General features: G+C 67.3%; 51 protein-coding genes (1 of these 51 running past the window's edge). 27 read left to right on the forward strand and 24 right to left on the reverse strand.

Features of this window, described 5'->3' with window-relative positions:
* Positions 1-258, forward strand: partial view of a dihydrofolate reductase family protein gene (locus tag ARGLB_RS12790; RefSeq protein ID WP_003803092.1) — the 3' end only. The gene continues 339 nt to the left of window position 1, outside the view; 258 of the gene's 597 nt are visible here — the last part of the coding sequence; the start codon falls outside the window, past its left edge; its stop codon occupies positions 256-258.
* A 77-nt stretch (positions 259-335) separates the two neighbouring features.
* On the opposite strand, the gene ARGLB_RS12795 is transcribed toward ARGLB_RS12790, so the two are convergent.
* Both ARGLB_RS12795 and ARGLB_RS12800 read right to left on the reverse strand, forming a co-directional pair.
* Positions 336-1,745, reverse strand: coding sequence for an MFS transporter (locus tag ARGLB_RS12795; RefSeq protein ID WP_003803093.1), 1,410 nt, complete (start codon positions 1,743-1,745; stop codon positions 336-338).
* Positions 1,746-2,819, reverse strand: coding sequence for an Lrp/AsnC family transcriptional regulator (locus ARGLB_RS12800; RefSeq protein ID WP_003803096.1), 1,074 nt, complete (start codon positions 2,817-2,819; stop codon positions 1,746-1,748).
* A gap of 100 nt (positions 2,820-2,919) precedes the next feature.
* Here ARGLB_RS12800 and ARGLB_RS12805 point away from each other — a divergent pair, with 100 nt between their 5' ends.
* The gene (locus ARGLB_RS12805) at positions 2,920-4,167 is read left to right on the forward strand and encodes a M20 metallopeptidase family protein (protein WP_003803098.1); all 1,248 of its coding nucleotides are present in this window, start codon (positions 2,920-2,922) and stop codon (positions 4,165-4,167) included.
* Between the two features lie 24 nt (positions 4,168-4,191).
* The gene (locus ARGLB_RS12810) at positions 4,192-5,481 is read left to right on the forward strand and encodes an MFS transporter (protein WP_003803100.1); all 1,290 of its coding nucleotides are present in this window, start codon (positions 4,192-4,194) and stop codon (positions 5,479-5,481) included.
* Positions 5,482-5,557: 76 nt separating this feature from the next.
* Here ARGLB_RS12810 and ARGLB_RS12815 read toward each other — a convergent pair whose 3' ends face one another.
* Positions 5,558-6,856, reverse strand: a complete 1,299-nt coding sequence (locus ARGLB_RS12815) for an MFS transporter (RefSeq protein ID WP_050934361.1) — start codon at positions 6,854-6,856, stop codon at positions 5,558-5,560.
* A gap of 186 nt (positions 6,857-7,042) precedes the next feature.
* On the opposite strand from ARGLB_RS12815, the gene ARGLB_RS12820 reads away from it, so the two are divergent.
* The 3 genes from ARGLB_RS12820 to ARGLB_RS12830 all read left to right on the forward strand — a co-directional run bounded on the left by ARGLB_RS12820 (position 7,043) and on the right by ARGLB_RS12830 (position 9,365).
* Positions 7,043-7,462, forward strand: a complete 420-nt coding sequence (locus ARGLB_RS12820; protein ID WP_003803105.1) for a hypothetical protein — start codon at positions 7,043-7,045, stop codon at positions 7,460-7,462.
* A gap of 49 nt (positions 7,463-7,511) precedes the next feature.
* Positions 7,512-8,444 carry a tRNA (guanosine(46)-N7)-methyltransferase TrmB gene (gene trmB / locus ARGLB_RS12825; protein WP_003803106.1) on the forward strand — a complete coding sequence of 311 codons (933 nt, stop codon included), beginning with the start codon at positions 7,512-7,514 and terminating at the stop codon, positions 8,442-8,444.
* 114 nt (positions 8,445-8,558) lie between these two features.
* Positions 8,559-9,365, forward strand: a complete 807-nt coding sequence (locus ARGLB_RS12830) for a DUF1206 domain-containing protein (RefSeq protein WP_003803108.1) — start codon at positions 8,559-8,561, stop codon at positions 9,363-9,365.
* A gap of 14 nt (positions 9,366-9,379) precedes the next feature.
* On the opposite strand, the gene ARGLB_RS12835 is transcribed toward ARGLB_RS12830, so the two are convergent.
* Both ARGLB_RS12835 and ARGLB_RS12840 read right to left on the reverse strand, forming a co-directional pair.
* Positions 9,380-10,060 carry a zf-HC2 domain-containing protein gene (locus ARGLB_RS12835; RefSeq protein WP_003803110.1) on the reverse strand — a complete coding sequence of 227 codons (681 nt, stop codon included), beginning with the start codon at positions 10,058-10,060 and terminating at the stop codon, positions 9,380-9,382.
* Complete coding sequence (locus ARGLB_RS12840) at positions 10,057-10,557, reverse strand: sigma-70 family RNA polymerase sigma factor (protein ID WP_003803112.1); 501 nt, start codon at positions 10,555-10,557, stop codon at positions 10,057-10,059. The genes ARGLB_RS12835 and ARGLB_RS12840 overlap by 4 nt, the downstream gene beginning before the upstream one ends.
* A 190-nt stretch (positions 10,558-10,747) precedes the next feature.
* Here ARGLB_RS12840 and ARGLB_RS12845 point away from each other — a divergent pair, with 190 nt between their 5' ends.
* Entirely contained in the window at positions 10,748-11,263 is a 516-nt protein-coding gene (locus ARGLB_RS12845) for a COG4315 family predicted lipoprotein (RefSeq protein WP_003803114.1), read from the forward strand.
* A gap of 57 nt (positions 11,264-11,320) precedes the next feature.
* Positions 11,321-11,914, forward strand: a complete 594-nt coding sequence (locus tag ARGLB_RS12850; protein ID WP_050934357.1) for a DUF5655 domain-containing protein — start codon at positions 11,321-11,323, stop codon at positions 11,912-11,914.
* Between the two features lie 96 nt (positions 11,915-12,010).
* Here ARGLB_RS12850 and ARGLB_RS12855 read toward each other — a convergent pair whose 3' ends face one another.
* The 7 genes from ARGLB_RS12855 to ARGLB_RS12885 form a co-directional block, all read right to left on the reverse strand.
* Positions 12,011-13,537, reverse strand: a complete 1,527-nt coding sequence (locus ARGLB_RS12855; RefSeq protein WP_003803118.1) for a glycoside hydrolase family 32 protein — start codon at positions 13,535-13,537, stop codon at positions 12,011-12,013.
* A 32-nt stretch (positions 13,538-13,569) separates the two neighbouring features.
* Complete coding sequence (locus tag ARGLB_RS12860) at positions 13,570-14,448, reverse strand: carbohydrate ABC transporter permease (RefSeq protein WP_003803120.1); 879 nt, start codon at positions 14,446-14,448, stop codon at positions 13,570-13,572.
* Between the two features lies 1 nt (position 14,449).
* Positions 14,450-15,409: a carbohydrate ABC transporter permease gene (locus tag ARGLB_RS12865; protein WP_003803122.1), complete on the reverse strand. Its 960-nt coding sequence runs from the start codon at positions 15,407-15,409 to the stop codon at positions 14,450-14,452.
* 84 nt (positions 15,410-15,493) lie between these two features.
* Positions 15,494-16,789 carry a sugar ABC transporter substrate-binding protein gene (locus ARGLB_RS12870; protein WP_043419062.1) on the reverse strand — a complete coding sequence of 432 codons (1,296 nt, stop codon included), beginning with the start codon at positions 16,787-16,789 and terminating at the stop codon, positions 15,494-15,496.
* A gap of 137 nt (positions 16,790-16,926) precedes the next feature.
* On the reverse strand, positions 16,927-17,949 hold the full coding sequence (locus tag ARGLB_RS12875; protein ID WP_043419064.1) for a LacI family DNA-binding transcriptional regulator: 1,023 nt from the start codon (positions 17,947-17,949) through the stop codon (positions 16,927-16,929).
* Positions 17,950-18,128: 179 nt separating this feature from the next.
* Positions 18,129-19,850: an Ig-like domain-containing protein gene (locus tag ARGLB_RS22455; protein ID WP_003803126.1), complete on the reverse strand. Its 1,722-nt coding sequence runs from the start codon at positions 19,848-19,850 to the stop codon at positions 18,129-18,131.
* A gap of 201 nt (positions 19,851-20,051) precedes the next feature.
* Complete coding sequence (locus ARGLB_RS12885; protein ID WP_003803128.1) at positions 20,052-20,930, reverse strand: DMP19 family protein; 879 nt, start codon at positions 20,928-20,930, stop codon at positions 20,052-20,054.
* 249 nt (positions 20,931-21,179) lie between these two features.
* Here ARGLB_RS12885 and ARGLB_RS12890 point away from each other — a divergent pair, with 249 nt between their 5' ends.
* Positions 21,180-24,602, forward strand: a complete 3,423-nt coding sequence (locus tag ARGLB_RS12890; RefSeq protein WP_003803131.1) for a DEAD/DEAH box helicase — start codon at positions 21,180-21,182, stop codon at positions 24,600-24,602.
* Here ARGLB_RS12890 and ARGLB_RS12895 read toward each other — a convergent pair.
* Entirely contained in the window at positions 24,552-25,016 is a 465-nt protein-coding gene (locus ARGLB_RS12895) for a hypothetical protein (protein WP_043419066.1), read from the reverse strand. The genes ARGLB_RS12890 and ARGLB_RS12895 overlap by 51 nt on opposite strands.
* Before the next feature lie 234 nt (positions 25,017-25,250).
* On the opposite strand from ARGLB_RS12895, the gene ARGLB_RS12900 reads away from it, so the two are divergent.
* From ARGLB_RS12900 to ARGLB_RS12915, 4 genes are all read left to right on the forward strand, one after another.
* Entirely contained in the window at positions 25,251-27,218 is a 1,968-nt protein-coding gene (locus ARGLB_RS12900) for a helix-turn-helix domain-containing protein (RefSeq protein ID WP_083839654.1), read from the forward strand.
* A gap of 153 nt (positions 27,219-27,371) precedes the next feature.
* The gene (locus ARGLB_RS12905; protein WP_003803138.1) at positions 27,372-28,622 is read left to right on the forward strand and encodes an iron-containing alcohol dehydrogenase; all 1,251 of its coding nucleotides are present in this window, start codon (positions 27,372-27,374) and stop codon (positions 28,620-28,622) included.
* 48 nt (positions 28,623-28,670) lie between these two features.
* Positions 28,671-30,146 (forward strand): NAD-dependent succinate-semialdehyde dehydrogenase, encoded by a 1,476-nt coding sequence (locus ARGLB_RS12910; protein WP_003803140.1) that lies wholly within the window; start codon positions 28,671-28,673, stop codon positions 30,144-30,146.
* A gap of 63 nt (positions 30,147-30,209) precedes the next feature.
* Positions 30,210-31,589 (forward strand): MFS transporter, encoded by a 1,380-nt coding sequence (locus tag ARGLB_RS12915; RefSeq protein WP_003803142.1) that lies wholly within the window; start codon positions 30,210-30,212, stop codon positions 31,587-31,589.
* Between the two features lie 104 nt (positions 31,590-31,693).
* On the opposite strand, the gene ARGLB_RS12920 is transcribed toward ARGLB_RS12915, so the two are convergent.
* The 7 genes from ARGLB_RS12920 to ARGLB_RS12950 all read right to left on the reverse strand — a co-directional run bounded on the left by ARGLB_RS12920 (position 31,694) and on the right by ARGLB_RS12950 (position 40,699).
* Entirely contained in the window at positions 31,694-34,042 is a 2,349-nt protein-coding gene (locus tag ARGLB_RS12920; RefSeq protein WP_083839655.1) for a SulP family inorganic anion transporter, read from the reverse strand.
* Between the two features lie 402 nt (positions 34,043-34,444).
* Positions 34,445-35,305: a phosphogluconate dehydrogenase C-terminal domain-containing protein gene (locus tag ARGLB_RS12925; protein WP_003803145.1), complete on the reverse strand. Its 861-nt coding sequence runs from the start codon at positions 35,303-35,305 to the stop codon at positions 34,445-34,447.
* 1 nt (position 35,306) lies between these two features.
* Entirely contained in the window at positions 35,307-36,122 is an 816-nt protein-coding gene (locus ARGLB_RS12930) for a sugar phosphate isomerase/epimerase family protein (protein WP_003803148.1), read from the reverse strand.
* On the reverse strand, positions 36,119-36,958 hold the full coding sequence (locus ARGLB_RS12935; protein ID WP_003803150.1) for a triose-phosphate isomerase family protein: 840 nt from the start codon (positions 36,956-36,958) through the stop codon (positions 36,119-36,121). Before ARGLB_RS12935 ends, ARGLB_RS12930 begins: the two co-directional genes overlap by 4 nt.
* Positions 36,942-37,412 carry a ribose-5-phosphate isomerase gene (locus ARGLB_RS12940; protein WP_003803152.1) on the reverse strand — a complete coding sequence of 157 codons (471 nt, stop codon included), beginning with the start codon at positions 37,410-37,412 and terminating at the stop codon, positions 36,942-36,944. The genes ARGLB_RS12935 and ARGLB_RS12940 overlap by 17 nt, the downstream gene beginning before the upstream one ends.
* On the reverse strand, positions 37,409-39,163 hold the full coding sequence (locus ARGLB_RS12945) for a dihydroxyacetone kinase family protein (RefSeq protein WP_003803153.1): 1,755 nt from the start codon (positions 39,161-39,163) through the stop codon (positions 37,409-37,411). Before ARGLB_RS12945 ends, ARGLB_RS12940 begins: the two co-directional genes overlap by 4 nt.
* Positions 39,164-39,334: 171 nt before the next feature.
* Positions 39,335-40,699 (reverse strand): MFS transporter, encoded by a 1,365-nt coding sequence (locus tag ARGLB_RS12950; protein WP_003803155.1) that lies wholly within the window; start codon positions 40,697-40,699, stop codon positions 39,335-39,337.
* Positions 40,700-40,911: 212 nt separating this feature from the next.
* Between ARGLB_RS12950 and ARGLB_RS12955 the strand changes: the two genes are divergently transcribed.
* The 4 genes from ARGLB_RS12955 (at position 40,912) to ARGLB_RS12970 (ending at position 43,445) form a co-directional block, all read left to right on the forward strand.
* The gene (locus tag ARGLB_RS12955) at positions 40,912-41,655 is read left to right on the forward strand and encodes a FadR/GntR family transcriptional regulator (protein WP_003803157.1); all 744 of its coding nucleotides are present in this window, start codon (positions 40,912-40,914) and stop codon (positions 41,653-41,655) included.
* A gap of 136 nt (positions 41,656-41,791) precedes the next feature.
* Positions 41,792-42,010: a sigma factor-like helix-turn-helix DNA-binding protein gene (locus ARGLB_RS12960; RefSeq protein WP_003803158.1), complete on the forward strand. Its 219-nt coding sequence runs from the start codon at positions 41,792-41,794 to the stop codon at positions 42,008-42,010.
* Between the two features lie 165 nt (positions 42,011-42,175).
* Entirely contained in the window at positions 42,176-42,538 is a 363-nt protein-coding gene (locus ARGLB_RS12965; RefSeq protein ID WP_003803160.1) for a cupin domain-containing protein, read from the forward strand.
* A 49-nt stretch (positions 42,539-42,587) separates the two neighbouring features.
* Positions 42,588-43,445, forward strand: coding sequence for a prephenate dehydratase (locus ARGLB_RS12970; protein WP_003803162.1), 858 nt, complete (start codon positions 42,588-42,590; stop codon positions 43,443-43,445).
* Here the strand turns inward: ARGLB_RS12970 and ARGLB_RS12975 are convergent.
* Positions 43,442-44,668 (reverse strand): benzoate/H(+) symporter BenE family transporter, encoded by a 1,227-nt coding sequence (locus ARGLB_RS12975; protein ID WP_050934363.1) that lies wholly within the window; start codon positions 44,666-44,668, stop codon positions 43,442-43,444. The two genes, ARGLB_RS12970 and ARGLB_RS12975, sit on opposite strands and share 4 nt — an antisense overlap.
* A gap of 116 nt (positions 44,669-44,784) precedes the next feature.
* On the opposite strand from ARGLB_RS12975, the gene ARGLB_RS12980 reads away from it, so the two are divergent.
* The 3 genes from ARGLB_RS12980 (at position 44,785) to ARGLB_RS12990 (ending at position 47,615) form a co-directional block, all read left to right on the forward strand.
* Positions 44,785-45,645: a Rieske (2Fe-2S) protein gene (locus tag ARGLB_RS12980; protein ID WP_003803165.1), complete on the forward strand. Its 861-nt coding sequence runs from the start codon at positions 44,785-44,787 to the stop codon at positions 45,643-45,645.
* Between the two features lie 273 nt (positions 45,646-45,918).
* Positions 45,919-46,347: a YciI family protein gene (locus ARGLB_RS12985; RefSeq protein WP_003803168.1), complete on the forward strand. Its 429-nt coding sequence runs from the start codon at positions 45,919-45,921 to the stop codon at positions 46,345-46,347.
* Positions 46,344-47,615, forward strand: coding sequence for an RNA polymerase sigma factor (locus tag ARGLB_RS12990; protein ID WP_003803170.1), 1,272 nt, complete (start codon positions 46,344-46,346; stop codon positions 47,613-47,615). Before ARGLB_RS12985 ends, ARGLB_RS12990 begins: the two co-directional genes overlap by 4 nt.
* Before the next feature lie 29 nt (positions 47,616-47,644).
* Here the strand turns inward: ARGLB_RS12990 and ARGLB_RS12995 are convergent, their stop codons facing one another.
* Positions 47,645-48,199, reverse strand: coding sequence for a cysteine hydrolase family protein (locus ARGLB_RS12995; RefSeq protein ID WP_043419068.1), 555 nt, complete (start codon positions 48,197-48,199; stop codon positions 47,645-47,647).
* Positions 48,200-48,372: 173 nt separating this feature from the next.
* Here ARGLB_RS12995 and ARGLB_RS13000 point away from each other — a divergent pair, with 173 nt between their 5' ends.
* Complete coding sequence (locus tag ARGLB_RS13000; protein ID WP_003803173.1) at positions 48,373-48,954, forward strand: adenylate kinase; 582 nt, start codon at positions 48,373-48,375, stop codon at positions 48,952-48,954.
* 12 nt (positions 48,955-48,966) lie between these two features.
* On the opposite strand, the gene ARGLB_RS13005 is transcribed toward ARGLB_RS13000, so the two are convergent.
* Together ARGLB_RS13005 and ARGLB_RS13010 are read right to left on the reverse strand one after the other, a co-directional pair.
* On the reverse strand, positions 48,967-49,635 hold the full coding sequence (locus tag ARGLB_RS13005; protein WP_003803177.1) for a response regulator: 669 nt from the start codon (positions 49,633-49,635) through the stop codon (positions 48,967-48,969).
* Positions 49,632-51,206, reverse strand: coding sequence for a sensor histidine kinase (locus tag ARGLB_RS13010; RefSeq protein WP_003803178.1), 1,575 nt, complete (start codon positions 51,204-51,206; stop codon positions 49,632-49,634). Before ARGLB_RS13010 ends, ARGLB_RS13005 begins: the two co-directional genes overlap by 4 nt.
* 278 nt (positions 51,207-51,484) lie before the next feature.
* Between ARGLB_RS13010 and ARGLB_RS13015 the strand changes: the two genes are divergently transcribed.
* The 6 genes from ARGLB_RS13015 (at position 51,485) to ARGLB_RS13040 (ending at position 56,510) form a co-directional block, all read left to right on the forward strand.
* Entirely contained in the window at positions 51,485-52,495 is a 1,011-nt protein-coding gene (locus ARGLB_RS13015) for a Bug family tripartite tricarboxylate transporter substrate binding protein (protein ID WP_003803179.1), read from the forward strand.
* Positions 52,492-52,995: a tripartite tricarboxylate transporter TctB family protein gene (locus ARGLB_RS13020; protein WP_003803181.1), complete on the forward strand. Its 504-nt coding sequence runs from the start codon at positions 52,492-52,494 to the stop codon at positions 52,993-52,995. Before ARGLB_RS13015 ends, ARGLB_RS13020 begins: the two co-directional genes overlap by 4 nt.
* Positions 52,996-54,684, forward strand: coding sequence for a tripartite tricarboxylate transporter permease (locus ARGLB_RS13025; protein ID WP_003803182.1), 1,689 nt, complete (start codon positions 52,996-52,998; stop codon positions 54,682-54,684).
* On the forward strand, positions 54,681-55,076 hold the full coding sequence (locus ARGLB_RS13030) for a universal stress protein (protein ID WP_003803184.1): 396 nt from the start codon (positions 54,681-54,683) through the stop codon (positions 55,074-55,076). Before ARGLB_RS13025 ends, ARGLB_RS13030 begins: the two co-directional genes overlap by 4 nt.
* 119 nt (positions 55,077-55,195) lie before the next feature.
* Positions 55,196-55,543 carry a hypothetical protein gene (locus tag ARGLB_RS13035; RefSeq protein WP_003803185.1) on the forward strand — a complete coding sequence of 116 codons (348 nt, stop codon included), beginning with the start codon at positions 55,196-55,198 and terminating at the stop codon, positions 55,541-55,543.
* Positions 55,544-55,547: 4 nt separating this feature from the next.
* Positions 55,548-56,510, forward strand: a complete 963-nt coding sequence (locus ARGLB_RS13040; RefSeq protein ID WP_003803187.1) for a D-2-hydroxyacid dehydrogenase family protein — start codon at positions 55,548-55,550, stop codon at positions 56,508-56,510.
* Positions 56,511-56,521 lie beyond the last annotated feature (11 nt).

Genomic DNA, 56,521 nt, shown 5'->3' on the forward strand with positions numbered 1-56,521 from the left:
TTCGCGGATGCGGTGAGGGCCGCCACCGCTCTGGCCGGGGACAAGGACGTGTCCCTGGCGGGGCCGGACATCATCCGGCAGGCGATCGACGCCGGACTGGTGGAGGAGATCCGGGTGAACCTGGCGCCGTGGATCCTCGGCCACGGCATCCGGTTCTTCGACAACCTCGCGGCGGCGCCGGTGAAGCTGGAGCAGACAGCGGCGATCCAGGGCGACGCCGTGACCCACCTGTACTACAGGGTCCTCCCCCGCATCTGACGTTTTCCCTTGGAGTTTTCGTACACGTATCGCGACTTCGAAACGGTTTAGCTCGCGATATCTGTACAAAAACTTTGCTAGTGGGCGACGCGGGGCGCCAGGGCGACCGCGGCTGCGGCGATCACCGCGGTCAGCACGAAGACGCCGGTGAAGGAGGCCGCCGTCGTCGTAAACGCCGTGAACACGATCCCCGTGGCGGCAAGCGAGAGCGCGCCGCCAAGCGAGTCGGAAATGGACATCGCGGAGCTGTTGAAGCCCTCGGTGTCGGGCGTGGAAAGAGCCAGCGTCATCACGCTCAGCCGCGGATACATGAGTCCCATGCCGCCGCCGGCCAGGACCCAGCCGGCAATCGCGACGGCGGCCGGCCAGCCAAGCGCAGTGGTCACCAGGGCCAGGGCGATCGCCAGCAGCACCATCACCGAGCCGATCCGCACGGCAACCGGGCTGCCAAGCCGCCCGCCCAGACGGCTCTGGACGCCCGACGCCGCCGCCCAGGCGAGGGCTCCGCCGGTCAGCGTGAGGCCGGCGAAGGTGGGCGAGAAGGCGTAACGCTCCACGAGCAGGTACGGCAGGTACACCTCAGCGCCGAAGAAACCGGCCGCAACCAGTCCGCGGATGAGGATCACGCTGGGCAGGCCCCGCCGGGCCGTGAGGGTTCCGCGCGGCACCAGCGGCCGAACGGCCAGCAGTGCAATGACGACGGCGGCCCCCGCCAGGAACGGTCCCGCCACCGAAAGCCCGGAGGACAGATTCAGGCCCAGCACCGCCAGCGCGGCCAGGGCCGCCCACGCCAGCCGTCCCGGCGCCCATGGCACCGGGGAACCCGCCGGATCTGATGCGGTTCCGCCGCCGGAGCCGTCCGCGGAACCGTTCCCGTTGGCGTTGCCGGACCGGACGCCTCGCAGCGCGGGGAGCAGCATCGCCAGGGCCGGAAGCACCAGCACGACGACGCCGAGGAATACCCAGTGCCAGCTCGCCAGCTGGGCCACAAGACCCGCGGCGAACGGCCCCACAAGGGACGGGATCACCCACGCGGCGGAGAAGGCGGCGAAGATCTTGGGGTGCAGGACGGCCGGATAGACCCGTGCCACCACCACATACAGGGCAACCGTCATGGCGCCGCCGCCCAGCCCCTGCACCAGCCGGCCGGCCACCACCGCCCACATGGTGCCGGCGGTTCCGGCCACCAGCAGGCCCAGCGCAAAGACCGCCACGGAGGAGAGCAGCGGGCCGACGGGTCCGCGCCGGTCGGACCAGTTCCCGGCGCCCACCATGCCGATCACGCCGGTGGCCAGCGGTCCCGCGAAGGCGAGGGCGTACAGGCTGGCCCCGCCGAGCTCGCGGCTCACGACGGGCATGACGGTGGTGACGGCGAGGGACTCGAACGCGGCGAGGAACACCAGCGCGCAGGCCCCCACGGTCACCAGCAGGTAGGGCCGCTGGAGGATTCCGGCACCGGGCCGGGCGGACACGGCTGATGCGCGCATTCAGCCCACCAGCTCGGGGGCGCCGGTGGTCACGGCGACGACGTCGCCGCTGGCCGTCGAATCCGGGTTGAGCATCCAGCCCACGCGCTTGACCGTCCTGAGCATGACCACGCTCTCCACGAGCTCGATGCCCGGGATGCGCTGTTGGAGGGCCAGCTCGGCGTTCATGACGTCGGCGAGCGACTGCAGCCACATGATGATGACGAAGTTGGTGCGCCCGGTGGTGGACGCGCTCAGCCGGACGTTCCGGAAGCTGCGGAGCTCCTCGGCCGCGGCTTCGTGTTGGCCCGGCGGGACATTGGCGAACCAGTGGCAGGTCACCGGGAAACCCGAATACTTCTGCGCAATCTCGCAGCGGAAGGACAGCACTCCGCTGGCGAGCACCCTGTTCAGCTGGCGCTGCACGGTGGCCGGATGCCGGTCCAATGCCCTGGCGATTTCTGCCGCCGTCGCGCGGCCGTCCTTCGACAGGAACGGCAGGATCGCCAGGTGGCTGGCGGGCAGCGGCTCCCCCACCGCCGCCGAGGGCGCAGACCCCGCGGCCTCGGGACCGGCAAGCGCCCGGAGCGCCTGGAGCTGGCTGCGGTTGAGGACGTTGATGCGCCAGGCATAGGCGCCGGTGTGCAGCCGTGTGGCCAGTGCGGTCTGGTATTTGACCAGCCCCTCAATGGCATGCAGCCTCGAGGCCACAGCGGTGAAGTGCTGCAGTGACCCGGTGATGACCGTCAGCATCAGGTCCCGGTTGCTCGCCGCCTCCTCCACGGTGACGATCTCGGGCACCGCGGCCAGCGCCTGGGTGACCTCCGCCCGGCGGTGCAGCTCGCACTCGACGTCAACGAAGGCGAGGCACATTTTCTGCGGATCCCCCATCGGGTGCGCCGTGACCCAGGCGGCGCCGGCGGCAGTGAGGCGTTCCCACCGTGCGGCCAGGGTGGTGGCGTGCACGCCCAGGACCTCGGCGGCGTCGGCCCAGCTCAGCCGCGGCGCGATCTGCAGGGCGTTGATCAGCGCGAGGTCCTCCTCGGTAACGTCCAGCGGTCTCCCCTCCCGTAAGGTCCTGCACGAATCCTGCATATGGGCCCGGGCTTTTGCATTTTTCCAGCACTTCAGCCGGATGTGAACCAGGCCACTCCAGAATAGACCCACAGCACCGGACCACCAACGAGGAGAACACGTGCCGATTGCCGCAGACGCCCGCCAGATGCAGGAAGACCTTGCCCGGTTCCGCCACGACCTGCACCGGGAACCCGAAATCGGACTGCAGCTGCCGCGGACCCAGGAAAAGGTACTGAAGGCACTTGAGGGCCTGCCGTATGAAATCACCCTGGGCAAGGAGACGACGTCTGTCACCGCGGTCCTGCGCGGCGGGGATTCCACCGCCGCCAGCACGCCCGCCGTCCTGCTCCGGGCGGATATGGACGGGCTTCCCGTCCAGGAGAAGACCGGCGTCGACTACACCTCCACCATCGACGGCGCGATGCACGCGTGCGGCCATGACCTGCACACGTCCATGCTCACCGGCGCGGCCACCCTCCTCGCCGAGCGGCGGCACCGGCTGGCGGGCGACGTCGTCCTGATGTTCCAGCCCGGCGAGGAAGGCTGCGACGGCGCCAGCTACATGATCCGAGAAGGCGTCCTGGATGCCCCCGGCCGGCGCGTGGACGCGGCCTACGGCATGCACGTCTTCTCCTCCCTCGAGCCGCACGGGACGTTCTGCACCAAGCCCGGCGTGATGCTCAGCGCCTCCGACGGACTGGTGGTCACCGTGCTCGGCGCCGGCGGCCACGGCTCCGCCCCGCATTCGGCCAAGGATCCCGTAACGGCCGCGGCCGAGATGGTCACGGCCCTGCAGGTGATGGTCACCCGCCAGTTCAACATGTTCGATCCCGTAGTCCTCTCCGTCGGGGTGCTCCACGCAGGCACCAAGCGCAATGTCATCCCGGAAACGGCCCGCATCGAGGCCACCATCCGCACGTTCTCCGAGGAGAACCGGCAGCGGATGATGGACGCCGTGCCCCGGCTGCTCAAGGGCATCGCCGCGGCACACGGGCTCGACGTCGACGTGGACTACCAGCAGGAATACCCCCTCACCATCACCGACCAGGACGAGACGCACACGGCGGAAAAGGTCATCACCGAACTGTTCGGCGACTCGCGGCTCTCACGGTGGGCCACGCCGCTGAGCGGCTCCGAGGACTTCTCCCGGGTGCTGGCCGAGGTGCCCGGCACGTTCGTCGGGCTGAGCGCCGTCCCCCAGGACGCGGACCACGCCACCTCCCCGTTCAACCACTCGCCGTACGCAACGTTCGACGACGGCGTGCTGGCTGACGGTGCCGCGCTCTACGCGGAGCTCGCCATCAGCCGCCTGGATGCCCTTTCCGCCGCCGGCGCCCGGGTCCCCGCTTCCGTTCCGGCCCTCTAGCCCGCCCATCCCAGGGAGACAACCATGACCGCCATCATCAACGCCCAGCGCGACGGCAGGACCTCGACCCGCAAGACCATCATCGGCACCGGCATCGGAAACGCCGTTGAATGGTACGACTGGGCCATCTACGCCACCTTCACGCCGTTCATCGCCAGCCAGCTGTTCAGCAAGTCCGATCCCGCCTCAGCCGTGCTGTCCACACTGGCGATCTTCGCCGTCGGCTTCGTTGCCCGTCCTTTCGGCGGTTTCCTGTTCGGCTGGATCGGTGACCGGGTGGGCCGCAAGGCGTCCATGACGCTCGCCGTCGGCCTGGCGTCGCTGGGCAGCCTCATGATCGGCATCGCCCCCACGTTCGCCAGCGTCGGGGCCTTCGCGTCGCTGATGCTGCTGGTGGCACGGCTGGTCCAGGGCCTGGCCCACGGCGGCGAACTGCCGTCGTCGCAGACCTACCTCTCCGAAATGGCGCCCCGGGAACACCGCGGATTCTGGGCCACGCTGATCTACACCTCCGGGACGGTCGGGATCCTGTTCGGGACCCTGCTGGGCGCAGTGCTGAACATGGCACTGACCACTGAGGTCATGAACGCCTGGGGCTGGCGCATCCCGTTCCTGATCGGAGCCGCGATGGGCCTGTACGCACTGATCATGCGGTCCCGGCTGCACGAGACGGACGTCTTCGAGGGCGAGACCGCCACGGAGAAGCGCGCCCCGCTCTGGCCGCAGATTGTCCGGTACCGCAAGCAGGCCCTGCAGGTGATCGGCCTGACCGTGGGCCTCACTGTCATCTACTACATCTGGGGCGTCGTGGCGCCCAGCTACGCGACCACCGCCCTGAAAATCGACCGCGGCGAGGCCCTCTGGGCCGGCGTCATCGGCAACATCGTCTTCATTGCCGCGCTTCCGGTCTGGGGCAAGCTGTCCGACCGGATCGGACGCAAGAAGGTCCTGTGGGCCGGCGCGATCGGCTCAGCCGTGATGCATTTCCCGATGACGTGGCTGCTCAAGGACTCCGCCTGGCAGCTGGCCGTGAGCATGTCCGTGATGCTCATCTTCATCGCCGCGAGCGCCGCCATCGTTCCGGCCGTGTACGCCGAGCTGTTCCCCACCAGCATCCGCACCGTGGGTGTCGGTGTGCCGTACTCCATCTGCGTGGCAGTGTTCGGCGGCACGGCACCCTACCTGCAGCAGTGGCTGGGCACCACCGTCCACATGCCGAACCTGTTCAACGTCTACGCGGTGGTGCTGCTGGCCGTCAGCGTGGCCTTCATCTTCACCATCCCCGAGACCAAGGGCAAGGACCTGGCGCACTGACCTTTCCCCCAACTAGGTAGCAGCTGAGGGCGTTCTGAGGGTTCAGAACGCCCTCAGCTGCTACCTACTTGGGTGTTCAGCCGCCGATGTAGCGGTTCCGGCCCGCCCGGTAGCCAAACACCGCGGCCAGCGTTCCCACCGCCAGGAACAGGAGCCCCGCCGCTGTAAACGATCCGGTGCCCTGGTGCAGCTGCCCCACCAGGAGCGTGCCGGTGGAGCCGAGCCCGTAGCCCACCCCCTGCATCATGCCGGAGAGGTGGGCTGCGGTGTGCCCGTCGCGGGTGCGGAGCATGATCATCGTCAGGGCGACGGCGGTGAGGCTTCCCTGGCCCAGCCCCAGCAGGCCCGTCCACACCCAGACCAGCTCGAGCGGGCCGAAGATGCTCAGGGCAAAGCCGCCGCCGGTCATGAGCGCCACGACGCTGTTAATCACCCGCTGGTCGCGGAACCGGGCCGCGAGTGCCGGGGCGAACAGCGAGCCCAGCATCTGCAGCACAATGGACACCGACACGATCAGCCCGGCCGTTCCGCCGTCCACGCCGCGCTCGCGCAGGATCGGCGCGAGCCAGGCAAAGACACTGAAGGACATCATCGCCTGCAGCACCATGAAGATCGTGACCTGCCAGGCCACCGCCGAGCGCCACACGTTCACGCCCTCCCGCACCGCCGTGTGCTGCCCGTGCCGCTGCCGTACCGCCACCGGCAGGAAGAGCAAAAGCACGACGGCGGCCGGTGCCGCCCAGAACCACAGCGCCGAAGTCCACTGGCCTGTGGCGCTGAAGACGGGGTAGGTGAAGCCTGCACCCAGGGCGGCCGACGCACAGATCGCAGTGGTGTACAGGCCGCCCATCAGGCCGAGCCGGTGCGGGAAGTCCCGCTTCACCAGCCCGGGCAGCAACACGTTGCACAGCGCAATGGCGGCCCCGCAGGCAGCCGTCCCGGCGAAAAGCGCCGGCAGGTGCCCGGCGCCCGCGATCTCTGCGGGCCGCAGGAGCAGGCCCGCCGTCAGGACCGCCATCGCTCCGAGCAGGACCCGTTCCGCGCCGAACCGGCGGGCCAGGACCGGGGCCAGCGGCGCAAACACACCGAGCAGGGTGACCGGCACCGTGGTCAGCACCACCACGGCCCAGCCAGGCAGGCCGGCGTTGGACGTCACCTCGGGCAGTACCGCCGAAAAGCTGGAGAACACAGTCCGCAGGTTCAGCCCGATCAGCACCAGGCACAGGCCCAGGTAAGCCAAAGCCCGGCGGCCGGTCACACGGGTGGGTTCGGCAGCGGGAACGTCGTCGGCCTCTGCGTCCACCAGGATGTTCGGATTGCCGGCGTTGGGTTGCGGCTGATTGCCGTCGTGTTGGCGTGGGTTCTGGGCGTCGATCACCTGCCCATTCTTGCAGTCGCCCTGTGCGGGCCCGGGCGACCCCGCCCGCTGCCCCGGACCGCGCCTCCCGGATCGGGTTATCCACATACGGAATCGCACGGTACCCCGGGCTCCCCCGGGGCCAATACTGTGGTCGGCACGTAGCTTTTCAACCAGCCGGCCCGGCCGACTCAGGAGGGAACCATGAGCTTTCCGCAGGCACCGGAGCACGATGAGCCGCCACCGCGGTGCGGGCCAGCAAGCAACCGTCCCCGCGGCCAATGGCAGGGCGGATCCGGCCCCGGCGTGGCCAGCATCATGTGTGCCGTGCTGGTGATGCCCAGCATGATGGTCACAATTGTGCCGACAATGTTCGTCGCCCTGTTCACCCGTCCAGATACCGGCAGTAACGGCAAGGAATGGATGGCAAATTTTGTCTTTCTTAGCCTGCCAGCCTTGCTCGGACTGCTCTCCATAATTTTCGGGCTCTTCGCGCTCAGACGGTCGCCACGCGGTTCCAACGGGTGGAGCACAGGTCTCGCCGGCCTCGTCGTCGTGCCATTGGAGGCCGTCATTATATTTCTGCCGGCGATTCAGCGCGGCCAGTTTGATGTCTTCTATTGAAAGGATGCCCTGAAACCACGTCCTCATAACCGCCGGTATTCTGGAAGGGATGAGCGAATCTCCCGAATCCCCGCAGCCGCCGGCAAATCCGAACCAGCCCCGGCCGGTCACGCCGGGAAGCCAGGCCTCCTACGGAACCTACGGCGGCCGGCCGGTCAGCTTCGTTCGGCGCGGAACCCGGCTGCAGGGACGCCGCCAGGCGGCCTGGGAGGAGCACTCCGGCCGCTGGGCCATCGACGTGCCCCGCCACGTGGCCAATACATCCGTCCACCCCGACTACTCATTCGACGCCGAAGCCGAATTCGGGCGCCGGGCACCGCTGATTGTGGAGATCGGCTCGGGCCTGGGGGAGGCGGTCTGCCACGCCGCAGAGGAAAACCCGGACAGGGACTTCCTTGCCGTGGAGGTCTACACTCCCGGCCTGGCCAACACCATGATCAAGATCAACAGCCGCGGCCTGACCAACGTGCGCGTGGTGGAGGCGAACGCCCCCGAGGTCCTGGCCACCATGCTGCCGCCCGGCTCGGTCAGCGAACTGTGGATCTTCTTCCCGGACCCCTGGCACAAGTCCCGGCACCACAAGCGCCGCCTGATCCAGCCCGAATTCGCCGAGCTCGCCGCGAAGGCGCTGAAACCGGGCGGCCTCTGGCGCATCGCCACGGACTGGTCCAACTATGCCGTGCACGTCCGCGACGTCCTCGCCGGATCGGAGGCGTTCGAAAACCTTCACAACGGTGAGCGCAGCGGCCCCGAGAGTCCCCTCACCCATGTGTGGCAGACCGGCGTCGAGTCGCTGGTGGGCGGCGCACCGGTGAAAGAGGGACGCGCACCCGTGAGCACAGAACACACAGGACCCAACGAGGGCATCGACGAAAGAGGCGGCTGGGCCCCCCGGTTCGAGGGCCGCATCCGCACCAGCTTTGAGACCAAGGCGCACGAAGCCGGCCGTTTGATTTTCGACCTCTGCTACCGGCGGATCTAGGGCCGCCGCGGCCTCTGTTCCCCGGCGCCCCGCCGTGGCACGATAAGCGTGTGGCGGGTAGCCGCGGGAGATGCACGAGCGTGCCGGCGCGAAGGAACGATCATCAAACGAGAATTGAGAAGCGCAGCGGACAAGGCCGAAGTCGCCACGAATTCGCACGCGCTCGAGATATTGGCCAGAGCGGGATTTGCCGTGAGCGGCGTGCTGCATTTCCTGGTCGGGACCATCGCTATCGGGTTGGCCACCGGAAAGGGCGGCCGGGCGGATGTCAGCGGCGCCGTCGCGGAGCTGGCCAGCCAGCCTGCCGGGCCCGTGCTTCTGTGGGCCAGCTTCGCGGCGTGCGTGGCCTTGGCACTGTGGCAGGCCAGTGATGCCATTTTCGACTTTGAGCATCTGCCGCCGAAAGACAAGACGGCCAAGAAGCTCAAGGCCGCGTTGCAGGCCGCTGTTTATGCCGCACTCGCTTTTTCGCTCGCAGCGTTCGCACGCGGGGCAGGCCAGGACAACAGGGAATCCGCCAGCGACATGACCGTCAACCTTCTGAAAGCCCCGGGCGGCGTCCTGCTCCTGGTGCTGATCGGAGCGGCTGTGGCCATCACTGGGATCGTCTACGGCGTGCGCGGATTCAGGAAGTCGTTCGAGAAGCACATCAACTTGCCGCCCTCACCCAACGCGCGGAAGGCCGTGACCGCGCTGGGCGTGGCCGGGTATGTGGCCAAGGGCGTTGCCCTCTTCGTGACCGGCCTGCTGGTGATCATCGCCACCGTCACGGCGCATCCGGAGCAGTCGACGGGGCTCGATGGCGGGCTCAAGGCACTGCGTGAACAGCCCTTCGGGATCTACGTTCTGGCTGCCGTCGGCGTGGGACTCATCTGCTACGGCGTGTACATGGTGGTGCGGGCGAAGCTCGCCCGCATGTAAGTCAGCAGTACGGCTCAGCCTGGCACGGAGATAACGGCAATAGTCTGCTGCCTGTCGTTCCGCACCTCAACGCTGGCGATGTTCGTGTACTGCAGCGGGGTAGCGCTGGTGACCCGGACCCTTCCGCTCGGCGTCGCCATCCACGCACAGGCCCGGTCCTCAACTCCGGCGCGGTCCTTCACCCACAATGAAAGCCGTCCGTTCTGGGGCAGGCTCCGGCCGTCGACGGCCAGTTCGGTGCCCCAGGTTTTCTTGACCATTCCCACCGTGACCTGCATACCGGTGTCGGCTTTGACCGAGTAGCTGGCGTCGGGCTTGTCGGCGGGATCAAAAAGCGGCGCCGCCGCAAATCCCAGGGCCAGGCATGCCGCCGCCACCACCCCCACAAGGGCCGTCAGCCGCCGTCGGGAATTACGACGGCGGGCAGCCAGTTCGTCCAGAACGGGCTGAGGGACGGGGGCCAGGTCGGGTGACGCGGGGTCCGATCCGGGCCGGCGGGCCGCCGGGACGGCGAGCGCCACGGCGTCCGGGACCGGCACGGCATCCAGCAGTCCCGGCAGGGATTCCAGATCCGACAGTTCACTGCGGCACGTCTCGCAGTGCTTGAGGTGGTCCTCGAAGCGCAGCTTGTCCGCCTCATCAAGCCCACCCAGCAGGTATGCCCCCAGCAACTCATGGACTTCCTTGCCGTTCACCGTTCCACGCCCATTTCGTCGAGTATTGTCCGCAGGGCCTTCACCGCGTAGAAGGCCCTGGATTTCACCGTTCCGCTCGGAATGTTCAACTGCACCGCCGCCTCGCCCACCGTGAACCGCCGGTAGTGCAGTGCCACCAGCACATCACGGTGCTCCGAACTCAGCCGCAGCAGCGCCTCCTCCATCAGTACCTTGTTCAGCAGGTCGTCAACGCGTCCGGTGGCCTCCTCCGGGTCCGCAATGTCACGGTCCTCGGTTTCCTGCGGCCGGCGCTGGGCTTTCCGGTAGTTGTCGATCATGATGTTCCGGGCGGTCCGGAACAGGTAGCTGCGCATGCTGCCCGTCACCATGGGTGCCTGCTGCCAGACACGAAGCACCGTTTCCTGGACGATGTCGTCGGCCAGGTGCGGGTCACGGGAGGCACTGAGCACAAATCTGCGGAGCGCCGTTCCGTGCTCGCGGTAGATCGCTGCAACTAAATCCTCATCCAGCGGCACCTTCGGCCTCCCTGCAACGACCTATGAAGCCGGATCCGAGGGCCGGCCTTCCTGACAAATATGACGTCTGCATCCGGAGATAGGTTCACTTCCGGTCCGCGTCAGATTCTTTGAACCATTCTTCACCTTTGTGCGTCATTCCAAATAGCGCCGGTCTCTCAGTCTGCCGGCCCGAGCCAAGGAGCAGCACATGAAGAAGCAACTGAGCGTTGGCCTCGCAGTTATGGCCCTTGCCGCCTCACTGACGGCCTGTGGCGGCGGATCCGGCACAACCACCACCACCACTACGGCTGCGGCCCCGGCCAGCGAGTCACCGGCCACCACCGCCAGCGCATCGGCCACCAGCGATAGCGCCACGGTGGACCTCAAGACCGCGTCGTCCAGCAAGGGTGAGATCGTGGTGGACGGCAAGGGCATGAGCGTCTACTACTTCACGAAGGACGTCAAGGACTCCGGCAAGAGCAACTGCTTGGGTGACTGCCTCGTGAAGTGGCCCCCGGTGTTTGCCGCCACGGACTCCCCCAAGGTCGAGGGTGTAACGGGGACGGTCGGCACCATTGATACGCCCGACGGCAAGAAGCAGGTGACAGTCAACGGCATGCCCGTCTACCTGTGGGAGAAGGACAAGGCCCCCGGCGACATCACCGGGCAGGGCGTCGGCAACGTTTGGTACCTCGTGGCACCCGACGGGACCATGATCAAGTAGAGCCTGCAGGTTTGGGGCCGGCGCCTCTGACGGAGGTGCCGGCACTACCATCGGAGCATGGCGAATCCCCTCGATCTGAATGCAGCGGCCGGCACCTGGAAGTCCATGGTGGACAGCAGCCAGGCACTGCTGCTGCGGAAGTCAGGACATGACGTCCAGTGGTGGGCGGAGCAGGGACGCTCCGCCGGATTGAAGGGCGACGCCGAGCTGCGCGAATGGATGCGCGCCGGGCACGGAATCACGGGCTACGCCCAATACGCCGTGTCCTGGGAAATGTTCGGCTATCCCGAGTTCATGCTGCGGGACGCCGACGAACTCCTTGACGTCCAGTACAGGGACCACCCGAACCTGCGGCCCATCGCCAACACCCTCCTGGCATGGGCCGCAGCCCATCCGGGCGTGGCAATCCAGATGCGCAAAGGCTACATATCGCTGCACAGCAGCCGCCGGAAATTCGCCCAGGTGACCCGGGCGAACAACACCGCAGTGGATGTTACCCTCCGCCTTGAGGCGCCTATTGGGGAGCGCCTCAAGGCAGTCAGGGTCCGCGAGGGCGACTTTTTCGACCGCAAGGTCCGGCTCACATCGGAGGCCCAGGTAGACCAGGAATTCCTTGACTTCCTCGAGACGGCGCTCGAGCAAAACAGCTGACATCACCGCTGATCGAGCCTGTCGAGATCAACGCACGCCACCTGACCGGCGCTCGGTTTCGACAGGCTCAACCAGCGGGACCCGGTGTCGACAGGCTCAACCAGCGGTGACGCTGAGGCTTACCAGGACGGCGCCGTCGCCTTCGGCCAGCAGCCCGACGGCGGTGCTGGACTCCGTGGGGAAGATCAGGTCCGTGAGGGTCACTAGCCCGTCCTGGGCGAAGACCTCCACGGAGCAGCGGTCCAGGAAGATCCTGAGCCGCAGCAGGCCGCTGGCGTCCAGGGAAACGGGCACCCGCTCCACGGACGGGAAGTCGGCATGGAACCCGGCGTTTCCGGACCCGCTGCGGTCCAGGCTGAGCTCGCCGGACAAAGCGGAGTAGGCCAGCACGGTCCGCTCCTGCACGCCGTCTGCCTCGCCGGCGCGCAGCGCCAGCCCAACTTTGCCCGCGGAACCGGGCCGGAACACGGCGTCGATGCGCAGCACATCCCCGGCGGCCTCCGCGGGCAGCCACCGGACGCCGTCCGCCAGCTGTTCCGGACCCGTGGCGAACAGCTCCGTACCGGCAGCCTCGAACGGGTCAACGGCCGCCTGAACGAGCGCGGGGTGACCGGCGCGGGTCTCCAGCCGGACCTCGCGGACAAGGGACATGGCGCTGCGCCAGCCCTGCGACGGGGTGCTGGCCGCGTACTGCCAGTTGTTCATCCAGCCGATCATGAGGCGGCGCCCTCCGGGGGCATTGCTGAAGGAGACGGCGGCGTAGTAGTCCCGGCCCCAGTCGAGCCAGCCGTAGTCCGGCATCCGGCTGTCGTCCGTCTGCATGCCCTCGGTGACGGTGGTCTCGGAACGGAACGTCACGCCGTCGAACGTTCCCAGGAAGTACTGGCCCGCCGAGCCACCGGCGATACCGCCGGGGTTCAGGTTCACCACGAGGACCCACCGGGTGTTGCCGGCGTCGCCGTCCACGGGCAGTTCGAACAGGTCCGGGCATTCCCAGACCCCGCCCGTGGCGTTGGCGGGACCGAAGGTGCTCAGATACTCCCAGGACTTGAGGTCGGCGGACTTGTAGAGGACCACTTCCCGGTTCTCGGCCTCGACCGCCACCATCACCCAGTAGCTCCCGGCGTCGCCGTCATACCAGAAGACCTTGGGGTCGCGGAAGTCCGCGGACGCCCGGTCCAGCACCGGGTTCCCCGCATACTTGGTCCAGGTGGCACCGTCGTCGGTGCTGTACGCGAGGGACTGCGCCTGCCGCCCGGCGAGCGGCGACGCCGGGGCGTAGGCACTGGTGTAGACGGCCACCAGCGGCGGCACTCCCCCGACGCCGAACCCGCTGGTGTTGCGGAAATCCACCACAGCCGAGCCGGAGAAGATGGCCTCCTGCTCGTCGCACGGGATGGCCACGGGCTGCTCGTCCCAGGTCAGCAGGTCCGGCGAGGTGGCGTGGCCCCAGGACATGTTGCCCCACACGTCAGCGAACGGGTTGTGCTGGTAAAAGAGGTGGTACACCCCGTTGGAGTACACCAGCCCGTTCGGGTCATTGAGCCAGTTGCGCTCGGCGGCGTAGTGCCATTTGGGCCGGTAGCGGCAGTCGAGCGCGGAAGTTGCATTCAGGGAAGTCATGGTTCGCTTTCGAACTAGGAACTGGGGCTGGGTCAGCCTTTGACACCGCTGGAGGCGATGCTGTTGATGAAGGAGCGCTGGAACGCGATGAAGAGGACCACCACGGGAACGGTGATCAGCGAGGCGTAGGCCATGACTTCACCCCAGGAGACATTCAGCTGGAAGAAGTACTGGATGCCGATCATCACCGGGCGCAGCTCCTCTGACTGGACCACCATGAGCGGCCACAGGTAGGAGTTCCAGGCGGGCAGGAATGTCAGGATGGCCACCGTGGCCGTGGCGGGACCGGCGAGCGGCATGACCACCTGGCGGTAGATCTTGAACCACCCGGCCCCGTCGATCCGGGCCGCCTCGTCCAGTTCCTTGGGAATGGACTCGAAGTACTGGTGGTACAGGTAGATGGAGAACGCGTTGGCGATGAACGGGATGATCTGGACCTGGTAGGTGTCCAGCCAGCCCTTCGAGATCTCCAGGCTGAAGCCGTTGAGTTCGAAGTACGGCAGCTGGTTCACCCACCACACCAGCGGCAGGGCCAGGGTCTGGAACGGCACGATGAGCGTGGCGAGAATGGCGGTGAAGACCACCTTCTTGCCGCGCACCTGCATGCGGGACAGCGCAAAGGCGCACAGGCTGTTGACGAAGATTCCCAGGACCACTGTCACCGCGGAGACACCGACGGAGTTGATGAGGAAGCGCGCGGCCGGAACCCGGTCGAAGACGGCGGTGTAGTTGTCCAGCGAGATGTTGCCAATGGGCAGGAAGGCCGCAACGGAGGACATGTCACCGAAGATCTGCTGGTCCGGCTTGAGCGAGGACACGAGCATGAACACGATGGGGAAGGCGGCGACGGCGGCAAACAGGATGCGCACGGCCGCGGCGCCGATCGAATTGAGGCGGAACGCGTTTTTCACGTCAGTCCTTCTCTCGGGTCAGGTAGCGCTGGACCGCGGAGATCAGCAGTACCAGGACGAAGAATACGAGCGAGATGGCGGAGGCGTAGGAGGTCTCCTGCTGCTTGAAGCCGGAGCGGACCGCCTCGTAGATGATGGTGGTGGTGGAATCGAGCGGGCCGCCCTGCGTCATGACGCTCACCTGGTCAAAGAGGCCAAGGGCCTGGATGGTGATGGTCACCAGGACCAGGGTGCGCGTGTGCTTCAGGCCCGGCCAGGTCACGTACCGGAACTGGTGCCAGCGGCTGGCGCCATCCAGCTGGGCCGCCTCGTACAGCTCGCCGGAGATGCTCTGCAGCCCGGCCAGCCAGATGATCATGTGGAAGCCGGCGGCCTGCCAGATGGACAGCGCGATGATGGCCGGCATGGCGGTGGCGGGGTCGTTCAGCCAGTCCGCGCCCGGGATGAGGCCGAAGCTGAACGTGGACAGCAGCTCGTTGATCAGCCCGTCCTTGCGGTACATGAAGAGCCAGAGCAGCGACACCACCACCATGGACGTGACCACGGGGAGGAAGTACACGGTGCGGAAGAAGTTCACGCCCCGGAACTTCTTGTTGATCAGCAGTGCCATGGCCAGTGCGAGACCGGACTGCACCGGAACCACCACCACGGCGAAGTAGCTGACGTTCAGGAGCGCCCGCCAGAATGTGGGGTCGGTGAAGAGCCGGGCGAAGTTGTCCATCCCGACGAACTCCACCGGGCGCGGGGAGATGAGGCGGGCGTTCGTGAAGGCCAGGCCGAAGCCAAGGATCGCCGGCAGGAACACGAAGGCGAGCAGGAGGACCGCTGCCGGCGCGATCATCCCCCAGCCGCTGAGCTGTTCGCGCAGGTGGCGCGGGCGTTTGCGGCGGGCTGCCGCCGGGGTGGTTCCGCCGGGCGCCGGAACGGCGGGGCGGCGGGAGGGAAGCTGGGTGGTTGTCATGGGAGTCTCCGTTGACAGTCAGTGCCGGGTGGAGGACGACGGCGGCAGGTGCCGCCCGCCGTCGTCCTCCCGTCCGGCGGCTGGCTAGTTCTTATAGCCGCCGTTGGACTTGATGTTGGCGTCAATCGCCTTGACCGCCTTGTCCAGGACGGTCTTCGCGTCGGCCCCGGCCAGGATGTCCTGAACGGCCTTGCCGTACTCGGTGGCGATGAACGGGTAGGCAGGCGTTTCCGGACGCATGACGGCCTGCTGGCGGGACAGTTCCATGAACACCCGGTTCTCGCCGCCCTCGGCGAAGGCGGGGAGCAGGGCCGCGGCCTCATCGGTGGCCGGAATGGTTCCGGTGGCCTTGGCCACGGCGGCGATGTTTTCCGGCTTCAGCGAGTACGAGAGGTAGTCCATGGCGGCCTCGGAGTTCTTGCAGCCGCTGGTCACGCCCCACTGCCACGAGGCACCGCCGATCTTCGGGCCGTTGCCGAGGTCCACGGAAGGCATGACAGCCAGGTCCTTCCCGAGCGCCTTGCGGGCCTTGTCCGCAGCCCACGAGCCGGTGTAGACGATGCCGCTCTTGTTGTTCAGGAAGTCCTGGGTGGAATCCTTGCCGCTCTTCTTGGCCATGAAGCCCTGGTCGGCCAGTCCGCGGAACCACCCGGCCCACTCGACGGCCTTATCACCGTTGAGGGCCCCGTCCGCCGACTGGAAGCCGTCGCGGTTGACGAGGTCTCCGCCGAAGGACTGGAGCAGCGGCGAGTAGGCGTAGGGCAGCCACTCGCCGGTGCCGGCAGTCCCCATGTCGAGGGGGTACTGCCACTTGCCCAGGGCCTTGAGCTTGGTCAGCGCGTCCTGGAATTCCTCCTTGGTCCACGGCTTTTCAACCGTGGCCACGCGGACGCCGGCTGCCTTCAGGTCCGAGGTGCGGGCAAGCATGGCGAGGGCGACGTCGTAGTAGCCCACCGCGTACGTCTCGCCCTCCCACTTGGCGACGGTGCTGGGGAGGTTCTTGGACAGGTCGGCCGATAGCTTCAGCGGGGTCAGGTACTTGGCCCACGCCCAGTTGGGCACGTTGGGCCCGTCGATGTCCACGATGCACGGCAGCTTCCCGGCAGCGGCGGCCGAAACCACGGAGTCGTTGTAGGAGTCCTGCGGGAATGCCTGCACCTTGACCTGGGCCTTCGCGTCGCCGCTCTTGTTGTACTTGTCGACGATGGCCTTGATGGCGGCGAGCTCGTCAGGGTTGCCCGCGTTGTGGGTCCACATGGTGATCTCGTTGCCGCCCTCGGACGTGGCGGATGCGCTGCCCTTGCCGCAGGCAGCGAGGCTGCCCATGAGGGCCGCCGCGGCTATGCTGGTGGCCAGGATCCGTGTGAATCGCTTGTTCATGAAGGTCCAGTCTTTCTGCTGATTTTGCGCGTGGATGATTGGCCCGGGTCCGAAGGGACGCGGCCGCTGCAACGGCTGCGTCCCTTTTTCAGGCGGACGCCGGGTGGACTGCTGGTGGTTGCTGTTGTGGACTGCGCTCAGGTCCTGGGCGGACCTACGGAGCCCCGTTCGATCAGGGGACATGCGAGCCGCACCTGTTCCGGCGGCGTATCCGGGTTGTCAATGTCGTCCAGAACGCGGTTGACCGCCCATCGCCCCATGTCGTAGTGCGGCAGGGCCACCGTGGTCAGGCCCGGCCACAGCGAGTCCGCGATGAGCTCCAGATTGTCGATGCCGACGATCGAAACGTCATCCGGGATGGTCAGCCCCAGTGCTGTTGCTGCCTGGTAGGCGCCCATGGCCACCCTGTCACTGAAGCAGAACAGGGCTGTTGGGCTGTCCTGCTGGCTGAGCAGCGCCAGCGCGGCTTCTCTGCCGCCGGAGGTCTCCGGCTCTGCGATGACGAGGTGCCTCGGATCGTGCTCGATGCCGTGGCGGCGCAGGGCATTGTGGAATCCTTCCAGCCGGCCGTGCGTTGCGGGAATGTCGTCCACGTTGTTGATCATGCCGATCCGCGTGTGGCCAGCCCTGATGAGGGCTTCGACGGCGGTTTCGGCGGCATTGACCTCATCCGGAACGATGGAGGAAACCGAGGGGTCCCCGGTCACGGCGTCCAGCAGCACCGTGGGGATTCCGGAGAGCGCCGGCGGCAGCTCGACGCCCTGGTGGTACAGCCGGGCGTACACCACGCCATCCACCTGGTGTTGCTGAAGCATGGTGATTTCGCGGTGTTCGAGCTCGCTGTCCAGGCCCGAGTTCACGACCATGACCACGTAGCCCCGCTCGTAGGCCGCGTCCTGCGCTCCGCGGATCATGGCCCCGGCGAATGGCGTGGTGGTGATCTCGTCGCTGACCAGGCCGAGGATCTGGGAGCGCTGGTTGCGCAGCCCGCTGGCGAGCCGGTTGGGAGCGTAGCCAAGGTTCCTGGCCACGTCCCGGACGTGCTGCTGGGTTTCCGCTTTGACCCGGGAGCTGGTGGCATCGTTGAGTGCATGGGACACAGTGGTCACTGAGACTCCGGCGGCCTTGGCCACTTCGCGTATCCCTACTCGCGTCGTCATCGACTTCCTTTGCAAAACGTTTTGGTTCGGTGTGAACGAGAGTACACAAAACGTTTTGCATGTGTCAAGCGTCACTCGGGAAGGGTCCTGGTTCCACAGGCTCAACCAGCGGACATGGGTCCGGCCCGTTGCCTCCCTTTCGGGCGGCAACGGGCCGGAGATCCGGTGATGCTGTGCGGCTACCCTCCGGTGGTGAAGCTCCAGGAGAGGCCGCTGAGCGGGTTCCCGGCGGCATCCTTGATGCTGGTGGAAATGGTGGCCGTGTACTTGGTGTTGGCCGCCAGGGTCACGTTCGGGTTCAGCGTTGCTACCCGGGTGGTGGCGTTGTAGCTGACGGCGTAGCTCACTAGGGCGCCTGTGGCGGCGTTCCGGAGGGCAAACGTTCCATTGGCTACGCCGATGACGTTCTCGCTGATGGTAGCGGTGACGTTGGCGGTGCGGCTGACGGCCGTGGCGTTCGCGGCCGGGGACTTGGCGGTCACGACCGGCCGCGGTCCCGTGGTGAACGCCCAGGAGTTGGCAGCGATCGGGTTGCCGGCGATGTCCGTGATGCCCGCAGTCAACGTTGCGGTGTGCTTCCGGTCAGCCACCAGCGTCGCACTCGGGTTCAGGGTGGCCACCCGGGTGGTGGCGTTCCACGAAACCGGAGCCGCCAGGAGCGCCCCTGCGGAGTTCTTCAGGGTGAAGGATGCCGTGCCCAGGCCCGTGATCGCCTCGTTGAAGGTTGCCGTGACGTTGGCCGTCTGGCTTACCATCAGCGAGTTGACGGCCGGTGCCTTGGCGGTGACCACGGGACCCGCAGTGTCGACAGTGAAAGCCAGGGAGCCGACGGACATCGTTTCGATTCCGCCGCTGACTTCGCCGGCGGTGACTGTGTGCCGCCCGTTGGTCAGCGTCCGGTTGGACGTGATCGAGTAACTGCCGTTCGCGGCCACCGATGCAGAGCCGCTGGCCACGCCGTCGATGTAGAGGTTGACGGTTGTGGCGTCCGGCAAGGCGGCCGCGCCAGTGAAGCTGGGGGTGGTGCTGCGCGTGATGTTGTCCGTGTTGAAGCGTCCGGTGTCGCTGGCAGCCGTCAGGTCGGGCACGGTCGGACCGCTGGCCAGGGGTGCCGTGCACTCCGGGCCGGCGGGTCCGCCGATGGCCCCGTACTCGAAAATCGTGACTTCGTTGCCGATGGCGGCGTCGCGTCCCAGCCACAGGCCCCGGCTTTCCGCGTTGGTGGCCGAGACGGCGCGGTCTGCGTCGGACAGGCCGTCGGCACCCACACCGGTGAGGCCAGTCCAGGTGGCGGTCCAGGTGGTGAGGCCCGGTCCGTCATAAACAATGACGCCGTCGTCCCCGGCCCCGGGGGCGCTGGCACGAAGTGTGCGCCGGCCGTTGAGCGCGAACTCCTGGTTCGCCGCCACCACCCTGGCTTCCAGCTGGTCCGCCGGGAGCTGCCCGCCGCCGGGTGCAACAGCGGTGCCCTTCATGACCACAGTGCCGGCGTCGACCTTGGTGGCCGGCTGCGTGACTGTGACGTTGCCTACGAACGTCTGGTCGCCGACGTCGGGCGCTGTCAGGACACGGATCACGTCACCGGAGCGGATGTCCGGCGTGGTTCCTTCCCAGCACCCTCCGCCGGGGTGGTTGACTTCCACGACGCCGGCCACGGGCACCAAGTTCGACGCTGTGCCGATGACTGCGCCGCCGCGGAGCACCTGGATGGTGGGACGGTCGCCGGCCGCGTAGCCTTCGGCCGAGACCATGTCCCGCTCCGGAAATACAGTGATGGGGTGCGTACCCGGGTCACTGATGACGGCGAAGGCCGGAACAGCCGCTGTCGGAACGGCCAGCGCAATCAGCGCGCCAGCCGTCACTGCGGCAGCCAGGCGTGGACGAATTCTTGCAGGTTTCATGGAAAGCTCCCCTCAAAGGCCCCAGACTTCACCCGGCTGAGACCCAGCGAGGTGATCCTCTTCAGGTCCATGATCTGAAGAGGATGCCAGTATCCGGACGCCACCCTGCGGAAACCTTGATCGTCCGGCAGCCCGCCCCCTCAAGGGGGCCACTGCGAGGGGGGCAGCCGGCACAGGAAATACCGACCGCCCCGTGCGGGGCTACGCCTCCACGAGGTCTTCCCCCAGTTCTTCGAACTCGACGGCGGCCACGATTTCCTTGGTGTCCGGGTTGAGCATGAACGCCTCGTCGTCGTCCTCGATCATAAGGAAGTCGCCGTGGTCGGTGCTGAAGCGCCACGCGAGCACCGTCTCGCCGTTGTGGTCGTAGTTCGGATCGCCCATGGTGATTTTCTGCAGCTCGTACCCGGCGATGTCGCACAACTCGCGGATGATGACCTCGAATTCCGGGGCGTTCTCCAGGGCCTCTTCCTCGGCTTCGGCGCGTCGCTCTTCGAGGTCCGGCAGCGCCGCCACGCGCTGGGCGATGTGCGCGGTGAGCCCGTCGTCGTCCAGGACCAGCAGGCCTTCCTGTCCGCGCAGCCACGCCGCGTTGAGGGCCACTATGTCCTCGGTTTCGAGGAGCGATTCGAATTCGGCGTCGAGGTCCTCCATGGCCTGCACGCGTTCCGGGAGCTCGCCGGTTTCACCGTCTTCACCGGCGCCGGCCTCGCCGTCCAGGTAGATGTCCGTTTCCTCCTCGGACAGGGAATCGAATGCCTCCACGGTGCGGTCGAAGAGGTCAACGTGCGCTGCGGCGCCCATGCCGTCCAGGCCCTCGCGGATGTAGGCGTCAAGCTCCTCACGGTCCGGGGCGGTGAAGAGGTACTGCGCAAAGCCGCCGCCCAGGGACTGCGTCAGGTAGAAGTCCACGAAGTAGCTGCGCAGGGCGTTGGGCGCGATCTCTCCCGGGCCGAGGAGCTCCTGGTACATGGTGTTCACCACGGCAACGTTGGAATCAACTGTCTCTGCATCGCTGCCGCTGTCGCTGCCTGCTGTGCCTTCGACGGTCAGGACAACGGGGTATTCGCTGGAGGTCATGGGAAATCCTTACTGCAGAAAGCCGGTGATGCTCAGGACTCTCCCAACGTATGCGCCGCCGGCTGCCCGCAGGTTGAGGGCGAAGTGAACGTCAGGCGAAGTTTGCGCCGCACCTCCCCGCAGGGACAAACAGGACGAACAGCAGAGCCCGACGGCGGGCGGCCGCGAGTTTGAGGGCCCCTCCCGCCCGACTAAGATGGATCAGATAACCTGCAGATTTTCGACCTGCCGAAAGTAGCGCGCGCACCCATGCCTTCCCACCCGGACGACAGTGCGGCACTGGCAATCCAGACCCCCGCGATCAACGACCGCTCCCTCGCGGCCGGGCTCGCCTATGCCATGGGCGGCCGCGTCTCCGGAATCTCGTTCGATTCCGCCACCGGCCTGATGCTCGGCAAGGTCCGCGGCGGCTCCGAGGTGCCGTACTCCACCACGGCCAAGCTGGTCCGCAAGGGCGGCGGCTGGAGTTGCACGGTGGGCGTCTGCAGCTGCCCGGTCCGCAAGGACTGCAAGCACGTGGCCGCGCTCCTGTTCGCGGCCGAGGACAACGCGGCCGTGCGGGTGCAGCTGCTGTCCCCCGCCGACGTTTCGCGGGTGTCACGGGAAAAGTCCATGCCGGTGCTCTCGGACTGGGAGCAGGCGCTCGGCCCCCTCATTTCGCAGGCCGGCCCTTCCCAGCAAAGCGGCGGAACTCCCCTGGCCCTGCAGTTCGAGGTGGAGGAACCGGCCCCGCACTTCTCCTACACAGGCCGCCGTGACCCGCTCCGCAGCGTCCGCCAGCTCAAGGCCCGCCCGGTGATCATGGGCGCCAAGGGCAAATGGATCCGCGGCGACGTCTCATGGAACACGCTGAGCTACCTGAGCTTCAAGCGCGAGTGCAACCAGGCCCACGTGGAGTGGATGCAAACCTTCCTGGCCGCGCACACCTCCGGCGCGAACCGCGCGTACTCGTCGTCGTCCCTGTGGCTGGGGCTGAACACCTTCGCCGGCAAGAACCTGTGGGGCCTGCTGGAGGAAGCCCGGCAAATCGGCGTCGCGCTGGTGCACAGCCGCGGCCAGGAGCCCGTGAAGGTGGCGGCGGAGCCCGCGGCGGTGGGCCTCAACCTGGGCCGCTACGGAAGTGACAGCCGGGACGGGGGCCTGGAGCTCGCCTCCACCATCACTGTCGACGGCACCGAGGTTGATCCGGCGTCGGTGGGCACCATCGGCCGCCCGGCGCACGGCATTTTCCTCACCTCCGGCGGGGACACGCTGCCGGGGGTCGCCGCGGACGAAACCATCACCCTCGCCCCGCTGGAGAGCGGACTGAGCGAGGAACTGCTGGCCTTCGTCACAGCAGGCAGCACGCTGCACATCCCGGCACGGGATGAGGGCCGCTTCCTGACCGGGTTCTACCCCAAGCTCAAGCAGGCCGCGCGCGTGACGGCGGCGGACGAGTCCGTCCAGCTGCCCGAGCTCGCCGTCCCGACGCTCTCGCTGCTGGCCAACTACGGCACCGACCACCGCGTGCGCCTGCACTGGGAATGGCACTACAAGTCCGGCACCCTCGTCACCGCCCAGCCGCTCTGGCGCCACCCCGGCGACCACGGCTACCGTGACGATCCGGCCGAGGCCAGGATCCTGGAGGCTGTGGGCCAGCCCTGGGACGCGGTGCCCAAGCTCGGCGAATCAGCCACCGGCGGCTGGGGCACGCCGCGGCTCGCGGCCACCGCCGAGCTGAGCGGACTGGACACGCTCGCTTTCACGGAGGAGGTGCTCCCCCGGCTGCGGAACACGCCCGGCGTGGACGTGGACACCTCAGGCGACATCGCTGACTACCGGGAGGCCGAAGAGGCGCCGGTGGTGGCGATTTCCACGAAGGCCACCGACCAGCGCGACTGGTTCGACCTTGGCATCGTGATCACCCTTGAGGGCCAGCCGGTGTCCTTCGCGGCACTCTTCTCCGCCCTCGCCGCAGGGCAGACGCGAATGCTCCTGCCTAGCGGCGCCTACTTCTCCCTCGACCTGCCGGAGCTGCACCAGCTGCGGGCCCTGATCGACGAGGCCCGCAGCCTTCAGGACAACAAGGACGCCCCGCTGCAGATCAGCCGCTTCCAGGCGGGCCTGTGGGATGAACTTGCCCAGCTGGGGATCGTTGACGAGCAGGCCGCCGCCTGGCGCGAGGCGGTGGGCGGCCTGCTGAAGGACGGAGTCCAGGGCCTGCCGCTGCCGGCCACCCTCAACGCCGAGTTGCGCCCGTACCAGCTGGAGGGCTACAACTGGCTGAGCTTCCTGTACCGCCACAGCCTCGGCGGTGTGCTCGCCGATGACATGGGCCTGGGAAAGACCGTGCAGGCGCTGGCACTGATGTGCGCGGCCAAGGAACACGCCGCGGCTTCCGCTGCTTCCGGGGACGTTAAGGACACGGACGCCACAACGGCGGACGACGGCGGGACGCCTTTTTTGGTGGTGGCCCCCACCAGCGTCGTGGGCAACTGGGAGGCCGAGGCCGCCCGCTTCGCGCCCGGCCTTACGGTCCGTGCCGTCGGCGAAACGTTCGCCAAGAGCGGCGCCGATCCCGCCGAGGCCATGGCCGGTGCGGACATCGTCATCACGTCCTACGCACTGTTCCGGATCGACTACGAGTCCTATGCGGGACGGCGCTGGGCCGGGCTGGTGCTGGACGAGGCCCAGTTCGTCAAGAACCACCAGTCCAAGGCCTACCAGTGCGCGCGCAAGCTTCCGGCGGCGTTCAAGCTGGCCATCACCGGCACCCCGCTGGAGAACAACCTTATGGAGTTCTGGGCCCTGACATCCATCGTGGCGCCCGGGCTGTTCGCCAGCCCTTCACGGTTCGCGGAGTATTACCAGAAGCCGGTGGAGAAGAACGGCGACAGGGGGCAGCTGGACAAGCTCCGCCGTCGGGTCCGTCCGCTCATGATGCGCCGCACCAAGGAGCAGGTCATCAAGGACCTGCCGCCCAAGCAGGAACAGATCCTCGAAGTGGTGCTCAACCCGCGGCACCAGAAGGTCTACCAGACCCACCTGCAGCGCGAACGGCAAAAGATCCTGGGCCTCATCGAGGACGTGAACAAGAACCGCTTCACCATCTTCCAGTCGCTGACGCTGCTGCGCCAGCTCAGCCTGGACGCCTCGCTGGTGGATGAGTCCCTCTCCGGCGTGCGGTCGAGCAAGCTGGACGTGCTGTTCGAGCAGCTGGAGGACCTCGTGGCCGAGGGCCACCGTGCCCTCATTTTCAGCCAGTTCACCGGCTTCCTCGGCAAGGTCCGCGAGCGTCTCATCGAGGAGAACATCGAGTTCTGCTACCTCGACGGCGGCACCCGGAACCGTTCCGACGTCGTCAACGAGTTCAAGAACGGCACGGCACCGGTGTTCCTGATCAGCCTCAAGGCCGGCGGGTTCGGCCTCAACCTGACCGAGGCAGACTACGTGTTCCTGCTCGACCCGTGGTGGAACCCGGCGTCAGAGGCGCAGGCGGTGGACCGCACCCACCGCATCGGCCAGGCAAGGAATGTCATGGTGTACCGGCTGGTGGCCAAGGACACCATCGAGGAGAAGGTCATGGCGCTCAAGGCCAAGAAGTCGCAGCTGTTCGCCGACGTGATGGAGGGTGATGCCCTGTCAGGCGGTGCGCTCACGGCGGAGGACCTGGCGGGGCTCTTCAAGGACTGACAGTCCCCAGGAGGACATCGCTGCGGCCGGGGCGGGCCGGAGCCCGAAGGTGGTCCGCTTGCTGAACCACCTTCCCAGGGCCTTGCCCTTGCCCTTCCACCAGCTGTCCTCATCCGTGTCGGTGCGCCACCGGTAGATCAGCACCACCAGCACAAACATCCCGGCTGTGACGCTCGGCCAGACGCCCGAGGCAGCATCGAGCAGCGCCCTCACCGCGACGGCAAGGATCGCCGGCGGGGCCAGGGTGCGGAAGACCGTGTTGGCCAGGTACCGCCGGTGGGAGCGCTGCACGGAGAGCAGGCGGACCATGTCCGAACAGGCACAGACCACCACCACGGCCTGTCCCAGGGTGAGCAGGATGGACCCCGTCAGGGACCCGGCGAACTGTACCGCTGAGGCCAGTCCGGAACTCATGACCTGCACCGTTCCATGTCGTCTCCTCCGTCGTTTGCGCTCTTAGCTTCCTGTGCCGCTCCTGCACCGCCTGGGTGTCAGACCATTCAAGGCCGCCCAGCCGGGCATGTCACGAGGGCCGGCTACTCGTCTTTAGCGCCGGCACTACCCGGGCTCCCGCTGCAGTACGTACCCCCGGCCAGGGCACCCATGCGGGAACTCTGATTGCGGCCGGCAGACATTACCATTGGCCCTATGGGTGCCCAAGACAGTCCGCCTGTCCGTGCCGGCGGTGCTCCCCCTCCCGAAGGGATGACGCTGGGGCGGCTTTTGGCACTTCTGGGGGAAGGCGTCTCTGCCGAGGCCCTGGAAACTCACCTGGCAGTCATGCAGGCGGAGAGCCTGCTCGATCCGCCGACGGCGACAGCGGCCCGCAGCCTCAATGCCAGGCTCCGTGAGGCCAGCCGGCGGGAGGGCCTGCTCCGCGTCCTGTACGACACTGCCACGGACCTCACCGGCATTCGGGATGTTGAAGCCGTCCTGAAGGCCATTGTCCGCAGGACCCGCTCGCTCATCGGCAGCGACATCGCCTATCTGAGCCTGAACGACTACGACTCCGGAGAGTCGTACATCCGGGTGACTGACGGTGCCGCCACGGCACTGTTCCGCAACATCCGCATGCCCCTGGGCGAGGGTGTCCTTGGTGCGGTGGCCACCGGTGAAGCCCCTTCGCAATCCGCGGACTACCTGAGCGACCAGACCAAGTCGCACCTTGAGTCGAGTGACGCGGCGGTCGCGGCGGAAGGCGTCAGGGCCATCATGGGCGTCCCCTTGCGGGCCGAGGGCAAGGTGATCGGCGCACTCCTCGTTGCGGACCGGCATGCGCACAGCTTCAGCAGCGACGACGTCGCCCTCATGGAATCAATCGGCACCCACGCCGCCGTCGCGCTCGAGAACGCCCGTCACTTCACCGAAATGGCCGATGCCCTGGCCCGGCTGGATCAGGCTCAGCGTCAAAATCTTGCCCATGTGAAGGCGTTGGAGGAGCTTTCCTCCCTCGATCAGCGGCTGATGGAGACCTTGGCGTCCGCCAACAGCCTGCCCAACCTCATGCTGCTTTTGGCCGAGTCGATGGACAGCGAGGTGTACGTGGTTTCGCCCATGGGCGAAACCACGGCAGGGCTCGGCGCGAATCCGGACTTCGGCCATCCCGCTGCATTAAGCGCCGCGGAGCTCTCCGCCGCGCGAACGCTGCCTGTGCCTTTCACGGTCAAGGGCCGGCAGTACACCGTGATGTCCGCGGTCGCCGGCGACCAGCACCTTGCCTCGCTGATCGTTGCCGGCGACATCAGCCAGGACCGGCTCGCAGTGCTGGAGCGCAGCGCGCTGGTCCTCAGTGCGGCGCTGCTCTTTGAAAGGACTTTCCAGGACGCGCAGTACCGGCTGCAGCTCGAACTCATAGATGAACTCCTGAATCCGCGGTCTGAGGATACGGAAGCACTGAAACGGCGGGCCGGGAGATTCGGTCTGGCAGACAGCATCCCGCTGGTGGTCCGGGTGGTGGGCGTCCGGGAGGACCAGCGGCAAAGGGCCCTCGCAGTATTGAAACGGCATGGCCAGGACCGTCACGGGATCACCGCCCTCCACGAATCACATCTGTGCGTCATCGAGCCGCCCACGCCACGCGGCGGCACTCCGGGTGCGGGCCGGGTCGCGGACAACGGGCAGTCGATCGTCGATGCGCTGAAGCACCAGCGCATCGAGGCCAGCGTTGGATCGTCACAGGCGGTGACAGGATTTTCCCGCCTGGCAGGGGCGCACGCCGAGGCCGATGCCGTGCTGCGCGCGCTGCAGGCACTGTCGCGGAACGGCGAGGCCGCCGACCGGGCTGCGCTCGGCACAGCAGGGATGCTGCTGGGCGCCATGGACAGCCCCTTTGCAGCCCAACTGCTGGCGGCCCAGCTCGGACCCCTGCTGGACTACGACAGCCGCCGGGGAACGCAGCTGGTCCTGACAGCCTGGACCTTTCTGGAGAACGACGCGTCCGGCACAGCGGCGGCGGAGGTCCTGCACGTTCATCCCAACACCCTCCGCCAGCGGCTGGAGCGCATCGATACTGTCCTCGGTGCCAGCTGGCGCAAGGGCGGCCGATCCCTAGACATCCACGTGGCGCTGCGACTCTGGCGCCTGCAGTCCGCCGGGATCGGCGGCCCTTTACGCTGAGTCAGCCAGGGAACGGATGTGGTTCAGACGCACATGTTCCCCCTGCCAATATGGCAAAACCATCCATAGGCGACCCCACACGGCTCTGGAACGATGAGATCCGCGGCACCTTTCAGGTAGCCCGAGATCCCCATCTTTTAGGAGTCAGTCACAATGTCGTGTGCGCATGCAGCGGGCATCCGTCCCGCAACCTTCGGCGTCCTGCGCTTGCCGCGGAACATCGTCGTCGGTGCCCAGCAGCGTTTTGCCATCGCCGATATCGCAGCAGAGCTCGGTGACAGCGTCCTCATCTGCACGGACCCCCGGCTTGCAGCCTCGGACGAGCTCCAGACCCTGGTCACGAGCCTGGAGAGCCGGAAGCTGTCCGTCCGGGTTTACGGAGAAACCCAGGCCGAGCTGCCCACCCCGGGCATTGTTGCCTGTGTCGAAGAGCTCAAGGGACAGGACATCGACGTCGTCATCGGCTTCGGTGGCGGCAGTTGCATGGACATGGCCAAAGTGGTCTCGGTGCTCTTGACCCACGGCGGCCAGCCCAGCGACTACTACGGCGAATTCGCCGTTCCCGGTCCGGTCAAGCCCGTCATCGCCCTGCCCACCACGGCGGGCACGGGGTCCGAAGCGACAGCCATTGCCGTGGTTTCCGACCCCGCACTCGGCATGAAGATGGGCATCTCAAGCCCCCACATCATCCCCTTCGCCGCGGTGTGCGACCCCGAGCTGACCTACACCTGCCCGGCGCCGCTGACGGCGGCCACCGGCGCGGACACCTTCGTCCACCTGGTCGAATCGTTCACCGCCATCACCCGGGAACCCACCCGCACCCTCGCCAACGAGCGCGTGTTCGTGGGCAAGAATGTCCTGACGGACTCCCTGGCACTGGACGGGATCCGGCTGCTGGGCCGGAGCCTGGCCACGGCCTACAAGGACCCGGGCAACACCGAGGCCCGCGCCGACATGATGCTGGCGGCGCTCTACGGCGGCATTGTGCTCAGCAACGCCGGAACGGCGGCGGCGCATGCCATCCAGTACCCAGTCGGCGCACTGACCCACACTCCGCACGGCGTGGGCGTCGGCCTGCTGCTCCCCTACGTCGTCCGCCACAACTTCAGCGCCATTGAACCTCAGCTGGCACAGATTGCCGACGCACTGGGACGCGAGATCAAGGGCCTGAGCGTCCGCAGCGCTGCGATCGCCGGCGTGGAGGCCATCGACGAAGTCATCGCCACCATCGAACTGCCAGCGACACTACAGGACCTCGGAGTGCAGGAGGGCGACCTCGGCCAGATTGCCAGGCTGTCGCTGAACTCCAAGCGGCTCATCGATAACAACCCGGTGCCACTCGACCTTGAGTCCGTCACGTCCATCGTGAACGCCGCCTACGCCGGCGACCGCACCATCCGCTAAAACACTTCGCTGACGCATCAACACTTGATCAAACCCTGAGGATCACCCATGACACTTCTCTCCGCCCAGGAACCGCTCGACATCGATGAGCTGGCGGTCCCCCGACAGCTACTCATCGCCGGAGGCTGGCAGGACGCCGCCGGCGGCCGCACCGTCGACGTCCTCAACCCCTCCGACGGGACGGTAATCACCGCCATCGCGGACGCCGACGTCGAGGACGGCCTTGCCGCCGTCGACGCCGCTGCCGCGGCGTTCCCGGCGTGGGCAGCGACACCGCCCCGGCGCCGCGCCGAAATCCTGACCCGCTGCTTCGAGCTGATGACCGAACGCAGGGAACAGCTTGCCCACCTCATCTCTCTTGAGAACGGCAAGGCACTGCCGGACGCGCGCGGCGAGGTCGCGTACGCGGCAGAATTTTTCCGCTGGTACGCGGAAGAGGCCGTACGGATCATCGGCGACGTTTCCATCTCACCGTCCGGCGCGAACCGGATCCTGGTCCAGCACCAGCCGATCGGTGTCTGCGTCCTGATCACGCCGTGGAACTTCCCCGCTGCCATGGCTACCCGCAAGCTGGCGCCCGCGCTTGCCGCCGGGTGCACCGCAGTACTCAAGCCGGCCACCCTCACTCCCCTGACGTCCCTGGCCATCGCCCAGCTCATGGTCGACGCCGGCGTCCCCGCCGGCGTCGTCAACGTGGTCACCACAAGCAAGACGGGCGACGTCATGTCGCCCATCCTCGCCGACCCACGCGTCCGCAAGCTCTCGTTCACCGGTTCCACCGGCGTCGGACGCCACCTGCTGCGCCAGGCCGCGGACAACGTCCTTAAGTGCTCCATGGAACTGGGCGGCAATGCGCCCTTCCTGGTGTTCGATGACGCTGACCTCGACAAGGCCATCGACGGCATCATGATTGCCAAGATGCGCAATGGTGGCCAGGCCTGCACGGCAGCCAACAGGATCTACGTCCAGCGCGGAATCCAGGCGGAGTTCGCCAGCCGCCTCGCAGGCCGCATGGCCGCCCTGACGGTCGGGCCCGGCACAGATCCGTCCACCGAAGTGGGCCCGCTGGTGGACGAGGCAAGTGTCCTGAAAGTCGACGCCCTGGTACGCGATGCCCTCGACCAGGGTGCGCGTCTGCTCACCGGCGGGCAACTGCCGGAAGGCAACGGCTACTACTACCCGCCCACCGTGGTGACCAACGTGCCAGTGCACGCCCGCATGGTCAGCGAGGAAATCTTCGGACCGGTGGCGTCGGTCATCGGCTTCGATACCGAGGACGAAGTCGTCGCAGCCGCCAACGACTCCGAGTACGGCCTCGCGGCGTATGTGTTCACCGAGGACCTGCGCCGCGGGCTACGGGTGTCCGAACGCATTGAAAGCGGAATGGTGGCCCTCAATCGTGGGCTCGTCTCGGACCCGGCAGCGCCGTTCGGCGGCGTCAAGCAAAGCGGCCTGGGACGCGAAGGCGCCCACCAGGGCCTGCTGGACTTCACGGAAACCAAGTACATCGCCCTTGACTGGTGAACCCGGTTCGCTTCCACCCGATCATCCCCCGCATCCTTATTTGACCTTCGAAAGAGAAGACCAATGACGCTCTCCGCAGCAACAACCGGCAATGCACGTCGCGTGCCCTGGCGGGTATCCCTCGCCAGCTTCGCCGGAACCACCATCGAGTGGTACGACTACTACATCTTCGGCCTCCTTGCGGCCACCGGCGTTTTCAGCCGGCTCTACTTCCCCGAGCAGGACCCCGCCACGGGTCTCCTGCTGGCCTTCCTCACCTACGCGGTTGGCTTCGTTGCCCGGCCCTTCGGCGGCATGTTCGCAGGCCACTACGGGGACAAGATCGGCCGCAAGCCAATGCTGGTGCTCTCACTGCTCCTGATGGGATTCGCCACCTTGGCGATGGGCCTTTTGCCCACCTACGCGCAGATCGGCGTCTGGGCTCCGATCCTCTTGACGGTTCTGCGGCTCATGCAGGGGTTCGGCGCAGGGGCTGAATGGGCAGGTGCCGCCATCATCTCGACGGAACACGCCCCGGAAGGCCGCCGCGGATTCTTCGGCAGCTTCACGCAGATGGGTGTACCGGCAGGCATGCTGCTGGCCAACTCCTCGGTCCTGGCCGTGAAGGCCATGGTCCCGGCCGATGCCTTCGACGCCTGGGCCTGGCGCGTCCCGTTCCTCCTCAGCGTGCTGCTGATCGTCGTGGGCCTGGTGGTCCGCGCAAAGCTTGAGGACTCCGATGACTTCAAGGAGCTCGTGGCCAAGAAGCAGACTGCTCACAACCCGCTCGGGGAAGCCCTGAAGAAGGAGACCAAGGGCGTCTGGCTGGTCGTCGGCATGCGCCTCGCAGAAAACTCGGCCTTCTACCTGTACACCACCTTTTCGGTTGTCTACATCATGCGGACGTTCGGGCCCGAACGCGCCAACCAGGGCTCCATGTCCGTTCTGATCGCCTCCGCCATCGGCGTCATCGCGGTGCCGCTCTGGGCAGCGCTGTCGGACCGGATTGGCCGGAAGCCGCTTTACCTGTTCGGCTCCATCGGCGGGCTGCTGTTCTTCCCGCTCTACTTCGTCATGACGGACACGGGCAGCGCCCTGCTGGCAACCCTGGCCATCATCATCGGCCTCGCGGTCTTCCACAACTCCATGTACGGCCCGCAGGCTGCCTTCTTCGCCGAGCTCTTCTCCACCAAGCTCCGCTACAGCGGCGCCTCCATGGGCTACCAGTTCGGCTCGGTCCTGGCCGGAGGCATCGCGCCGCTGGTCGCCGTGGCCCTGCTCAACGCAGGCAACGGCGAACCCGGCTGGGTGATCCTGTACTTCAGCGTCATCGGCGTCATCACGGTCGCCTCGGCGATCATGGCTCCGGAAACCGTCAAGCGCGTTCGCGGCCGCCTCGAGGCGGCACAGGCGCGGGACTCCCTGGACTCCGGGGACGCAGCTGGCAAGGCCGGCGTCCGCTAGAAGCCTCCAGCACGCCAGAGTTAGAAAATCCGGCGGCATCGGCAGTGTGCACTGCCGATGCCGCCGGACTGCGTACTCCGTTCAAAGGTGGTTTGGCGTGTCCGTCAGGCCGGGGACAGCTCCTCGGCCCGCGGCAGCGGATCCAAGTGGCTGACGCCGGTGGGCGTGATCTGCAGGACCCGGGCTGTGGCGATGTCATAGAACAGGCCTGTCACATGGACGTCACCGCTCCGGACGGCGTCCTGCAGGCTGGCGTGCCGTTGCAGCCGCTCGAGCTGGACGGCAACGTTGACCATGGCCAGCTGGTCCACCGCACCGTACCCGGCCTGCTCGGCCGCAATCCGGACGGGGTGGCCCGCATGGAACGACTCCAGGCTCGGCCGGCCGTGCTCCAGCCAGGACTCGACCGGGCAACGCTCCTCCTGCCCTTCCGGACTCTGGCCTGCGGCCTTCTGGTTCGCGGCTTTCTGGTTTGCGCCAGGTCCGGCGAGCAGGGCGGTCATGGCCCCGCAGCTGGAGTGGCCGCAGACCACCACCGACGTGACAGACAGTTCGTCGAGGGCGAACTTCAGGGATGCCTCGACCGACGGTTCGAGGCGGTCGCTCCCCACTACGTTGCCTACGTTCCGGACCGTGAACAGGTCCCCCGGGCCGCTGCTGGTGATCAGGTTGGGCACCAGCCGGGAGTCGGCGCAGGTGATGAACAGCGTGTCGGGATCCTGGAAGGTGGACAGTTCCTGGACGTGCGGACGGAGCAGGTGGGCGTGGCGGCGGTGGTAACTGTCCACGCCGCTGAGCACCGAGCGCACCGGCGCCGGGACGTGCCCGGCCGCCTCTGCGGCCAGCGGTGCGCTGTTCCGCTGCCAGCTCCGCCACGGCGCGAAACCGCCGCGCAGCGCGGAGCGCGATGATCCGCGGGCGGGAGTTCCCGCCAGGGCAGCATGCAGGGTGGCGGTGCCGGTTTCCTCGATCTCGACGCTGCCGCCGTTGTTGACGTGCCTCACGCGCCAGGCCTCCAGGGTGTCGTGGACCGGGTGGTCGAGGTAGTCGACGTCGAGCTCCACCGTGACGTGCGCCGCCGGCGGAACCGAGGCCAGCACCTTGCTCAGGCGGGGAAGCGACAGGAACGTGCAGGAACCGTCGATGACCACCCGCCAGCGGCCTTCAGCCGCACCGCCGAGGGGCTCGGCGTGGATGCTGGCGCGGACCACGCGCCATAGGACCAGCAGCACGGCCAGGGCGAGCCCGATCAGCACACCGGCGAGAAGGTTGACGAACACCACCGTGAGCAGCGTGGCGGCGTAGACGGCCAGGTCACCGGTGACACGCGCCGTCTGGAAATCGGCCACCTTCACGAGCCGGATGCCGATCATGATCAGCAGCCCGGCGAGCACGGCCTCGGGCACCAGCTGGATGACTCCCGCCAGCAGCAGCGAAAAGACGAGCACCCAGATGCCGTGCAGGATGGCGGACTTGCGGGTCCGCGCGCCGGCTTCAAGGTTGGTGGCACTGCGCACGATCACGCCGGTGACGGGAAGCCCGCCCAGCATGCCCGACGTCACGTTGGCGGCGCCCTGGCCGAGAAGCTCGCGGTTGAAATCTGTACGCTCGCCGTGGTGCATCTTGTCGACGGCGACGGCGGACAGCAGCGACTCCACGCTGGCCACCAGGGCGATGGTGACAACGCCCACGGCGATGGCGGTCCATTCCCCCTGCGGCAGGTGCGGCAGCGAGAGGGCGTCCAGCAGCGATCCGTCGAAGGTGATCCGGTCGACGTCGGAATTGAATGGCAGCGACAGCAGCGTCGCTGCCACAACGGCAACGAGCGGGCCGGGCACCCGGCGGATTGCGGCCGGCATGTACTTCCATCCGGCGAGCAGTGCGATCACCACTGCCCCCAGGAAAGCGGCCTGCGGGTCGACGGCGGCCAGGCTGTCCGGCAGGGCCAGGATGTTGTGCAGTGCGGCTTCGCCCGCTTCGGCGCCGAGCATCACATGCAGCTGCTGCAGGACAATGATGATGCCGATGCCGGCCAGCATGGCATGCACCACCACGGGTGCGATGGCCAGTGCCACACGTCCCACCCGCGCCATCCCCAGCAGGACCTGCAGGACCCCGGCCGCCACGGTGATGGCACAGGTGACGGGCCAGCCGAACTGTTCGATGAGACCGGCGACGATGACCGTCAGGCCCGCAGCGGGGCCGCTGACCTGGAGCGGCGCGCCGCCCAGGCTGCCGGCCACGATGCCGCCGACTGCGGCCGCGATCAGTCCGGCCATGACCGGGGCGCCCGACGCCGCGGCGATGCCGAGCGACAGCGGAACGGCAACGAGGAACACCACGAGGGAGGCCGGCAGGTCCCAGCGAAGGCCCGCGGTCAGGCGTGCCAGCACTGGTATCCGGCTCCTGCCGGGGTGAATGGGGTCTGGATCCATGGCGGCTGGGGAGGGCATATAAGTCCTTAGCTCGTTCGAAGGGTCCTTATCCACGCTATTGACGCCCTGACACAGGCCGCAAGGGTACCGCCCGTGAGAAGAAACACGAGGTCAGGCCGGACATAAAGCGAAAACTAGTGCACTAATCCATTCGTTTGCATAAAGCTCTCGAAACATGGATATGAGGAGTTCCCCAGCCGCAAGGGATCTCCGTCCGTGTAGCGAAAACCGGCGGCCGTTCAAGTCACACGGCCCCCACGCACGGGTGACCATGTGTTCACCCGGGAAAAGAATTTCCGACGGCGGGTTCCGCGGCCGCACGGACGGCCACCAGGTCGGTTGGAAGGCCGGTTAAACAGCAGTGGATCCATCCCGGCGGGATGGATCCACTGCTGTTTAACCCGATGCTGCCAAGCGGCGTTAGCGCTTGACGGCGTCCAGCTTCAACATCTTGGCGATGACGCTGTCGAGTTCGGAGTCGTCGAAGATCTTCTTCCAGTCGTCCTTGATGATGGTGTCCTTGCCGTACTGGATGGCGATTTCGCAGGCCTCGGAGAATGGGTTGGAGCCGCGCAGGGCGTTGGTGAGGGCGATCTGCACGTGGCCGAACAGCATGGCCTTCGCAGCTTCCTCGGGCACGCCGGCGGTGTGGACGGTCTCGTGCAGCGCTTCGTTGAGCAGGGTGCCGATCATGCAGGCCACCGTCTCCACCAGGGTGGGCTCGAGGATGGCCAGCTGCTTCACGGTGACCCAGTGGACGTCGATCACGGGGGCGTAGATGACGCGGATGGTTGCCTCGGCGGCAGCCTTTGCGGCCTCCGTGGCGTCCTCGTCGATCGCGGCAACGACGTTCTGCGGTGCGCCCTCGCCACCGAAGGTGTCGGCCCACTCTTCCTTGGTGGTGCGCTCCAGGAAGACGGAGGGGTGGCAGGGGTGGGCCACGGCCTGCACAACGTCCTCGCGCTGGGCGAGCAAGCCGGCGTAGGCGGCCGCCGGGTCAAGCGTGAGCAGGATGGCGCCGGACTTCATCTGCGGGACGACGCCTTCGGACACGACGCCCAGGACGGTGTCCGGAACGGCGAGGATGACGACGTCGGCGCCCTTGACGGCTTCGTCGGTGGCGGTGATTTCACGGCCTTCGGCACGGACGCGGTCCTGGCCGGCGGGTGAGTTCTCGGAGTAGAAAACGGTGTGGCTGGACTTCTGGAGGTTCCGGGAAACGCGCATCCCCATCTTGCCTCCGGCTCCGACAACGGCGACGGTCAACTGTTCTGCAGACATTTCATTTGCTCCTTAGGAAATCGAGGCTTTGCTTGGTCCACTGGTTTTCGAGGCGGATGGTTTCGTCCTCGGAGTCCTGCCACGGCAGCCAGTGTTCGACGATCTGGTTGATGTTTCTTTCTTTGGGCTGGAGCTTCCGGACCATGTAGTCGTAGTCCAGAAGGCCTTCGCCGAGCGGCGCGCCGGAGTATGTGAACCCGACCCACCCCTCCTTGCGGCTGAACGCAAAGTCTTTGATGTGCATGTTCAGGACATGGGGTGCGACGGCGTCAATCACTTCACGCGGCAGCTCCAGGGCCGCCACGGTGTTGGCCGGGTCGCTGCACACGCCCAGGTACAGGCTTCCGACGCGCTCCACGACCTCCAGGATCCGGGAGGTGGGGACCTGCTCATAGGTCTCCACTGCGATCCGCACCCCGGCCGCCTTGAACTCGGGCAGGACCTCGGTGAAGATCTCCACCGCCTCGTCCGCCGTCGGGGTGTGGCCCGGGGTGTTGAACATGGTCCGCAGCAGGGGTGCCCCGAGGATCTTGGCGATGTGCAGGAACTTCCGCAGGTGCTCCGGCCGGATCCCCTTGGTGCCCAGCTCGAGGCTGATCCCGAGCGAATCGGCGGTGGCCCGCACGGCCCGCAGTTCCTCCTCGCTCATGGTTTCCAGCGGCGCGTAGTCGCAGATCTGGAACAGGTCCACGCCCAGCGCCGCGGTCCGCTCCAGCGCCTCGTGGATGCTCAGCGGCTTGCTGACCCGGTCCGAAAGCTGCCAGAAGAAGGCGTAGCTGCTGAGGCCAATTTTTGAACCCGATCCAATCCGGTTCATGCTGCCACCTCCAGGAGCCCGAGCCGCTGTGCGGCCTCATCCAGGATGTCCCGCACCGCGGACGGGTTGTGGGCGAAGCGGCCCAGGAACAGTCCGGTGACGGCGGGGCCGAGCTGGGTGATGAGGCCGGGGCCGGCACTGCCGCCGTAGATGACCCGGCTGTCTTCTTGGCCCGGGCGGCTGCGCAGGTGGGCGTCCAGTCCTGTGATTACTTCGCTGATGAACTCCGGCGACGCCGGTTCGGCCGCTCCGATGGCCCACTGCGGCTCGTACGCCACGATGGTGCGCCCGGTGCTGCCGAGGCTTCCGGCACGGTTCAGGACGCCGTCGATTTCACGGATGCAGTACTTGATGGCATCCGCCGCGGTTCCGCTGGCGGGTTCGCCTACGCACAGCACCGGCGTGAGGCCGTTGCGGTAGGCGGCCGCGGTTTTCAGCCCGATTACGTCGTCGTCCTCGCCGAAGATCCGGCGCCGCTCGGCGTGGCCCACCTCCGCGTACTTGCCGCCGGTTTCGGCCACCATCTTGCCGCTGACCTCGCCGGTAAACGCGCCCTCGTCCTCCCAGAAGATATCCTGGGCGCCGGCTGCGGCCCCGGCGGCGGAGAGAATCCGCGCGCACTCGGGCAACACCGGGTGGGCAGGCAGGGCGAACAGTTCAATGTCGCCGCTGCGGACGGCCGGGTGGGCCGAGGCAATCCCGGCAACATCCCGGCACCAGTCGAGGGTGCGCTCGTAGCCGAAGTACATCTTCAGGCTGACGCCAATGATCGCCTTCGGCTGTGTTGTGCCGGCGGCAGCCTCGGACGAGGCCGAGGGGTTAGCAGGAAGTGACACCTTCGTAGTCCTTAATCAGGGTGACTTTCTCGGCGGAGGCCGAGGACTCGTCAAAGGTGTAGGTCAGCCATTCCTTGGCGAGCCGGCGGGCGAGTTCCAGGCCGACGACGCGCTGGCCGAAGGTGAGGACCTGGGCGTTGTTGGACAGGATGGAGCGCTCAACGGAGAAGGAGTCGTGCGCGGTGACGGCGCGGATACCGGGGACCTTGTTCGCGGCGATCGCGACGCCCAGGCCCGTGCCGCAGACCAGCAGGGCACGGTCTGCCTTGCCGGCGGCGATGAGTTCGGCGGCGGCGATGGCCACGGACGGGTACGGGGTGTGGCTGGTGGCGTCCACTCCGACGTCGGTCACGGACTCGACCAGGTCACTGGCTTCCAGGTCCGCCTTCAGGGCTTCCTTGTACTCGAATCCGGCGTCGTCGGAACCGACGACCAGGCGCAGTTTGGCGCTCATGCGTTCTCCTTAGTGGTGGTTGCTGCAGCTTTCGCCTCGGCGAAGGTGTTGTGGATGGCGCGGACGATCAGCGCCATGGACACGGCGCCGGCGTCCGGGGTGCCCAGGCTTTTCTCCGCGTGCGGGCGCGCCCTGCCCATGAGGGGCAGCAGGTTGGCGGTTTCCTCGGCGGCCTGCTGGGCCACGGTGGCTGCCGCGCCCCATGCGTCGGTGAGGGACTGCCCGGAGCCGACGGCGGCGGACAGGGCGTCGCGGAACGGAACCAGCACGTCCACGAGGGTCTTGTCGCCCACTTTGGCCTTGCCAAAGCCCATGATCGCGGCGGCGGCGCCGGCGACTCCGGTGGCGACAGCGCCGGCGTCGGGCGTGGTGCTGTCCCCGACCGCGTCCCCGACGGCCCGCAGGGCCATGCCCCAGAGCGCACCGGAGGTGCCGCCGGCCCGGTCGGCCCAGGCGTCGGCGGCCAGGTGCAGGGTGGTGGCCGCACCGGCACCGCGTTCGACGGCGCCCGTTGCGGCCTCGACCGCTGCCCGGACACCGCGCTCCATGCCGATGCCGTGGTCGCCGTCGCCGGCGATCGCGTCGATGCGGCCCAGTTCCTCGACGTTCGCGTCGATGACGTCCTTGGCGGCGCCGAGGGCGGCCAGCACGCGGACGGCAGCTGCACGCGACTCGTCCGTGGCGTCCGGGATGGCCGCCACCGGGTCGGCGAGATCGGCGTCGCCGGCTTCCAGGGCTGCCGCGGTGACTGCACCGCGGCGGAACGCCGGGGCGTCCGCGGGTGCGTTCCAAAGGGTTTCGAGTTCCTCGTCCAGCCAGAACAGGGTCAGCGAGGTGCCGGCCATGTCGAAGCTTGTGACCAGCTCGCCGACCTGCGGGTCAACGGCTTCCAGTCCCGCCTCGGCCAGGAGCTGGGCGACGCGGCGGTAGACCACGAACAGTTCCTCGTACTTGACGCTGCCCAGGCCGTTGAGGATCGGGACCACGCGTGCCCCCCGGGCCTGCAGGCCCTCCGGAACCTCGGTAAGCAGCTTGCCCACGAGCAGTTCGGCGAGCTCATCCGCCGTCGGGATGCCTGTTTCATCGATGCCGGGCTCGCCATGGATGCCCATGCCCACGGCCATCCGCCCCTCGGGGACGGTGAACAGCGGGTTCTCGGCCCCGGGAAGGGTGCAGCCGGTGAATGCGACGCCGAAGGAGCGGGTGCGGTCGTTGGCGCGTTCGGCGATTTCGACGGTGCGGTCCATGGAGTAGCCGGCCTCGGCTGCGGCGGCCGCGACCTTGAAGACGGTCAGGTCCCCCGCGATGCCGCGCCGCTTGGCGCGCTCCTCCAGCGGAGCGGAAGAGACGTCGTCGGTAACGGCGATGCTGCGGCAATCGATGCCCTCACGGCGCAGGCGTTCCTGGGCCTGGGTGAAGTGCAGGACGTCGCCGGCGTAGTTGCCGTAGCCCAGCAGGACGCCGGCGCCGTTGTTGGCGGCCTTGGCCACACTGTAGACCTGCTGCGCCGAAGGGGACGCAAAAAGGTTGCCCATCGCGGCGCCGTGGGCCAGGCCCTGGCCCACCAGGCCGGCGAACGCCGGGTAGTGCCCGGAGCCGCCGCCGATCACCAGTGCCACGGTGTCCGGGGTGCTCTTCGTGCTGCGGGCCACGCCACCGGAAACACGCCGCACCCACCGGCCGTGCGAGGCAACAAAGCCCTCGATCATCTCATCAGCAAACGCTGCGGGTTCATTGAACAGGCGGGTCATTGCGGTTTCTCCTGAAGTGGCTGTGGGCCGGTGATTGAGCTTGGGGCCCCGCCTGCCGGGTTCCCTGACCGAGCTTGCGAGGTTAGGGGGCGGTTGGGGAGCGAAAATCGGTTTGGGGTGGTTGCGCCCTCCTTGGCAGAGGGCGCAACCGGCTTTTGGTGCCGCTGGGTCCTAGGGCTCGGAGTGGTGTCCGGCGCCCGCGGGGTCCAGCGCCTCGGCGGGAACGCCCTCGCTGACCTTGCCGGAGCGGCTCAGGGCCACCATCAGGACGCAGGACAGGAGCATGAAGCCGCCGACGACGAACATCGGAACGGTGTAGTTGCCGGTCCAGTCCTTGAGCCAGCCTGTGATGTAGCCGGCGCTGAAGCCTGCCAGGTTGCCCACGGTGTTGATCAGGGCGATGCCGGCCGCGGCGGCCGCACCCGTGAGGAACTGGGTAGGAACCGTCCAGAAGTTGGGCAGTGCCGCGAAGATGGACATGGCCGTGATGGTGATGACGGCGATGGTGGCTGCCGGGGAGCCGGCGAACAGGGCCAGCGGGATGCTCAGGCCGCCGATGAGGGCCGGAAGGGCGATGTGCCAGGTCTTCACGCCGCGCTTCGTGGCGTCCTTGGACCAGAAGTAAAGCGCCACCGCTGCCGGCAGGTACGGGATCGCGGTGATGAGCCCCTTCTGGAGCACATCGAACTTGGTGCCGTAGAGCCCTTCGAAGCCGGCGATGATGGTGGGCAGGAAGAACCCGAGGGCGTAGAGGCCGTAGATGAAGCCGAAGTAGATGGCGGCCAGCATCCAGACGCGGCCGTTGCCGAAGACGGTGCGGACGCTGACGTGCTTGTTGCTGGCGGCCGTTTCGTTCTTTTCCTTCTCCAGGGCACCGGTAAGCCAGGTCTTTTCTTCAGAGGTGAGCCACTTGGCCTTCGCCGGGGAGTCTGCCAGGTAGAACCATGCAATGACGCCGATGATGATCGCGGGGAGCGCAACACCGAAGAACATGACGCGCCAGCCGGCGAGGCCAAACAGGCCGTGCTGCTGGATGAGGAGGCCGGCCAGCGGGGCACCGATGACGGTGGTCAGCGGCTGGGCCAGGTAGAAGAGGGCGAGGATCTTGCTGCGGTGCCGGGCCGGAACCCAGAGGCTCAGGAAGAGGATGGCGCCCGGGAAGAAGCCGGCCTCGGCCACACCCAGGATGAAGCGCAGGATGTAGAGCTGCTCAACGTTGCCCACCCAGGTGAACAGGAGCGAGACTATGCCCCAGCTGACCATGATGCGGGCCAGCCAGCGCCGGGCGCCGAACTTGTGCAGGGCCAGGTTGCTGGGCACCTCGAGCAGGATATAGCCGATGAAGAAGACGCCGGACGCGAAACCGAACTGCGCCGCGCCGAGGGCCAGGTCCGTGTTCATGCCGTTGGGGCCGGCAAAGGAGATGGCCGTGCGGTCCAGGTAGTTGATGAAGAACATCAAAGCGACGAACGGCACCAGCCGGACTGCCACTTTCCTGATTGCAGATCTTTCGACCACCGATTGTGTGGTGTCCACATTGACTCCTAGATATTGGTATCCCCGGCCGCGTCCTGCTCTGGATGCTTGGGGGCTGTCTCAATGCCGTCCGCCGGAAGGGGACCGGCATTGGCTACGCGTTGTGAGATCAACCATACGACCGGAAGGCCAAATTGGTCAACCGGTTGACGTATTCTCACGTTCCTGGCGTTTTCCCCGGAAATTGGTCAGCCGGTTGCTACCCTTTGAAGATGTCCGAAAACTCCGCAGCCGCTACGGCCAAAATCAGCGCCGCCCTCGGCCCCATGGAACAGGGGTCGGTGGTATCCGAGGTTGCGGAACGCCTGCTGGCCTACTTCACCAGCGGAGACATAGCAGTCGGAACCAGGCTCCCGGCCGAGCGGACGCTTGCCGCCTCCCTCGGCGTCGGGCGGTCAGCAGTCCGCGAAGCATTGGCGGCCCTGGAGATCCTGGGCATCGTGATCGTCAGGCCCGGATCGGGAACGTACCTGCGGGACGGCATCTCGGAACTGCTGCCCCGCACCCTGAGCTGGGGCCTCATGCTCGGCGCTCCCCGCACCCGCGAGCTGGTGGAGCTCAGAAGCGGGCTCGAGGTGCAGGCAGCGCAGCTGGCCGCCGAACGCATCGACGATGCAGCGCTGGACCGCATGCGCGCCAACCTGCAGACCATGGAAGACAACCTCGAAGACCTGGCCGCCTTCGTCGAGGCAGACGCCGCCTTCCACCGCGAGATCGCACTCAGCTCGGGCAACCAGGTGCTCCGTGAACTGCTGCAAAGCATCCGGTCGCTGCTTCGCATCTGGGTTGACCGCGCCCTGACCGACGAAGGCCACGCCGCCGCAGCCCTCAAAGAACACCGCGAAATCTTCACCGCGCTCGAAGCCCATGATCCCGCCGCCGTCACGGCGACCATGCGCTCCCACATGCAGACCGCCTCGCGGCGGCTGCTCGCGGGGTTCGACGCCGCCCAGTAGGCGCAACCGCACAGTAGGCGCCGCCCAGTAGCGCACAGTAGGCGCCGCCCGGTGGGGGTTGCAGCGGACGGCGGGGTGCCCATTTTGGGGTGTGCCCCATCAGGAATCTCGAAGGCCATGGCGCCAGCCTGTCTCCATGATCAATGCCCCAAGCGAGGCCGCCGGCTCCCGCGTCAGCGAGGCCCTGATGATGCTCGACATGGAGCAGCGGAACGTCCTGCTCGCCCTGCATTACGGGCGGCTCACGGTCGCCGAGGTGGCAACGCAGTTCGGCATGTCCCCCGCCCTCGTCAGCCGCCACGCACTCGCAGCACTGAGGACCCTCCGCCGGCTGCTTGACCAAGGCGAACCTTAACCAGCCGGTGGAGCTGACATCGAGCGCCTGGCCCGCACCTGGTCCGATGTGTCGAGTCCTTGACATGCCGACCGGGCGGGCCTACAACGTGGCATAACAAGCAGCAGCAACTGCGTTCCCAGGCTTTCATCCCAGGAGCACAAATATCCACAACAGGAGGTAAAGATGCCAGGTCTGATCCGCAAGAGTTTCGACTCCCCCGAGGAGACCCGGCCGTTTGAGGACGGCAAGGGCCAGCTCCAGCTGGTCCACATGGAGGGCGGCGGCGTGGGCCGGGCCACCTTCGAGCCAGGCTGGAAGTGGTCGGAGCACGTGAAGCCGATAGCGCAAACGGACAGCTGCCAGGCTGCCCACAAAGGCTACTTCGTGTCCGGCCGGATGAAAGTCGTCATGGATGACGGCGAGGAGATGGAGTACGGGCCGGGTGATTTCGCCGTCATCCCTCCCGGACATGATGCCTGGACCGTTGGCGATGAAGCCTGCGTGGTGATCGACTGGCAGGGATTCTCTGACTACGCGAAGAGGTGAGGCGGCGCCGTTTGGATGAGTCGGCGCCGGGCGTGACATCATACGGAACATGGCCCAGAAAATTGCGTTCCAGGGTGAGCCCGGCGCCAACTCAGACATAGCCTGCAAGCAGATGTACCCCGGCTTGGAGAGCATTCCCTGCGCCAGCTTCGAGGACGCCTTCGAGCTGGTGTCCAGCGGCGAGACGGATCTGGCCATGATCCCGATCGAGAACTCCATCGCCGGCCGGGTAGCGGACATCCACCTGCTGCTGCCTCACTCGGGCCTGCAGATCGTGGGAGAGTTCTTCCTGCCCATCCACTTCGATCTCCTCGGAATTCCGGGCAGCACCATCGCGGGTGCCACCGAGGTCCACAGCCACATCCATGCCCTGGGCCAGTGCCGGAAGCTCATCCGCGAGGCCGGGCTGAAACCCGTGATCGCCGGCGATACTGCCGGGTCGGCACGCGAGGTTCGCGAGTGGAACGACCCCACCAAACTGTCCCTCGCGCCGCCGCTCGCTGCCGAACTGTACGGCCTTGAGGTCCTGGCCACGGCGGTCGAGGATGATCCCTCCAACACCACCCGCTTTGTGGTTTTGGCCAGGGAAACCGAACTGCCCACCCGGGAGGCACTGCCCGGCCCGGCAGTCACCAGCTTCGTGTTCCGTGTGCGGAACGTCCCCTCCGCCCTCTACAAGGCACTGGGCGGCTTCGCCACGAACGGTGTGAACATGACGCGGCTTGAAAGCTACATGGTGGGCAACGAGTTCGCCGCAACCATGTTCATGGCGGATGTCGAGGGCCACCCCGAGGACTTGCCGCTGAAGCTTGCCCTGGAGGAGCTGGACTTCTTCACCACCGAGGTGTGGATCCTTGGCGTCTACCCGGCCGCCGACCACAGAACAGCGCGGGCCGCTGGCAACTAACGCGCGGCTTTGCCCGGCGGCGCGTTCCGGTCCTTGAGGAACTCCCGGACCAGGAGCCCTGCCAGCAGGGCCCAGAAGGCTGCCCCGATGCCCATGAAGCTCATCCCCGATGCGGCCACGAGGAAGGTTACGACGGCGCCCGTCCGCTCGCCCGGCTCTGCCAGCGCCGAGGCGGCTGAGCCTGCGAGTGTGCCCAGCAGGGCGAGCCCGGCGACGGCTTCCAGCACCCCCTGCGGAGCCGCAGCCACCAGCGCGGCGAGCCCGGCGGAGAAGGCTCCCAGGAGGAGGTAGGCCAGTCCTGAGACGACGCCTGCCACCCAGCGCCGGCCGCGGTCAGCGCCTGCTTCCTCCCCGGCGGCCAAAGCGGCGCTGAGCGCGGCGAGGTTGATGGCGTGGCCGCCGAACGGCGCAGCCAGCAGCGTGCCGGCACCGGTGACCAGCATGGAGGCACGCCATGGCGCCCGGTAACCGAAGGACCCCAGCACGGCCACTCCTGGGACGTTCTGGGATGCCATGGTGACGATGTACAGCGGTAGGGCGATGCCCGCCACGGCGCCCAGCGACCAGGATGGCGTGGCCCATTCCATCGCCGGCAGCAGGCCGTCCGCCGGCACAGCCCGTCCTTCAACGACCAGCTGGACCACGATGCCGGCGAGCGCCACGGCCAGCGCGCCGGGTACCGACCAACGGGGTGCGAACCGTGACAGCACCAGCCAGCAGAGCAGCACCGGAACCACCAGCAGCGGAGCGGTCTGCAGCGCCTCCACGGGGGCAATGCACAGGGGCAGCAGAACCCCCGCCAGCATGGCTTGCGCCAGGGGCGTGGGGATGCTGCTGATGAGCCTGCCCAAAGGGCGGACCATCCCCGTCACGGCGATCAGAACACCGGTCACCAGAAAGGCGCCGACGGCGGCGGCCCACCCGCCGTCGGGAATTCCGGCGACGGCCAGCAGGGCGGCCCCCGGCGTTGACCAGGCGAGGGTTGCCGGAAGCCGGCTCCGCCAGGCGAGGAGCACGCCGCCCGCACCTACCGCCAGGCAGAGGGCCAGGAGGCCGCTCGACGCCTGCTCCGGGTTTGCCCCTACGGCACGGAGACCGGAGAGGACCACGGCGAAGGTCGAGGTGAAGCCGACGAGCGCCGTCACGATGCCCGCCATGACCGGCCTAACCAGCCCCTCGGAAAGCGGGGCAGCGGGGTCGCGGGATGTTCGGAGTAATGGCAGCGGCACGTGTAAGTACGTTACCGGAGCCTGGCCTGCCGGCACCTTGTCAGAGGGTCCGCGGGGATGCACACTTTGGTGCACCACCTGTCCTGACTGCCAGGCCCAAGGAGTCCGCCGTGAACCCGTTGCATGCGCTAGTTGATGCCATTGAACACTACGACCGGCTGGACGGGGTGGCTTCCGCCATCTCCAAGGCCGCCGGAAAGGCGGTACAGCCGCGATTGATCCGCAACATCCTCAGCGGCACGCCGCTGGGTCATCCGCTGCATCCGGTGTTGACTGACTTCCCCATCGGGGCCTGGACCATGGCAACTGTCCTGGACACCGTGGGAGGGCCCGCCTCCGAGCCGGCCGCGGACATCCTGGTCGCCGTCGGAATAGCAACAGCCGTTCCAACCGCGGCCGCCGGCCTCAACGACTGGTCCGACACGCAGGGAAAGTCACGACGGGTGGGGCTGGTCCACGCGGTCGCCAACGGATCGGCGCTCTGCCTGTTCTCGTCCTCGGCCGTAGCCCGGGCCTCCGGCAGCCGGACCATCGGAAAGGCCCTTGGGCTGGCCGGGTTCGGGGTACTGATGTTTGGCGGCTTCCTCGGCGGCCACCTCAGCTACGGCAACGCGGTCAACGTCAACAAGACGGCAGGCAGGACGGGCCCCAAGGAATGGACGCCCGTCATGGCCGAGTCAGAGCTCGCCGACGGGGAGCACCGGAAGGTCGACGCAGGCAAAGTCTCGGTCCTGCTGTACCGCTCCGGGTCCGGGGTCCTGGCTCTGGACAGCGTGTGCAGCCACATGGGTGGTCCGCTCGAGGAGGGAACGATCGCTGACGGCTGCGTCACCTGCCCCTGGCACGGCAGCACGTTCCGGCTCGGGGACGGCCACATAGTCCGTGGGCCGGCAACCACTCCCCAGCCAAGCTACGAAGCCCGGGTGAACGACGGCCAGATTGAGGTCCGCCGGAGGGCACCGTGGGAATAACGGATCCGCATGCAGTACACATGGCCTGGGCCGCACGCTTCAATGCCCGGGACGTTGACGGAATGCTGGAATTCTTCGAGCCGGATGCGGTGTTTGTTCCCCAGCCGGGCATGCCCACAACCGGCTAAGACAACGTGAACGGGCTGCATGTGCTCTGCCTGACTCCAGCCGCGCCGAAAAAAATTCCACAATACCTGTCGATTTCCGCAATGCCCGTTCGACGGGATAGTAGACGGACGCACACGGCGTCCACGTCAAAGCAAGGAGAGAACCATGAAGTACATGTTCATCATGCGTGCCACGGACGAGGCCATCGAAGCATCGAAGCAGGTTCCGTTCGAGGAGATCCTCAACCAGATGGGCGCCTACAACGAACAGCTCATCAAGGCCGGCGTCATGCTCGCCGGTGAGGGCCTGACCGACCTGTCCGAGGGATCGGCCTTCGTGGTCGATTTCTCCGAAGAACCGCCCGTGGTGACGGACGGCCCCTACGGCGAAACGCATGAGCTGTTCAACGGCTTTTGGATTGTCCAGGTGGCCTCCAAAGAGGAGGCCAAGGAGTGGGCCAGCCGCTGCCCGCTTGGTCCCGGATCGAAGCTTGAGGTCCGCCGGATCGCTGAGGCCGATGACTTCGCCGACTTTGCGGACAACGAGTACATCAAGAAGGAAGCGGCGTGGCGCCAGGAGCTCAACCAGCCGTGAGCCAGGAGCAGGCGGTGGGCGGAGAGGCCGTAAACGATGCGGCAGCCGCCGTACGGCGCCGGATTGATGCCCTGTGGCGCATCGAAGGTGCCCGTATCGTCGCGGCCCTCGCCCGCGCCTCCCGGGACGTTGGCTTCGCCGAGGATCTGGCCCAGGACGCCCTGGCCGAAGCCCTGGTCCAGTGGCCGGAATCCGGGACTCCGGACAACCCTGCCGCCTGGCTCACCGCCGTCGCCAAGCGCAAGGCCATCGACGCCTGGCGCCGCTCGGAACGGCTCGAGGAGCGGTACCGGGCCATAGCCCGGGACCTGGAAGACGACGACGGCGTGGCCTGGGTTCCGCTGGAGGACGACGTGCTCAGGCTCGTGTTCACCGCCTGCCACCCGGTCCTCTCCCGGGAGGCCCAGATGGCGCTGACGCTGCGGGTGGTGGGCGGCCTCACCACCGAGGAGATCGCAAGGCTGTTCCTCGTTCCCGTCGCCACCGTGCAGCAGCGCATCGTGCGGGCCAAGAGAACGCTGGCGGCGGCCCGGGTGCCGTTCGAGGTTCCCGAGCCCAACGAGTGGGGCGCCCGGCTGGGAGCAGTCCTCGGCGTCGTCTATCTGATGTTCACGGAAGGGTACGCCGCCACCACGGGCGATGCATGGATCAGGCCCGACCTGGCCCACGAGGCCCTGCGGATCGGGCGCATCCTGGCCGGGCTGGTCCCCGGCGAACCCGAGTCCCACGGGCTGGTGGCCCTGATGGAGTTCCAGGCGTCCCGCTTCCCCGCCCGCACCACTCCCGACGGGTCTCCGGTCCTGCTGGCGGACCAGGACCGGACCCGCTGGGACCGGGCGCAGATCGGCCGGGGCCGCGCCGCCCTGCGCCGCTGCGACGGGCTGGGCCGGGGCCGCGGCAACTACGCGCTGCAGGCCGCGATCGCCGAATGCCACTCGACGGCGCCCAGCGTCGACGACACTGACTGGCAGCGCATCGTGCTGCTGTACGAGGCGCTGGGCCGGATCGCTCCCAGCCCCGTGGTGGAACTGAACCGGGCCGTGGCGGTGTCCATGGCCACCGGGCCGGCGGCCGCGCTGGCCATCGTGGACGGCCTCGCCTCCGGAGGGGCCCTGCGCGGAACGCACCTGCTGCCCAGCGTGCGCGGGGAACTGCTGGTCCGGCTCGGACGGACAGGGGAAGCACGGTCCGAGTTCATGGCAGCGGCCGGACTGGCCAGGAACCAGCGCACGCGGGAACTCCTGGAGCAGCGGGCAGCCGGCATCTGACCGGATCAGTCCGGTTCAGCCAGCCGGGTTCAGCCGCTGAAGGTGACGTCCTTTGTCTCTGCCACCGCAGCCGTCCGGCCGGGCCCGCCATGGTATTTCCAGTAGAGGTTCGTGTGGGCTATGACCTGCTCCGGCGGAGGGGCACCCCAATCGGTCAGGTCCTCCGTGGTGTGGGCGTCGCTGACCAGCGTCACGTCGTAACCGCGGACGAACGCCCCGTGGATGGTGGACCTGATGCATTCGTCTGTCTGCGCTCCAGCGACCATCAGGCGGCCCACCGCCGCGGCGGCCAGCACCCGCTCCAGATCGGTGTCGTCGAAGGCGTCGCTGAAGGACTTGTGCACCACCGGTTCCTGTTCGCGGCGCCTCAGCTCGGGCACGTACTCCCAGGCCCTGCTCCCCTTCTCCAGCCGGTCGTCGGAGTGCTGGACCCAGACGACCGGCGCCCCGGCTTCGCGGGCCCTGTCCACGAGCGCAGCGATGTTGGACACCACCGCGTCCCGCTGGTGCGCTTCGGCCACGACCCCCTGCTGCATGTCAAGCACCACCAGGGCAGTGTTGGGCCGGTCCGGTAGCGTGGTCATGATGGTCTCGGCGTTGTCATGGAAGCTCCTTGGCCGGTGGGTGGTGGCTGCGGGTGGTGGGTCCCAGCCTAGGAGCGGCCGCCGCCGTTGTGAAGCCGCCACCCATTGCAGGCGGACGGGGCCGGGGGAAGAATGGGCCATAGCGTGCTTTCTCGGCAGATCGGACCAAAAGCATGACCCGCATCCTGCTCATCGGCCCGCCCGGCTCCGGCAAAGGCACCCAGGCCCACCGGCTCAGCGGGCAGTTGCACATCCCGGAGATCTCCACCGGGGACATGTTCCGCAGCCATCTGGCCAACGGATCGCCCTTGGGCCGGGAAATCAAGGAATTCCTCGACGCCGGCAACCTTGTTCCGGACAACCTCACCACTGCCATGCTGCGGGAGCGGCTGCAGGAACGGGACGCGAGGAACGGCTTCCTGCTGGACGGCTATCCGCGCACCGTGAGCCAGATGGATGACCTCGACGGCATCCTGGACGCCGCCGGGACCAGCCTCGATGCCGTGGTGGAAATTACCGCCCACGACGACGAGATCGTCCGGCGGTTGCTGCTCCGCTCCGACGCCGAGGGGCGAAGCGATGACACCGAGGACGTTATCCGCCACCGGCTGGAGCTGTACCGGCAGGAAACGGAGCCGGTCATCGAACGCTACGGCCGGCGCGCCCTGCTGGTCAGCGTTGACGGCACGGCGGATATTGACGCCGTCACCGTCAGCGCGCTACAGGGCATCGAAGCCGTCAGGGCGCGGCCCTAAGCAGCGCACCGCTCACCCCGCCTTCCACGCATATCGCCGTTCGGGGCGCCCGACGCCGTACTTGAGTGTGACGTCCACCAGCCCCTCGTCGTTGAGGTACTCCAGATAGCGCCGCGCGCTGACGCGCGACGTCCCCACCTGCACGGCCAGTTCCGCGGCCGACACGTCGCCGCCACCGGAGCGCAGCGCCTTCTCCACCACCTGTAGCGTCTCGGCGCTGCAGCCTTTCGGCAGGGGACGGTCCGCGCGTTCCAGCCCAAACACGCGGTTGACGTCCGACTGTTCCGCCACATCCTTGGACGAGTCGAGGCTCTGGTAGGTGTTGCGGTAGTGCTCCAGCCGCTCCTGCAGGTCGGTCTGGGAAAACGGCTTGATCAGGTAGTGCACGATCCCGCCACGAAGCGCCTTCCGCACGGTCTCCACCTCGCGCGCAGCACTGATCACCAGCACGTCCAGCTCGGGCGCCACATCCCGCAGCTGGTGCATCAGGTCCAGGCCGTTGACATCGGGCAGGTGGATGTCCAGCAGCACCAGGTCCGGCTGCAGCCGCTGAGTCTCCAGCACCGCCTGCGCGCCCGTGTGCGCCACCCCGACGACGGCGAACCCCGGCGTGCGCTGGATGAAGCCGGCGTGCACTTTGGCCACCATGAAGTCGTCGTCGACGATAAGTACCTTGATCAAAGCTGCTCTCCCTTACGCGTCAGCAGGGCGGTAAAGACGGCGCCGCCGTCGTTCCGAACGGTGAGCCGTCCGCCGCGCCGCTGGCAGACCACCCTGGCGAGCGCCAGGCCATAGCCGCGGCCGCCGTCGGGCGAATTTTTGGTACTGAAACCCTGCCGGAAAATGTCGTCCATGACCTCCACCGGGACCCCCGGTCCCGAGTCCCGCACGTCAACCCGCACGCCGCCGTCGGCCTCTCCGATGAGCACCTCGACCTTCGCTTCGGAGGTGTTGGTGACGGCATCGAGCGCATTGTCCACCAGGTTGCCCACCACGGTGGTCAGGTCACGGGACAGTTCCTCGTCCACCTTGCCCAGCCGGGATTCCTCCGCGAGCTGAAGGGACACCCCGCGCTCGGCGGCGAGGCTGGACTTGGCAATGAGCAGCGCGGCGAGGGCGGGGTCCTCGATCCTGCTGGTCACGTCGTCGTTCAGGCGGGTCCGGTTCGAGGTCGTGCCGTTGACGAACTGGACGACGGCGTCATACTCGCCGATCTGGATCAGGCCCGAAATCGTGTGCAGCTGGTTGGCAAACTCGTGTGCCTGCGCCCGGAGGGTGTCGGTGGCCGTCCGCGTCGTGCCCAGCTCACGCTCCAGGGACGCCAGCTCCGTCCGGTCGCGCAGGGTGGTGACCGAGCCGATCACCCGTCCGTGCGAGCGCATCGGCATCCGGTTCAGCACCACCAGCTTCTCCCCCACCAAAACCAGCCGGTCCGGTCCCGGCTGGTCCTCGGTAAGCACCTCGCGCAGCGCAGCCGGCACCTCGAGAGCGGCCAGGTTCTTCCCGACGCAGTCGTGCGGCAGGCCGAGCAGGCTCCGCGCACTGTCGTTCACTACTGTGATCCGCTGCTGGGGGTCCAGTGCCACCACGCCCTCCTTGAGCCCATGCAGCATCGCTTCCCGGTTCTCCACGAGACCGGTGATCTCGTCCGGCTCCATGCCCAGCGTCTGGCGTTTGACGCGGCGCGCCAGCAGGAGCGAGCCGGCCACGCCCAGAACACTCGCCACGCCCACATAGGTCAGCAGGTTCGGGACGGCGTCGCCCAGCCGCTCGAGCACCGAGGGGTAGCTCCTGCCGACGACAGCGATCCCCACCATCTTGCCGGCGTCGTCCAGCACCGGCACATGAGCCACGACGGCCTCCTCTGCCCCGGTTCCGACCACCCCGGTCCATGCCCGCCCGGACATCACCGCACTGTCACCGAGCTCCAGCTGGTCGCCCACCAGGGACGGATCCGACGACGTCACCATCGTCCGGTCGGACCGGGCCAGCGCAACCTGGGAGGACCCCGAAATCGTGCGCACCGCCTCGGACACCGAGGGAAGCACCGATCCGCTTTGCGGCTGGGCATCCGGCAGGAGGCTTCGCACCGCGGGGGTAGCAGCCAGCGTCTCCGCAGCAGAGAGCGCGCGCCGGCCTTCGACCCGTTCAAAAGCTGCCGCCGACTGGGCCAGCGAAATCGCCACCACGGCCACCAGCACGGCCAGCACAATCAGGAGCTGCAGCCGAAGATACTGCCCCGCAAGGGACATTCCTCGCCGTCGAGTCATGTGCTGCTGTTCTTCCTGTGGGTCCGCGGGTGGGGGTGAACTATACGGGACACGCTACCGGACTTTGGGCGCTGTGTTCCGCGGAGTCTGCAGCGCCTGAACCCTGCACGGGACGCCTCGGCGGGCAGCTTCGTTGGGAACCGGAAACGTGAACGAAATGAACTTAACTTTCTCTGCTTACACAAGCGTGAGCCCCGTCACGTTCGGGCCTAGCATCGGAAGCACCCGATCAAACGGATCAAAACGAGAAGAGGAACAACATGCGCGGAATGAGCGCACTGCGCGTGGCCGCAGTAGCCGCAGGCATCGCCCTGATGGCGTCCGGCTGCGGAGCTACCGGCAAGACCGCCGCCGGCCCCTCCACGAGCGGAGCAAGCACCGCACCCCTTGCCGGGCTTCGCATCATGGTGCCCAACACGCCCGGCGGCGGCTACGACACCACGGCCCGCGCCGCGGCGAAGGTTCTCGAGGACGAGAAGCTTGCCACCAACCCCGAGGTCTTCAACCTGGCCGGCGCCGGCGGCACCGTTGGCCTGGCCCGCATCGTCAACGAAAAGGGCAACGGCGACCTCGCCATGCTCATGGGCCTTGGCGTCGTCGGCGCCAGCTACACCAACAAGTCCCAGTCGAAGCTGACCGACACCACCCCGCTGGCCCGGCTCATCGAAGAGCCCGGCGCCATCATGGTGTCCAAGGACTCGCCGTACAAGACCATCGATGATCTTGTGACGGCGTGGAAGAAGGACCCGTCCAAGGTCAGCGTCGGCGGCGGTTCCTCTGCCGGCGGCCCGGACCACCTCCTGCCGATGCAGCTCGCCGGTGCCGTGGGCATCGACGCCAAGAAGGTCAACTTTGTTTCCTACGACGGCGGCGGCGACCTGCTTCCGGCAATCATCGGCAACAAGCTGGGCTTCGCGGCTTCCGGCGCCGGTGAATACATCCAGCAGATCAAGGCCGGCGACATCCGGGTCCTGGCAACCAGCGGCGAGAACCGGCTTGAGGGAGTGGACGCCCCCACCCTCAAGGAATCCAAGATCGACCTGGTCTTCACCAACTGGCGCGGCATCGTGGCCCCTCCCGGCATCAGCGACGCCGACCGCGACGCCCTGATCGCAACGCTGGAGAAGATGCATGAGTCAGCATCCTGGAAGGAAACGCTGAAGACGCGCGGCTGGACCGACGCCTTTGTCACGGGTGACGAATTCAAGTCCTTCCTCACCGACCAGGACAAGCGCGTTGCCGACGTCCTGACGAAGCTCGGCCTGGCGTGACCTCCTCGGCCTCCCGCCTCAAAGGCCGCTCCGAGCTGGGCGTCGCAGCCCTGCTCGGGGCGGTCGGCGCCCTGGTCCTCATTGACGCAGCGCGCCTGGTTGTGCCGTACTCCCAGTCGGATCCGGTGGGCCCCAAGGCCCTGCCGATGATCGTGGGAGGACTCCTGCTCATCTGCGCCGTGCTGCTGGCAGTGAACGTTCTCCGGGGCGGACGCGGTGAGGCCGAGGCCGGCGAGGACGTCGACCTGACCCACCCGAGCGACTGGAAGACCGTGCTGCCTTTGGCCGGCGCCTTCATCGCCAACATCCTGCTGATCGACTGGGCCGGCTGGGTCATCTCCGGAACGGTGCTCTTCTGGGGCAGCGTTTGGGCGCTCGGAAGCCGCCACTATGTCCGCGACGGACTGATCTCCTTGGCTCTGGCGCTCCTGACCTTCTACGGCTTCTACCTCGGCCTGGGCATTGCCCTTCCCGCCGGGCTCCTTGAAGGGATTCTCTAGATGGACGTCCTGTCCTCACTCATGGACGGGTTCGCGACCGCGCTTACCCCCATGAACCTCCTGTACGCCCTGATCGGCGTCATCCTGGGCACCGCCGTCGGCGTCCTGCCCGGCATCGGCCCGGCCATGACCGTGGCGCTGCTGCTGCCGGTGGCCACTGTCCTTGAACCGACCAGTGCGTTCATCATGTTTGCCGGCATCTACTACGGCGGCATGTTCGGCGGTTCCACCACCTCGATCCTGCTTAACACCCCCGGCGAATCGTCCTCGGTGATCACCGCCATCGAGGGCAACCTGATGGCAAAGGCCGGCAAGGCGGCCCAGGCATTGGCGACGGCGGCCATCGGCTCGTTCGTCGCCGGCGCCATCGGCACCTCGCTCCTTGTGGTCTTCGCGCCGATCGTCGTGCAGTTCGCCGTGAGCCTGGGCGCCCCAAGCTACTTCGCCATCATGGTGCTGGCCCTGCTCGCCGTCACCGCCGTCCTGGGCTCGTCCAAGCTGCGCGGCTTCGCCTCCCTTGGACTCGGTCTGGCAATCGGTCTTGTCGGCCTCGACTTCGTCTCGGGCCAGGCCCGGCTCACCTTCGGCCTGCCGCTGCTCTCCGACGGCCTGGACGTCGTCGTGATCGCCGTGGCGATTTTCGCCGTCGGTGAAGCCTTGTGGGTGGCGGCGCACCTGCGCCGCACCCCGCTGCAGATCATCCCGGTCGGCAGGCCGTGGATGGGCAAGGAGGACTGGAAGCGGTCCTGGAAGCCGTGGCTGCGCGGCACAGCCTTCGGTTTCCCTTTCGGCGCATTGCCCGCCGGCGGCGCGGAGATCCCCACCTTCCTCTCCTACGTGACCGAGAAGCGGCTCTCCAAGCACCCCGAGGAGTTCGGCAAGGGCGCCATCGAAGGCGTCGCCGGGCCGGAGGCCGCCAACAACGCGGCCGCAGCCGGCACCTTGACCCCGATGCTGGCACTCGGTCTGCCGACCAACGCCACCGCCGCCGTCATGCTGGCCGCGTTCACCCAGTTCGGCATCCAGCCGGGGCCGCTGCTGTTCCAGAACGAGGGTCCGCTGGTGTGGGCACTGATCGCCAGCCTGTTCATCGGCAACTTCCTGCTGCTGCTGGTCAACCTTCCCCTGGCCCCGGTCTGGGCGAAGCTGCTCCGGCTGCCGCGCCCCTACCTGTACGCCGGCATCCTCTTCTTCGCCACGCTGGGCGCCTACTCGGTGAACCTGCAGGCGTTCGACCTGATGCTTCTGCTGGTCCTGGGCGCCCTCGGCTTCATGATGCGCCGCTACGGGCTGCCTGTCCTGCCGCTCATTCTCGGCGTGATCCTGGGACCCCGCCTCGAAAAGCAGCTCCGCCAGGCGCTGCAGCTAAGCGCCGGCGACGTGTCGGGCCTCTGGAGCGAGCCGATCGCCGTCGTGGTCTACATCATCGTGGCACTGGTACTCCTCTGGCCTCTGGCTGCACGTCTCTGGCGCGCCCGGCGTCCCCGGACGGGCGGGCTCGTCATGGCCGGCGGACCTGCTGTTGACGGACCCGCCTCCGGACCCGCTGCCGCACCCCCAGTCGAGGCGCCTGCTGAGGGATCCGCTGCTGAGGGATCCGCTGCTGCGGCACCCGCCGATCGGGGGCCTGATGCAGGCCGCCGACGCTCGGACGCCACCCATGCCAACCACGGACAGGAGAAATCGTGAGCATCATTGTCGGCTATATCCCCACGGCCGAGGGCAGCGCGGCCCTGGACCGGGCCATCACCGAGGCGCAGAAAAGCCAGAGCCGGCTGGTCATCATCAACTCCTCCCGGGGAGACGCCATCGTTGACAAGCGCTACGCCCAGGCTGAGGACATCTCCGCATTGACGGAAAGGCTGGACCGGGAAGGGATTGAGCATTTGGTCCTGCAGCCGGTGCGCGGCAACGACGCGGCCAACGAGGTGCTGGAGGCGGCGGAGAAGTACCGGGCCGAACTCATTGTGATCGGCCTCCGGCGCCGCACTCCGGTGGGCAAGCTGATCATGGGCAGTGCTGCGCAGCAGATCCTGCTGGAGGCATCCTGCCCGGTGCTGGCCGTCAAGGCCGGAGCCTGAGCCTGAGCCTGAGCGAGTACCGCCACTAAACGGCTCCTGCCACTAATTAACGCCATGGGCCGGTGTCCGGATCCGTCGGGATCCGGACACCGGCCCATGGCATTTCGAAAGGACCACCCATGACCGCTTACGCCTCCAAAACCCACGCCCGTTCACCATTTCCGGCCCGTGAACCCGTAGCCAACTGGGCCACGCTCTCCCCGGCTGAGGAGGTGGAGATCCGCCGCAACGGGCGCACGGTCGCCGCTGGCTGCGTCGACATGCGGGCCTTGGACGGCAGCGTCATCTGGCTCATCCAGGACGGCGGCCGCGGGCGCGCGCTGTTTCTGCAAGGCGACGGCGTGACGGTCTTCCGGCGCGCCCGGAGGAACATCGCCGGCACGGGCCACACCCGGATTCCCCCGCAGGGCCGGCCAGGCCCACGGGCGCTGACCACCGCTGACCTGCGCAACCGTCCGATACCGTAAAGCCATGAACCAGTACCGGCTAGCCATTCTGGACGACTATCAGGGAGTCGCCGAGGACTTCGCCCCATGGAGTTCCCTGGCGCAGCGTGGCGTCGCCGTCACGGTGTTCGGCGCGCATTTTGGCTCGGAGGCCGAAACCGCGGCGGCCCTCGCGGACTTTGACATCGTCATCGCCATGCGGGAGCGGACGCCGTTTCCCCGCAGCGTCATCGGGCAGCTGCCGCAGCTGAAACTGCTCGTGACCACCGGCTCCGCCAATGCGGCCATCGATCTGCAGGCGGCAGCCGACCACGGCGTCGTGGTGTGCGGAACCGGCGGCTCCCCCACAGCCGCGCCGGAACTGGCGTGGGCACTGCTGCTTGCTTTTGCCCGGAACCTGACCGCGGAAGAGGCCTCCTTGCGGTCCGGCCACTGGCAGACAGGCCTCGGGTTCGAGCTGTCCGGGAAGACCCTGGGAATCGTCGGGCTGGGGAAGATCGGGAAGCGAATCGCCGCCTACGGCCGCGCCTTCGGGATGGACGTGCTGGCCTGGAGCCAGAACCTCACCGAGGAAACCGCCCTGGCGGCCGGTGCCCGCAGAGTCAGCAAGGAAGAACTCTTCACAGAGTCCGACGTCGTGTCCGTGCACCTGCGCTTGTCGCCGCGTTCGGAGGGAACAGTTGGAGAACGGGAACTGCAGCTCCTCGGGCCCGACGGTGTCCTGGTCAACACCGCCCGCGGCCCGCTGGTGGACCAGCAGGCTCTGGTTACCGCCCTCGAAGAGGGTTGGATCCGTGGCGCCGCGATCGACGTGTTCGACCAGGAACCCCTTCCGGCGGGGCATCAGCTGCTGACCGCGCCCCGGACACTCCTGACGCCCCATCTGGGCTACGTCACACAGGAAAGTTACCGGGCCTTTTTCGGCGGCGCATTCGAGGACGTCACTGCGTGGCTGGACGGCGCCCCGGTGCGGGAACTGACGCCGTAGAGAAGACGGTC

Source organism: Arthrobacter globiformis NBRC 12137 (assembly GCF_000238915.1).
In the GTDB taxonomy this organism is placed as follows: domain Bacteria; phylum Actinomycetota; class Actinomycetes; order Actinomycetales; family Micrococcaceae; genus Arthrobacter; species Arthrobacter globiformis.

Bases quoted from the DNA above. Each gene is read 5' to 3' on its own strand.
- ARGLB_RS12795 (WP_003803093.1), bottom strand. From the start codon at position 1,745: ATGCGCGCATCAGCCGTGTCCGCCCGGCCCGGTGCCGGAATCCTCCAG.
- ARGLB_RS12800 (WP_003803096.1), bottom strand. From the start codon at position 2,819: ATGCAGGATTCGTGCAGGACCTTACGGGAGGGGAGACCGCTGGACGTT.
- ARGLB_RS12810 (WP_003803100.1), top strand. From the start codon at position 4,192: ATGACCGCCATCATCAACGCCCAGCGCGACGGCAGGACCTCGACCCGC.
- ARGLB_RS12820 (WP_003803105.1), top strand. From the start codon at position 7,043: ATGAGCTTTCCGCAGGCACCGGAGCACGATGAGCCGCCACCGCGGTGC.
- trmB (WP_003803106.1), top strand. From the start codon at position 7,512: ATGAGCGAATCTCCCGAATCCCCGCAGCCGCCGGCAAATCCGAACCAG.
- ARGLB_RS12845 (WP_003803114.1), top strand. From the start codon at position 10,748: ATGAAGAAGCAACTGAGCGTTGGCCTCGCAGTTATGGCCCTTGCCGCC.
- ARGLB_RS12850 (WP_050934357.1), top strand. From the start codon at position 11,321: ATGGCGAATCCCCTCGATCTGAATGCAGCGGCCGGCACCTGGAAGTCC.
- ARGLB_RS12855 (WP_003803118.1), bottom strand. From the start codon at position 13,537: ATGACTTCCCTGAATGCAACTTCCGCGCTCGACTGCCGCTACCGGCCC.
- ARGLB_RS12865 (WP_003803122.1), bottom strand. From the start codon at position 15,409: ATGACAACCACCCAGCTTCCCTCCCGCCGCCCCGCCGTTCCGGCGCCC.
- ARGLB_RS12870 (WP_043419062.1), bottom strand. From the start codon at position 16,789: ATGAACAAGCGATTCACACGGATCCTGGCCACCAGCATAGCCGCGGCG.
- ARGLB_RS12875 (WP_043419064.1), bottom strand. From the start codon at position 17,949: ATGACGACGCGAGTAGGGATACGCGAAGTGGCCAAGGCCGCCGGAGTC.
- ARGLB_RS22455 (WP_003803126.1), bottom strand. From the start codon at position 19,850: ATGAAACCTGCAAGAATTCGTCCACGCCTGGCTGCCGCAGTGACGGCT.
- ARGLB_RS12885 (WP_003803128.1), bottom strand. From the start codon at position 20,930: ATGACCTCCAGCGAATACCCCGTTGTCCTGACCGTCGAAGGCACAGCA.
- ARGLB_RS12890 (WP_003803131.1), top strand. From the start codon at position 21,180: ATGCCTTCCCACCCGGACGACAGTGCGGCACTGGCAATCCAGACCCCC.
- ARGLB_RS12895 (WP_043419066.1), bottom strand. From the start codon at position 25,016: ATGAGTTCCGGACTGGCCTCAGCGGTACAGTTCGCCGGGTCCCTGACG.
- ARGLB_RS12900 (WP_083839654.1), top strand. From the start codon at position 25,251: ATGGGTGCCCAAGACAGTCCGCCTGTCCGTGCCGGCGGTGCTCCCCCT.
- ARGLB_RS12905 (WP_003803138.1), top strand. From the start codon at position 27,372: ATGTCGTGTGCGCATGCAGCGGGCATCCGTCCCGCAACCTTCGGCGTC.
- ARGLB_RS12910 (WP_003803140.1), top strand. From the start codon at position 28,671: ATGACACTTCTCTCCGCCCAGGAACCGCTCGACATCGATGAGCTGGCG.
- ARGLB_RS12915 (WP_003803142.1), top strand. From the start codon at position 30,210: ATGACGCTCTCCGCAGCAACAACCGGCAATGCACGTCGCGTGCCCTGG.
- ARGLB_RS12920 (WP_083839655.1), bottom strand. From the start codon at position 34,042: ATGCCCTCCCCAGCCGCCATGGATCCAGACCCCATTCACCCCGGCAGG.
- ARGLB_RS12925 (WP_003803145.1), bottom strand. From the start codon at position 35,305: ATGTCTGCAGAACAGTTGACCGTCGCCGTTGTCGGAGCCGGAGGCAAG.
- ARGLB_RS12930 (WP_003803148.1), bottom strand. From the start codon at position 36,122: ATGAACCGGATTGGATCGGGTTCAAAAATTGGCCTCAGCAGCTACGCC.
- ARGLB_RS12940 (WP_003803152.1), bottom strand. From the start codon at position 37,412: ATGAGCGCCAAACTGCGCCTGGTCGTCGGTTCCGACGACGCCGGATTC.
- ARGLB_RS12945 (WP_003803153.1), bottom strand. From the start codon at position 39,163: ATGACCCGCCTGTTCAATGAACCCGCAGCGTTTGCTGATGAGATGATC.
- ARGLB_RS12955 (WP_003803157.1), top strand. From the start codon at position 40,912: ATGTCCGAAAACTCCGCAGCCGCTACGGCCAAAATCAGCGCCGCCCTC.
- ARGLB_RS12960 (WP_003803158.1), top strand. From the start codon at position 41,792: ATGATCAATGCCCCAAGCGAGGCCGCCGGCTCCCGCGTCAGCGAGGCC.
- ARGLB_RS12965 (WP_003803160.1), top strand. From the start codon at position 42,176: ATGCCAGGTCTGATCCGCAAGAGTTTCGACTCCCCCGAGGAGACCCGG.
- ARGLB_RS12970 (WP_003803162.1), top strand. From the start codon at position 42,588: ATGGCCCAGAAAATTGCGTTCCAGGGTGAGCCCGGCGCCAACTCAGAC.
- ARGLB_RS12985 (WP_003803168.1), top strand. From the start codon at position 45,919: ATGAAGTACATGTTCATCATGCGTGCCACGGACGAGGCCATCGAAGCA.
- ARGLB_RS12995 (WP_043419068.1), bottom strand. From the start codon at position 48,199: ATGACCACGCTACCGGACCGGCCCAACACTGCCCTGGTGGTGCTTGAC.
- ARGLB_RS13000 (WP_003803173.1), top strand. From the start codon at position 48,373: ATGACCCGCATCCTGCTCATCGGCCCGCCCGGCTCCGGCAAAGGCACC.
- ARGLB_RS13010 (WP_003803178.1), bottom strand. From the start codon at position 51,206: ATGTCCCTTGCGGGGCAGTATCTTCGGCTGCAGCTCCTGATTGTGCTG.
- ARGLB_RS13015 (WP_003803179.1), top strand. From the start codon at position 51,485: ATGCGCGGAATGAGCGCACTGCGCGTGGCCGCAGTAGCCGCAGGCATC.
- ARGLB_RS13025 (WP_003803182.1), top strand. From the start codon at position 52,996: ATGGACGTCCTGTCCTCACTCATGGACGGGTTCGCGACCGCGCTTACC.
- ARGLB_RS13035 (WP_003803185.1), top strand. From the start codon at position 55,196: ATGACCGCTTACGCCTCCAAAACCCACGCCCGTTCACCATTTCCGGCC.
- ARGLB_RS13040 (WP_003803187.1), top strand. From the start codon at position 55,548: ATGAACCAGTACCGGCTAGCCATTCTGGACGACTATCAGGGAGTCGCC.